We start from the raw sequence: 56,627 nt of genomic DNA on the forward strand, positions 1-56,627 counted from the left end.
ATCGCCGCGGGAATCGTCGATGGCGAGGGAACAGTCCTGCTGGCCCCCGCCGCCGCGTCCTTCGATCAGTTCTCCAGTTACGCGGATCGAGGACACCGCTTCGCCGAAGCGGTGCGGGACTGGATAGACCGGGGGAGCACCGATGACGCAGGTCGAACGCCCCCCGCGCTCTGATCCCGGCAGCACCGGCTCCCGCGGTCTCGCGGCGAGAGTGTCGCTCGGGCGTCGTTTCACCCCCGTGTCGACCGAGTTCCTGATGATCGCATCGGCGGCGCTGATGCTGACGATCTTCGGCCTCGTGATGGTGCTCTCGGCGACGAGCGCGACCGCGGTCTCGAAGGGCGAGAATCCGATGGACGGCGCGCTTCGGCAGGGCATCTTCGCCGTGCTCGGCGTGCCGCTGATGTTCCTGATCTCCCGACTCCCGATCACGTTCCTCAAACGCATGGCGTGGCCGGCACTGTTCGGTTCCATCGCGCTCCAGCTGCTGGTCTTCACCCCGCTCGGCATCGAGGACGGCGGAAACCGCAACTGGATCATGATCGCCGGGTTCACCCTGCAGCCGTCGGAGTTCCTCAAGCTCGCCCTCGCGCTGTGGATCGGCTACGTCCTGATGCGCAAGCAGACCATGCTCGGCACCTGGCATCAGGTCTTCATCCCCGTGGTGCCCGTGGGAGCCCTGGCGATCGGGACGGTGATCGCAGGCAAGGACCTCGGCACCGCGATGGTGCTGGTCATCATCCTGCTCGGCTGCCTCTTCTTCTCGGGGGTGAAGCTCCGGCTGTTCATCCTGCCGGTGCTGCTCGGCGTCGTCGCCGTCATCGCGCTGGCCGTCACGAGCCCTGACCGCATGCGTCGCATCACGGCGACGTGCTCCGACATGTCGGCGTACACCGGCGACTGCTACCAGTCGATCCACGGGATCTGGGGAATGGCGTCGGGAGGAATCTTCGGCGTGGGGCTCGGCAACTCGCAGGAGAAGTACGGCTGGCTGCCCGCCGCCGGCAACGACTTCATCTTCGCCATCGTCGGCGAAGAGCTCGGCCTGATCGGCTGCATCGTCGTGCTGGCCCTCTTCACGCTGTTCACCATCGGTGCCTTCCACATCATCCGCAAGACCGCCGATCCGTTCATCCGGGTCGCGGCCGGCGGGATCACCGTCTGGATCACCGGTCAGGCCGTGTTCAACATCGGCGTCGTGATCGGACTGTTCCCCGTCATGGGAGTGCCGCTGCCGTTCATGTCGCAGGGAGGAACGGCTCTCCTCGCCGTGCTCATCGCGTGCGGAGTGCTGCTGTCGTTCGCGCGCACCATCCCCGTCGCCGAGGGTCGTTCGGTGGCACGGACTCCTTCAGCAGGGCGGGGTAAGGTCACACGGTGACCACGTACCTTCTCGCCGGCGGTGGAACCGCCGGTCACGTCAACCCCCTGCTCGCCGTCGCCGATGCGCTGCGCGCCAGGGACGCCGATGCCTCGATCCTGGTGCTCGGAACGGCCGAGGGGCTCGAGTCCCGACTCGTGCCGGCTCGAGGGTATGAGCTCCTCATCGTCGACAAGGTGCCGTTCCCGCGTCGGCCCGACAAGCAGGCCGCGTTGTTCCCCGCCAGATTCCGCCGCGCCGTCGCCCAGGTGCGCGATCACATCCGCGCTCACCGCGTCGACGTCGTCGTGGGCTTCGGCGGCTATGCCTCCGCCCCGGCCTACGTGGCAGCAGGCCGTGAGCGCGTGCCGTTCGTCGTGCACGAGGCCAACGCGAAGCCGGGCCTCGCGAACGTGCTGGGTGCTCGACGCGCCGCGGCCACGGGAGTCGCATTCGCCGGAACCCCCCTGCGCGGCGGCGAGGTGGTCGGCATGCCGCTGCGTCGAGAGGTCATCGAGCTCGACCGCGCGGCCTCTCGCGATGAGGCCGCCGCGCACTTCGGGCTCGACCCGGCGCGCCCGGTCCTTCTCGTCTTCGGCGGGTCGCTGGGGGCCCAGAGGCTGAACGAGGCCATCGCAGACTCCTGGGGCGACATCCTGGCCGCCGACTGGCAGTTGCTGCACGTCACGGGCGAACGCAGTGATCTGGCCGACCCCGAGGTGCCGGGATACACCATGCGCCGATACGTCGACCGGATGGACCTCGCCTTCGCGCTCGCCGACCTCATCGTCTCCCGTTCCGGCGCAGCCACCGTGAGCGAGATCAGCGCCCTGGGGATCCCCGCGCTGTACGTGCCGTACTCCGTCGGCAACGGGGAGCAGCGGCTGAACGCGGCGTCCGCCGTGGCAGCCGGGGCCGCTCGTCTTCTCGACGACGCCACCTTCGACGGCGACGCGGTGCGCCGCCTCGTGATCCCCGTCATGAACGATCCGCAGCAGCTCACGGCCATGCAGTCCGCCGCCGAGCAGGTGGGCACCCGCACCGGCACGGAGAACGTCGTCGCACTCGTGGATCGCGCCCTCCGGTCCTCCTGATCCCACCGTCGACACGGCTCCTCGACGCCGAATCGTCCTCACCGAAAAGTAGACTGAAACCGACATGATCAGACCTGACCTCTCCCTCCCGATCCCCGAGTCGATCTCCTCCGCGCACTTCATCGGCATCGGCGGATCCGGCATGAGCGGCCTCGCCAAGATGTTCCTCGACGCGGGGATCCGCGTCTCGGGAAGCGATCGAGCCGACAGCGACAACCTGCGCGCACTCGCGGCCGCCGGAGCGGATGTGCACGTCGGGCACGACGCGGCGCATCTCGGCGATGCCGACACGGTCGTCCACACCGGAGCGATCTGGCCGGAGAACCCCGAGTTCGTCACGGCGAAGCAGCGCGGGCTGCACGTGATCCACCGCTCGCAGGCCTTGCACTGGCTGATCGGATCGCGTCGACTGGTCTCCGTGGCCGGCGCGCACGGCAAGACGACGTCGACGGGCATGATCGTGACCGCGCTGCAGCAGCTCGGAGCCGACCCGAACTTCGTCAACGGCGGCGTGATCGAGCAGCTCGGCGTCTCGAGCGCCACCGGATCGGGTGAGCTCTTCGTGATCGAGGCGGATGAGTCCGATGGCACGTTCCTGCTCTACGACACGGCTGTCGCGCTGATCACCAATGTCGACCCCGATCACCTCGACCACTACGGGTCCGACGACGCGTTCCACGACGCGTTCGTGCGGTTCGCCGACGCGGCCACGGAGGCGGTCGTGATCTCCAGCGACGACGCCGGCGCCCTGCGAGTGGGAGCGGGGCTCTCGCACCCGAACGTCGTGACGTTCGGGCAGGCGGAGGACGCCGATGTCAGGGTGACCGACATCGTGGCGGCCGGGCCCGTCTCGGCCACCGTGAGCACCGGAGCCGAGAGCGTGCGCCTCCAGCTCGCCGTGCCCGGCGTGCACAACGCCATCAACGCGGCAGGCGCCATCGCGGTCCTCCTCTCGGTGGGCTTCGGCCTGACCGAGTCCGCCAAGGCCGTCGAGGGCTTCGCCGGCACGGTCCGCCGCCTCGAGCAGCACGGCGTCGAGCGCGGCGTCACCGTCTACGACGACTACTCCCATCACCCGACCGAGGTGCGGGCGGCTCTCGAGGCGATGCGATCGATCGCCGGCACGGGCAGGATCATCGCGATCCAGCAGCCCCACACCTACTCGCGAACGCGGCACATGTTCCGCGAGTTCGCGGACGTGCTGGAGACGTATGCAGACCACACGGTCGTGCTCGACGTCTACGGTGCTCGCGAGGATCCGGTCCCGGGCGTCACGGGAGAGCTCGTGAGCGGGGCGTTCCACGACCCGTCGCACGTCCACTTCGTCGCCGACTGGCAGCAGGCAGCCGATTACACGGCGTCCGTCGCTCGCGACGGCGATTTCGTCATCACGCTCGGCTGCGGCAACGTCTACCAGATCATCCCGCAGGTGCTCGAGTCTCTGCGGACCACCGAGGTCTGACGCATGCGTCGTCCGCCTCCGCTTCCCACGCCTCCCGCGGGCACCGCGGAGGACACGCCCAGGCGACGGGAGGGTCCGGCGACGCGAGGGCGCGCGCGGGACGTCGAGCAGGACGAACGCACAGGTCCGCAGGCCGCGGCGGTCGGCCTCGACTCCGACGTCCGTGCGGACATCGACGGGGATGCCGGGGTGCGGCCGACATCGACGCGGGACGTCTGGCGGGCGGCGCGAGCGAGACGCAAGGCGCTGCGGGCCGAGATCCGACGGTTCACGCAGCGCTCCCGACGGCGTCGCATCATCTGGCTGAGCGCGGTCGGTGCTGTCGTCCTGCTGATCGGTGGCACCACCGCCGCGGCGTACAGCCCGCTGTTCGCCGTGGAGAAGATCACGGTCGTGGGCGCGACGACGCTGGATGCCGCGGCGGTGGAGGCCGCCCTCGGCGAGCAGGTGGGCACCCCCTTGGCGCTGGTCGACTCGAGCGAGGTCAAGGCCGCGCTGCTGGGATTCCCGCTGATCGAGACCTATGCGCTCGAGGCGAAGCCGCCGCACGATCTCACGGTGCGGATCGTCGAGCGCACGCCGGTCGGCGTGATCCGCTCGGATGCGGGCTATACGCTCGTCGACGCCGCGGGCGTCGCGCTGGCGACGACCTCCGATCAGCCGGCGGGACAGCCGGTGCTCGACATCGACGGCGGCACCGACTCGGTCGCGTTCGAGAGTGCGGGTCTCGTGGTGCGCTCGGTGCCCGCCGATCTGCGCGCGCTGCTGACCGGAGTGCAGGCCACGACAGCTGATGACGTGACGTTGACGCTCAGCAGCGGGCTGACGGTCGTCTGGGGCAGCTCGGATGACTCCCCGATGAAGAGCGAAGTGCTCACGAAGACGCTGCTCAGCAATCCTGAGGCGTCGACGATCGATGTCACATCGCCGCATGCGGTGGTCGTGGGCTGAGGTTTCGACGGCAAACGGGCGACACGCCCGTGTCGCTGCGTGTGCGCGGGGACGTGACGCTTACCTTCGAACAAGAGAAACCAATACCGGGAAATACTTTACACCTCTAGTTGAGGTTTAAGGTTCGGCCCGCGGAATCTCACCCCAGACAGGCTCGACTATTCGGAGGCCGGCCATGAGCCAGAACCAGAACTACCTCGCCGTGATCAAGGTCGTCGGCGTCGGCGGTGGCGGCGTCAACGCCGTCAACCGCATGATCGATCTCGGGCTCCGCGGAGTCGAGTTCATCGCAGTGAACACCGACGCGCAGGCGCTGCTCATGAGCGATGCCGACGTCAAGCTCGATGTCGGTCGCGAGCTCACTCGCGGACTCGGTGCCGGCGCTGACCCCGAGGTCGGCCGTCGCGCCGCCGAGGATCACGCCGAGGAGATCGAGCAGGCGCTCACCGGTGCCGACATGGTCTTCGTGACCGCCGGCGAGGGCGGTGGAACGGGAACGGGTGGAGCCCCCGTCGTCGCGCGCATCGCGAAGTCGATCGGTGCACTGACCATCGGCGTCGTGACGAAGCCCTTCTCGTTCGAAGGCCGTCGTCGTCAGAGCCAGGCTGAAGCCGGTGTGGTGAAGCTGAAGGAAGAAGTCGACACCCTCATCGTGGTGCCGAACGACCGTCTGCTCGAGATCAGCGATCGCGGCATCTCGATGATCGAGGCCTTCGCGACCGCAGACCAGGTGCTCCTCGCCGGTGTCCAGGGCATCACCGACCTCATCACGACTCCCGGTCTCATCAACCTCGACTTCGCCGACGTCAAGTCGGTCATGCAGGGCGCCGGTTCGGCACTGATGGGAATCGGATCGGCACGCGGTGCCGACCGTGCCATCAAGGCCGCCGAACTCGCGGTCGAGTCGCCGCTCCTCGAGGCCAGCATCGAGGGTGCTCACGGAGTCCTGCTCTCGATCCAGGGTGGTTCGAACCTCGGCATCTTCGAGATCCACGACGCTGCGGACCTCGTGAAGGAAGCCGCGCACCCCGAGGCCAACATCATCTTCGGTACGGTCATCGACGACACGCTCGGCGACGAGGTGCGTGTCACCGTGATCGCGGCCGGCTTCGACAGCGGTGAGCCTTCGCTGCGCCTCGACCCCATGGTCGTCTCGCGGCCCGCCGCGGCCAGCACGCTGCCCGAGGTGGCGCTCTCGAACGACGAGGAGAGCAAGCCCGCTGCCGAGGCGCCCGCGCCCGAGAAGCCGCAGCAGCGCGTCCCGGCGACGAGCATCGAGCCTGCTTTCGCGGACGACGACATCGACATCCCCGAATTCCTGAAGTGACGCAGGCGCAGGGCCAGGCCGGGTCCGGTCTGGCAGCGCGGCTGTCGGCGATCGATCATCGGATCGCCGACGCCGCGCGCCTGGCCGGCAGGGACCCGGCGGAGATCTCCCGCATCGTCGTGACCAAGTTCCACCCGTCGTCGCTCGTTCGCGAGCTGCACGCGATGGGTGTGCGCGACGTGGGGGAGAACCGCCAGCAGGAGCTCTCGTCGAAGACCGCCGAGCTGACGGACCTCGACCTCCGGTGGCACTTCATCGGGCAGGCGCAGACCAATAAGGCCGGTGCGATCCGCCGCAGCGCGGATGCCGTGCACTCGGTAGACCGCGACCGGCTGGCCGACGCACTGCATCGGGCGGCCGACGGGGATGACCTTCTCGACGTGCTCGTGCAGGTCAATCTCACCGATGATCACGGACGCGGCGGCGTCGCGCCCGCCGAGGCGGCCTCTCTCGCCGAGCACATCATGACGCTGCCCTCGCTGCGGCTTCGCGGTGTGATGGCGGTCGCGCCGCTCGATGAGGAACCCGCTTCCGCGTTCGCGCGCCTGCACTCGATCGCAGAGAGCGTGCGCGCCGTCGAGCCGTCGGCGACCTGGATGTCCGCAGGGATGACGGGCGATTTCGTCGAGGCCATCGAGGCCGGCGCGACACACCTGCGGATCGGCTCCGCAATCACGGGACCCCGCCCCGACCGGGGTTAACCTGTGAACAGACCAACCCGACACGTTCGAACCGGAGGACACGATGGGTAACCCGCTGAAGAAGACCATGGTGTATCTCGGCCTCGCTGACGAGGAAGAGGTCTACGAGGAGGAGCCGACCCCGGCCCGCTCGCACCGCGAGCGCGAACGCGAGGAGCCCGCTCCCGCGCCCGTGACCCCGCTACGGCGCCCCGTCGCCGTGCGCCAGCCCGCAGGAGGGGCAGTGAACGAGATCCTCACCGTGCACCCGAAGCAGTATCGCGATGCTCAGCTCATCGCGGAGAGCTTCCGCGAAGGTGTGCCGGTCATCATCAATCTCTCGCAGATGAGCGACGCAGACGCCCGCCGTCTGATCGATTTCGCCTCCGGACTCTCGCTCGGCCTGTACGGCCGCATCGAGCGGGTCACGTCGAAGGTCTTCCTCCTGTCGCCGGAGAACATCGCGGTCTCGGGTCACGGGGGAATCGCGCACGCGGACGCCGAGTCCGCGGGCTTCGACCAGTCGTAGACCGTGGGGTTCGTCGTCTCCATCGTCGCCAGCATCGTACATCTGGCTCTGCTGCTGTACCTACTGGTGCTCTTCGCCCGACTCATTCTCAGCTACATCCCGATGTTCAATCGGGAGTGGCGACCGAAGGGTGCCGGACTCGTCGCGGCTGAGCTCGTCTACACGGTGACCGATCCGCCCGTCCGGTTCTTCCGGCGGATCATCCCTCCTCTGCGAATCGGCTCGCTCTCTCTGGATTTCGGCTTCTCGATCACCATCCTGATCGTGCTGATCCTGATGAGTGTCGTCCGAAGCTTCATCTGAGACCCCTGGGACTTCGGCGCTCTGGAGTGTCGCGGGATCGCGACTGACAGGCTCGGGGACTATGCTTGGCTCCCAGGTGCGCGCCCCGGGTTCGCGCCGAATCTCGACCACGCCATTCCAAACTGGCAACCGAACTCATCGAAGGAGCCACCATGGCACTTACCCCGGATGACGTCGTCACCAAGCAGTTCCAGCACGTCCGCTTCAAGGACGGCTTCGACCCGGACGAGGTCGACGACTTCCTCGACGAGATCGTCATCGAGTGGCGCAAGGCCCTCGAAGAGAACGTCGAACTCAAGGCCAAGCTGGCCGCGTACGAGTCCGGCGATGCACCGGCCGCTCCCGCAGCCGCTGCAGAGGCACCCGCCGCCGTGGTCGAAGAGGCTCCTGCGCCTGCTGCTGCCGCTCCCGCGGAGCCCGCTCCGTCGGGTTCGGCGACTGCGACCGCCGGCATCATCGAGCTCGCTCAGCGCCTTCACGACGAGCACGTCGCCGAGGGTGAGGCCAAGCGCGCCCAGCTCATCGCCGAGGCCGAAGGCGAGGTCAACCGCATCCGCACGGAGGCCGAGGCCAAGCAGCGCGAAGAGTCGGCTCGTCTCGAGCGCGAGCGCAACGCCCTCGAGGCCCGGATCACCGAGCTCCGCAACTTCGAGCGCGATTACCGCTCGCAGCTGCGCGGCTACATCGAGGGTCAGCTCCGCGATCTCGACGAGAAGTCGGCGTCGACGGACTCGACTCCGGTTTCCGCGATCGGACTGTAGGTCGTCCTTTTGCCAGGACGCCGTCCCCTTCGTCGGTCGGCGGCCGGCGCGATAGTTGCGGTTCTCGCAGCGATCGTGCTGGCCGCCGATCAGTTTGTGAAGTACCTCACGACCGAGAACCTGCCGCTCCAGCAGCCGGTGCCGGTGCTCGGTGAGTTCCTTCAGCTGTACTACGTGCGCAACCCCGGCGCAGCGTTCTCGCTCGGATCCGATGTCACATGGATCTTCACCATCGCTCTGGCGGTGGTGGCCGGTGTGATCGTGTGGAAGGCCCTGGGTCTTCAGTCACGCCTCTGGGCCGTCGTCCTGGGCTGCCTGCTCGGTGGAGTGCTCGGAAACCTCACCGATCGTCTCTTCCGCGATCCTGGTTTCCCCATGGGGCACGTGGTCGACATGATCTCGATGCCGTGGATGATGCCGGCGATCTTCAACGTCGCCGACATCTTCATCGTCACCGGGATGATCTCGGTCGCGCTGCTCGTCGTGCTGGGACTCCGCTTCGACGGCACCCGGGAGCGTGACCACGCTCCTGTGGAGACCGATGACGAAGCCGAGGCTGCCGCGTTGGCCGAGGAGACCGGAGGCGAGACCTCTCGCCCGGGTACCGCCTCTCCGGATGCCGCCGCCGCGGACGGACGCTGAGCATGGAATTCCGCACCCTCCCCGTTCCTGACGGGCTGGACGGGACGCGCGTCGACGCGGCACTCGCGAAGATGCTGGGCTTCTCGCGCACCTTCGCCGCCGAGGTCGCCTCGGCGGGCGGCGTGCGCGTCGACGGGGTGACGCTCGACAAGTCCGATCGCCTGCGCGGCGGAGGGTGGCTCGAGGTGGAGTGGCAGCCGAAGGAGGAGCCGCGGATCATCCCGATCGCGGTTCCGGAACTCGGAATCGTCTACGACGATGACGACATCGTCGTGGTCGACAAGCCCACGGGCGTCGCCGCTCATCCCTCGCTCGGATGGGAGGGGCCGACCGTCGTCGGCGCTCTCGCAGCGGCGGGGTTCCGGGTCGCCACGAGTGGCGCTCCGGAGCGGCAGGGGATCGTGCATCGTCTGGATGTCGGCACCAGCGGGCTCATGGTCGTCGCCAAGAGCGAGACGGCGTACTCGTCGCTGAAGCACGCGTTCAAGGAGCGCACGGTGGAGAAGATCTATCACGCCGTCGTCCAGGGGCACCCCGACCCGCTGACGGGGACGATCGATGCTCCGATCGGCCGGCATCCGAATCACTCCTGGAAGTTCGCCGTCGTTCCCGACGGCAAACCGTCGGTGACCCACTATGAGACCCTCGAGGCCTTCCCGGGAGCCTCGCTGCTCGAGATCCATCTCGAGACCGGACGCACGCACCAGATCCGCGTGCACATGGCGGCCCTGCGGCACCCGTGCGCGGGCGACCCGCTCTACGGAGCAGATCCGACGCTGTCGGCACGGCTCGGACTCACCCGACAGTGGCTGCACGCGCACAAGCTCGCCTTCACCCATCCGGCGACGGGGGAGTGGGTGCAGTTCGAGTCGGGGTACCCCGCGGATTTCGAACGTGCCCTGGAGATCCTGCGCGGCGAGTGAATCGACGCCGTCGATGTCGGCGGTGTGGGTCAGACTGAGCCCATGAGCATCGAGGTGCGACCCGCTACCGACTTCGACGACGTGGCCGCTCTCGTCGGCCCCAAGAAGCCGACGTCGAACGTGTGCTTCTGCCTGAGCTACCGCATCGGCAGCGCCGAGAACAGGGCGCTGCGAGGCGATAAGCGAGCGGAGCGCGTGCGTGAGCTCTGCCACCAGGATCCGCCTCCAGGCGTGATCGCGTACCTCGACGACGAACCCGTGGGCTGGGCGGCGGTGCATCCGCGCAGGGAGACGAGCTTCGCGCGCAACAGACTGATCCCGCATGTCGACGATCTCGATGTGTGGTCGCTCTGGTGCATCCGCGTCCGTCCAGGCCATCGGAAACAGGGCATCTCGCACGCTCTGATCGACGGAGCGGTGGCTCATGCGAAGAAGAGCGGCGCGCCCGCGATCGAGGGGTATCCGGTCGACAACCGTGGCGAGACGGTGAATCTCACGATGGCCTACGTCGGCACGATGGGGCTCTTCGAGAGTGCCGGATTCGCGAAGGCGGCCGATACCGGCTCGACGCTCGACGGCTTCCCGCGGGTGCTCATGCGACTCGATCTGCGAGATCCGCGGAAGAGAGCGAAGAAAGCGTGAACCCGACTGCACGTCAGAGGCAATACATAGTGTGAGCACAGACAGTGAGATCATCCGGCGGTCGCTAAGTCGGCCTGAGGCGTTCGCCGAGCTGTTCGACCGACATGCACGTGCGGTGAACGCGTTCGCGACATATCGGGTGGGTGCCCATGCCGCCGAGGACGTGCTCAGCGAGACCTTTCTCGTCGCCTTCCGCCGTCGAGGGGACTTCGACCTGAGCAAGCACTCAGCCTCTCCCTGGCTGCTCGGAATCGCCTCGCGGCTCATCCGTCGGCACAGAGCCGTCGAGGCACGGCATTGGCGCTCGTTCGCCGCGGTCGTCGGGGAGGACCATACGTCGCTCGGTGGACTCGATGACGCGATGCGGCGCGTGGACGCCGAGCGCGAAGTGCGTGCCCTGCGGCAGAAGATCGCGGCGTTGTCCCCCAAGGATCGGGAGACGCTTCTGCTCTACGCCTGGCAGGGGCTGAGCTACGAAGACATCGCGGAGACTCTCGGTGTGCCTGTGGGCACCGTGCGCTCCCGGTTGAATCGCGTTCGCACGCGACTCGATCCGGCGCGAAAGGCCCGTTCGTTCGAGATGCAGCAGGAAGGAGAAGTCCGTGGACGTGTTTGAGAAGGTTCAGAAGACCAAGCCGGATGTCGATGGTGTGGCCTCGCATCTCGACTCGGCCCGCGCTCGACTGATGAGCGAGATCGCCGCGGGGAAGACCTCGGTGTCCGCTCGCCCTGCCGCACCGAAGCGGCTCGTGGCCGGCGTGCTCGTGGGCGCCGCACTGGCGGCCACGGCGGGCGTGCTGGTGATCACGGGACTCACCGAACAGCCGAAGCCCGTGATCGAGGCCGTTCCGACGCGGGAGCCAGGACAGACGCTGAAGCCGTCGCCGACGCCCGCGCCGACACAGGAGCCGATGACGGCTGCGGGGGCCTTCGGCGCCGCCGCGACTGCGGCTCGGTCCTTCACCGGCCTGACGCTGGCACCGGGACAGTACCTGCGCGTGCACACGCAGTCGGAGCAGATCGTCTATCACCAGCCCGATCCGAACGGCGGGCAATATCAGGCTGATCGGTCGAACGCTCAGAACGCCTGGCGCGGAAGCTCCTCCTGGAACTCCTATGCGCCGGCCGACCCGACGCAGCAGTGGTTCTTCGCCACCGATCAGCCCTGGACGGTGAGCGACACCTTCGGGCCGGACGCCGCGGCGCTCGCCCAGGCGCACAAGGAGGCGATGGCCTCGGGCGGCGATCCGTACTTCTCGAACGGGCCGTCAGCACCCTGGGCCACCCCGGACGGGTACGGGCTCGTGGCGTTCTTCTCGGCGATGCCCACGGACCCGGCGGCGCTCATCGCGTGGATCCGAGAGAATCAGGGGATCGTCGCGGGCGATCAGGACTACAAGGTCGGGTGGGTCCTCATCGAGCTTCTGTCGTACAACATGGGGTCGGGGGCTGAGCGGGCGACGATGTACGACGCCCTCAGCATGCTTCCCGGGTCTGAGATCGTGTCCGCCGATGCGACCTCGGCGACGCTGCGGTTCTCGGCGTCGACAGAGGCTCTGTCGGGTCAGCCAGCGGTTCAGCGGCGCTCGATCACGATCGACACGACCACGGGGCTCGTCACGGAGACGACCGCGGTGCTCGACGTCGCCTCTTCGCTGATCCCCGCCTCCCTGGCAGACGAGAGGCATGTCTTCACCGTGAGCGTCGTGGACTCGCTCCCCTGAAGCGACGCAGGACCCCGGAGCGGCAGGTGCGGCGACGCTCGATGTCGGATGCCGAAAGTAGACTCGAAGGCATGGCATCCGACTCCTTCGTCCACCTGCACGTGCACAGCGAGTACTCGATGCTCGACGGGGCGGCGAAGATCGCGGCGATGACGCAGGCGGCGGCAGATTACGACATGCCGGCCATCGCCGTGACCGATCACGGCAACACCTTCGCGGCGTTCGAGTTCTACAAGGCGGCGAACGCCGCGGGCGTCAAGCCGATCATCGGTCTCGAGGCCTATGTGACTCCCGGCACGCATCGCAGCGACAAGACGCGTGTGCAATGGGGCTCCCCGGATCAGAAGAGCGACGATGTCTCCGGCTCCGGTGCCTACACCCACATGACGATGTGGAGCGAGAGCACGCAGGGGATGCACAACCTCTTCCGTCTCAGCTCGCTGTCGAGCATGGAGGGCTACTACTTCAAGCCCCGCATGGACCGGGAGCTCCTGCAGACATACGGCAAGGGCCTGATCGCCACCACAGGATGCCCCTCGGGTGAGATCCAGACGCGACTGCGCCTCGGCCAGTACGACGCCGCACGTGCGGCGGCCGCCGAGTTCCAGGACCTGTTCGGCAAGGAGAACTACTTCGCCGAGATCATGGATCACGGTCTCTCCATCGAGCGCAGGGTCATGACCGATCTGATCCGGCTCGCCAAGGATCTGAACATCCCGCTCGTCGGCACCAACGACTCGCACTACACGCACCAGCATGAGGCCGATGCCCATGAGGCGCTGCTGTGCGTGCAGTCCGGTTCGACGCTCGACGATCCCAACCGGTTCAAGTTCGACGGCGACGGGTACTACATCAAGACCGCCGCAGAGATGCGTCAGCTGTTCCGCGACCACCCCGAGGCCTGCGACAACACGCTGCTCATCGCCGAGCGGTGCGAAGTCGAATTCAACACGGCGGCCAACTACATGCCGCGCTTCCCCGTGCCGGACGGCGAGACGGAGGACAGCTGGCTCATCAAGGAGGTCGAAGCGGGCCTCCACTACCGATACCCGAGCGGCATCCCCGACAAGGTGCGCAAGCAGGCCGAGTACGAGACCGGCATCATCCTGCAGATGGGGTTCCCCGGCTACTTCCTCGTCGTCGCCGACTTCATCAACTGGGCGAAGGACAACGGAATCCGCGTCGGTCCGGGCCGTGGCTCGGGCGCCGGGTCGATGGTCGCCTACGCCATGAAGATCACCGACCTCGACCCGCTCGAGCACGGTCTCATCTTCGAGCGCTTCCTCAACCCCGACCGCGTCTCGATGCCCGACTTCGACGTCGACTTCGATGACCGTCGCCGCGGCGAGGTCATCGACTACGTGACGAGGAAGTACGGCTCCGAGCGTGTCGCTCAGATCGTCACCTACGGCACGATCAAGTCGAAGCAGGCTCTGAAGGATGCGGGGCGTGTGCTGGGATTCCCGTTCAGCATGGGCGAGCGGCTGACGAAGGCGATGCCGCCGCCCGTCATGGGCAAGGACATGCCTCTCGACGGCATGTTCGACTCGGCGCACCCCCGCTACAAGGAGGCGAGCGAGTTCCGTGCGCTCATCGAGACCGATCCCGAGGCGAAGACGGTCTTCGACCGCGCCCTCGGTCTCGAAGGTCTGAAGCGCCAGTGGGGCGTGCACGCCGCCGGTGTGATCATGTCGTCCGAGCCCCTGCTCGACATCATCCCGATCATGCGCCGCGAGCAGGACGGCCAGATCGTCACCCAGTTCGACTACCCGTCCTGCGAGTCGCTCGGGCTGATCAAGATGGACTTCCTGGGGCTCCGCAACCTCACGATCATCTCGGACGCTCTCGACAACATCCGCACCAACCGCGGGGAGGAGCTCGACCTCGAACACCTCGCCCTGGATGACCGCGGCGCCTACGAGCTGCTCGGTCGCGGCGAATCGCTCGGCGTCTTCCAGCTCGACGGCGGGCCGATGCGATCGCTGATGCGCCTGATGCGTCCGGACAACTTCGGCGACATCTCCGCGCTCATCGCGCTGTACCGCCCGGGTCCGATGGGTGCGAACTCGCACACGAACTATGCGCTGCGCAAGAACGGCCAGCAGCCGATCACACCGATCCACCCGGAGTTCACCGAATCGCTCGCCGACATCCTCGACGAGTCCTACGGCCTGATCATCTACCAGGAGCAGGTGATGGCCATCGCCCAGCGCGTGGCCGGGTTCTCGCTCGGCCAGGCCGACATCCTGCGCCGAGCGATGGGCAAGAAGAAGAAGTCCGAGCTCGACAAGCAGTTCGAGGGCTTCCAAGCCGGCATGCACGCGAACGGGTACTCCGACGGTGCCGTCAACGCGATCTGGGAGATCCTCCTCCCGTTCTCGGACTACGCCTTCAACAAAGCGCACTCGGCGGCATACGGGGTCGTCTCGTACTGGACCGCCTACCTCAAGGCGCACTATCCCGCCGAGTACATGGCCGCGCTGCTCACCAGCGTCGGCGACTCGAAAGACAAGATGGCGCTCTATCTCAACGAGTGCCGTCGAATGGGCATCAAGGTGCTCCCGCCCGATGTCTCAGAGTCGATCAAGTACTTCGCCGCTGTCGGCGACGACATCCGATTCGGGCTCGGTGCCGTCCGCAACGTCGGCAGCAACGTGGTCGAGGGCATCATCGCGGCCCGCAAGGATGAGCGATTCTCCTCGTTCCATCACTTCCTCGAGAAGGTCCCGCTGCACGTCTCGAACAAGCGCACGGTCGAGTCTCTGATCAAGGCCGGCGCGTTCGACTCGATGGGCGACTCGCGCCGCGCGCTGCTCGAAGTCCACGAGGATGCCGTCGAGGCGGCTGTGGATCGCAAGCGGAACGAAGCACAGGGTGCGATCGGCTTCGACTTCGACAGTCTGTACGACGGAATGGAAGAGGCGCCGCCTGCCAAGGTGCCCGCCCGCCCCGAATGGATCAAGAAGGACAAGCTCGCTTTCGAGCGCGAGATGCTCGGGCTCTACGTGTCGGACCACCCCCTGGCCGGGCTCGAGGTGCCGCTGGCGAAGCACGCGTCGATCTCGATCCACAACCTCATCAACTCGGAGGACATGCAGGACGGTGAGCAGGTCACCGTCGCCGGTCTCGTCACGAGCGTGCAGCATCGCGTCGCGAAGGCCAGTGGCAATCCGTACGGAATGATCACCGTCGAGGACTTCAACGGCGAGGTGACGGTCATGTTCATGGGCAAGACGTACACCGAGTTCCAGCACATCCTGCAGCAGGACTCGATCCTCGCCGTGCGCGGCCGGGTGTCGAAGCGCGATGACGGACTCAACCTGCATGCGCAGTCGGCGTTCGCGCCGGATGTCGGTTCCTTCGACGCCGCGGGTCCGCTCTCGCTCGTGCTCGCCGAGCAGAGGGCGACGGAGCGGGTGATGCACGAGCTCGCCGACGTGCTGCGCCGTCACAACGGGGACACCGAGGTCGTGCTGCGGGTGCACCGCGGCGGCACGGCGAAGGTCTTCGACGTGCCGATGCCGGTCAAGGTCTCGGCCGATCTGTTCGGAGATCTCAAATCGCTGCTCGGGCCGACCTGCCTGGGCTGAGCACCAGCGGACGCTGCCGCTCGATGGGTCCTCACGGACGCACCGGGTAGTATCGGGACGCGTTCGGGTGCACGACGACTAAGGCTCTGCACCGTGGCGAAAGGACCCTCCCCATGAGCACGGAATCACCCTTCCTGAACAGTGACGACTCAGCTGCAGACCGGTCGTCGGCGTCAGACGAGTCACCTCTCGACGAGGACTTCTCCGATGACGACGGCGTCCTCTATGACGATGAGGTGACGCCGGAGTACGGCATCCTCGGATTCACCCTGCGGGAGCTGCTCATCGTCGGCGTGTGGCTGATCGCCTTCATCGCGTCGTTCTTCCCGTACGTCGGGGACTCGTCCATCTGGGGTGCCGGAATCCAGTGGGTCCTCCCGATCGGCGTGCCGACGGTCGCCGTGTTCCTGCTGGTCCTCCGCCGTTTCTCACCCGACGGCATCCGCCGGGTCGGCTCGCTGGGGATCGACCAGTTCGCTTCCGTGGCGTTCTCCGTCTCAGCGGTCTTCTGGCTCGGCGCACTCTGGAACGCCGTCGCGTTCGCGATCGAGTTCGGTGTCTTCGGGCTGCCCTGGAACGGCGTCGTTCAGCTGCTCGCAGCGCTCGCGCTCGTCGTCCTCACGGTCTTCGCTCCGCTGGTGCCCGGCCTCAAGGAAGACTTCCAGGGCCGACTCGTCACGCTCGCGCACCGCAACGCCAATCCGGTCCGACCGGTCATCGCGCGTCCCCGCCCCGAGCCTGCCGCCCCGGGCGTCGACGCTCCCGTCGCCGTCGAGGCCGATACTTCGGCCGACACGGACCTGCGACCTGCGTCGTACGCATCGCCCGCCTCGTCGAGCGATGTCGCTCCTGAGGCCCACACCGCCGCGACGGATGCCGCGCCGACGGCCTACGCGACGGACGCTGCACCGACGGCCTACGTGACGGACGCCTACGGGACGGACGCCGCGCCGACGGCCTACGGGACGGACGCCGCACCGACGGCCTACGCGACGGACGCTGCCCCGACCGCCTACACGACACCCTCGGCGGAGGGGATCGACGTCGAACTGTCCCGTGAGCAGGCGACCGATGAGGTCGCCCGTCTCGATGTCGCCGAGCAGGTGCCGCTGTCCTCCCACGCGTCGGGCGGGGGGACCGGGACCGAGGAGACGACCTCCGATGAGGAGTACACCCCGGCGTACTCGCGCCGGTCGCGCGGCCAGGAACCCGAGATCGTGTCCGACACCGGAAGCATCGAGTCGCTTCTCGGTGCGACCGCGCGCGATGTCTCGTCGCCCGAGACGACCGCGTTCCCCGCCGTCGAACACGACTCGGACTTCGCCGCGACGAGCCCTCAGGACGCCTACTCGACCCCGCAGCCCTTCTGGATCCTCGCGCCGACCGAGCGGGACGTGCATGACGAACGCGGCGAGGTCATCTTCCGAATCGGACCGAATGCGTGGGCGCTCGTCATCGAGGACCGCGGTGGCGCCTATGTCATCCGACACGACGACGGTCGCATCGGCTACCTGCACGACGTCTCAGACATCACGAAGGGCTGATCTTGCGCACGATCGATCTGCGAGGGCGCACGCTCTCGCCGGCTGACATGCTCGCGGCCGTGCCGCGAGCCACCCAGGCACGGGCCGAGGCTCTCGACACCGCCACGCGCATCGTCGACGACGTGCGCGAGCGCGGCGAAGAGGCGCTGCGCGAGCAGGCTGAACGCTTCGATCGTGTCACGGGTCATGAGATCCGCGTGCCCGCGCAGCACATCGCCGATGCTCTCGAGACCCTCGCGCCTGCTGTCCGCGATGCCCTCGACGAGGCGATTCGCCGGGTGCGCATCGCCTCCGAAGCCCAGGTTCCCGAACGTCGGATCACCCGGATCGGCGCCGGCGCGACGATCACCCAACGCTGGCAGCCTGTGCACCGCGCGGGCGTGTACATCCCCGGCGGCAAGGCGGTGTATCCCTCCAGCGTCATCATGAACGTCGTCCCCGCCCAGGTCGCGGGCGTCGAGCAGATCGCGCTCGCTTCACCGCCCCAGGCGGATCAGGGAGGTCGCGTCCACCCCACGATCCTCGCCGCGGCAGGCCTCCTCGGCATCACGGAGGTGTACGCCATCGGCGGCGCCGGCGCCATCGGTTCCTTCGCGCACGGCGTCGCCGGCATCGGACTCGACCCGGTCGACGTGCTGTCAGGGCCCGGCAACAACTACGTCGCCTCCGCCAAGCGGGCAGTGGCCGGGGTCGTCGGCACGGACTCCGAGGCGGGGGCCACCGAGATCCTCGTCGTCGCAGATGCCGCCGCCGACCCGCGTCTCATCGCCGCCGACCTCGTCAGTCAGGCCGAGCACGACGAGCAGGCTTCGGCCGTCCTCGTCACCGACTCGCCTCAGCTCGCCGATCGTGTCGCCGAAGAGGTGGCGCGGCAGGCCGGCGCGACCCGTCACGCGACCCGGGTGGCCGCAGCTCTCGACGGACCGCAGTCCGCCATCGTGCTCGTCGACGACCGTGCCATGGCCACGGCGTTCAGCAATGCGTACGCTCCCGAGCACCTCGAACTTCACCTCGAGGATGCCGAGGACGCCGCCGACAGCTTCACGAGCGCAGGTGCGGTGTTCGTCGGCGACCACACGCCGGTGAGTCTGGGCGACTACATGGCGGGCAGCAACCACGTTCTGCCGACCGGGGGACAGGCGCGCTATGCGCCGGGACTCGGCGCCTACACGTTCCTTCGTCCGCAGCAGGTGATCTCCTACGATCGGGCCGCCCTGGCCGAGGTCCGTGAGGGGGTCGTCGCCCTCGCCGAGACCGAAGTGCTCCCCGCGCACGGCGAGGCGATCGAGGCGCGTTTCACCGCGTAGGATCGGTCAGATGCACTGCCCCTTCTGCCGTCACTCGGACTCTCGCGTCATCGATTCCCGCACCAGCGACGACGGTCTCTCGATCAGGCGCCGTCGTCAGTGCCCTGAGTGCGGCGGGCGTTTCACGACCACCGAGACGGCCAGCCTCAACGTCATCAAGCGTTCGGGCGTCATGGAGCCGTTCAGTCGCGAGAAGGTGATCTCCGGCGTGCGCAAGGCGTGTCAGGGGCGCCCCGTGACCGAGGCCGATCTGGCGGTCCTCGCTCAGCGTGTCGAGGAGGCCGTGCGGCAGACAGGTGTCTCGCAGCTCGATACGAACGAGATCGGCTTGGCCATCCTCGGACCCCTCCGCGACCTCGATGAGGTCGCATACCTGCGGTTCGCGAGCGTGTATCAGGCTTTCGATTCGCTCGAGGATTTCGAGAGCGCGATCACGGATCTGCGCGCCGACCACGTCAAGCCGGAGCCTGCCGACCGGTAATCTGGCAGTGATGTATCCGCTGCTCTTTCGCGCTGTCCTGTCGCGCTTCGACCCCGAGTTCGCCCACCACGCCGGTATGGCGGTGATCCGCGTGCTCGGAGTGCCGCCGCTCTCCTGGGCGACGCGGGCACTGACGAAGCCGGACCCGTCGCTGCGGGTGGACGCACTCGGACTGAGCTTCTCCTCGCCCTTCGGCATCGCCGCCGGGTTCGACAAGAACGCGATCGGTGTCCGCGGCCTTGCAGCGCTCGGCTTCGGCCACGTCGAGGTCGGCACCGTCACCGCGATCCCGCAGGAGGGCAACCCGAAGCCCCGACTGTTCCGGCTGATCGCCGATCGTGCGGTCATCAACCGCATGGGATTCAACAACGAGGGCGCGGATGCCGCGGCCCGGCGCCTCGCGCGGTTGCGTCGCGGCGCCCCTGACACGGTCATCGGAGTCAACATCGGCAAGAGCCGTGTCGTCGACGTCGAGGACGCCACTGCCGACTACGTCGCTTCGGCGACGCGGCTGGCCCCGCTGGCCGACTACCTGGCCGTCAACGTCTCGTCCCCGAACACCCCGGGTCTTCGGGGACTGCAGGCGGTGGAGACGCTGGCTCCGCTGCTCAGGGCGGTGCGCGCGGCATCCGGAAAGACTCCGCTGCTCGTCAAGATCGCCCCCGATCTGGCTGACGACGAGATCGCCGCGATCGCGAAGCTCGCCGTCGGCGAGGGCCTCGCCGGCATCATCGCGCACAACACAACGATCAGCAGGGATGGACTCACGACGGACGCGGCGACGGTCGCGGGCATCGGAGCGGGCGGCCTTTCCGGCGCGCCCCTCAAGGAGCGCTCGCTTCAGGTGCTGCGTCTGGTTCGCTCGACCGTGCCCGCCGAGTTCTGCGTCATCGCCGTCGGGGGAGTGGAGACGCCCGCGGACGTGCAGGAGCGACTCGAAGCGGGCGCGACGCTCGTGCAGGGCTACACGGCGTTCCTGTACCGCGGTCCGTTCTGGGGACGCGAGATCAACCGGGGCCTGGTCGCACGCTGAGAAGCTGCGCGTACGAACGAGAGAGGCGCCTCGGGCTCATAGAGCACGAGGCGCCTCTCTCGATGATTCAGGGGATCAGGCGGGGCGGTCGCCGCGCTTGACCTGCGGCTTCGGCAGACGCATGAACCGCATCTGCAGCGACCGCATCGCGGCGTACCAGCCGAGACCGCGCTCCATGCGGTCCTTGCCGAACTTCGCGGCGACCTTGCGCTTGACGCGCATCCCCAGCAGGATCATGCCGCCGATCGCGAGGATCAGGTACGCCATCATGACCAGGTACGCCCAGCCGGCGATCGCGAAGCCGCCGATGGCGAGGTTGGCCGGAAGGAGCGAGATGAGGATGACGAGCACCATGACGCCCATCACGAACTCGGCGGGGTGCCATCCGGCGTCCACGTAGTCGCGGACCCAGCGGCGCTGCGGGCCCTTGTCGCGAGCCGGGAGGTACTTCTCCTCGCCGGCCGCCAGACCGGCCTGCGCGCGGTTGCGTCGCTCGCTGAGCTCGGCGCGCGCTGCGGCCTTGGCCTCCTTGGTGTTCGCGACCAGAGGACGGCGGCGGGCCGCTTCCTGCTCGGCCCGGGTCGGCGTCGCGCGTCCCTTGCCCGACGCGGTCGTCTCGGCGGCGTCGTCGTTCGTCGAAGGGGGGACAGGGGTAGTGGCCACGAGGTTCCTCGGTTCAGTGAAGGCGGATCACCTTAAGATTACTCGCATGACATCTCCTGCCCAGCCCGGTGACCAGAATCTGTCCAGCGAACGCGAGCCGGCCGTCCTCGAGGCCGCAGCCACAGGGTTCCCGGCCGCGCTGAGCGACCTGGGCGCACTCGTCCGCATCCCCGGCATGGCCTGGCCCGCGTTCGACCAGACGCAACTCGAACGCAGCTCGGAGGCGGTCGCCGCGCTCGCGACGGCGACGGGGGTCTTCGACGACGTGCGGGTGCTGCGCGCCGCGATCCCGGGCACCGACGAGCACGGGCAGCCTGCCGTGCTCGCGACGCGTGCTGCGCGCAACGGCAAGCCGACGATCCTGCTCTACGCGCACCACGACGTGCAGCCTCCGGGAGACGACGCGCTGTGGGAGACGCCGCCGTTCGAACCAACGGTGCGCGACGGACGCCTGTACGGGCGCGGAGCCGCCGATGACAAAGCGGGCATCATGGCGCACATCGCCGCGATCCGCGCTGTGGCCGAGGTCGTGGGCGACGATCTCGAGCTCGGGATCGCGATGTTCATCGAGGGGGAGGAGGAGTACGGATCGCGCTCCTTCGCTCAATTCCTCGCGGACAACAAGGAAGCGCTCCGGGCGGATGCGATCGTGGTCGCCGACTCTGGCAACTGGGATTCGGTCACCCCCGGCCTCACCGTCTCGCTCCGTGGCAATGCGCGCTTCACCGTGCGCGTGCGCACCCTCGACCACGCGTCCCACTCGGGCATGTTCGGCGGAGCGGTTCCGGACGCCATGATGGCCACGGTGAGGATGCTCGCCACGCTCTGGAACGAGGACGGCTCCGTCGCCGTCGAGGGGATGACCGAGCGCGACGCGCCGACGCCGGAGTACACCGAGGACACGCTCCGCGATGAAGCGGGTCTTCTTCCTGGCACGTCTCCGGTCGGCGGCGGCAGCATTCTCAGCCGGATCTGGAACAAGCCGGCGGTCACGGTCATCGGGATCGATGCGACGAGCGTCGCCGCGGCGTCGAACACCCTCCTTCCCGAGGTGACGGTGGTCGTGAGCGCGCGCGTCGCGCCAGGTCAGACGGGGGAGGAGGCGTATGCCGCCCTCGAGGCGCATCTGCGCGCGAACGCGCCGTTCGGTGCGGAGCTGACCTTCACCGACGTCGACCTGGGAAACGGCTTCCTCGTCGACACCAGCGGCTGGGCGGTCGCCCTCACCCGCGATGCGATGCGCGACGGGTACGGTGTGCCGCCGGTCGACCTCGGCGTCGGCGGTTCGATCCCGTTCATCGCTGATCTGGTGCGGGAGTTCCCCGACGCGCAGATTCTCGTGACCGGCGTCGAGGACCCGCACTCGCGTGCCCACAGCCCGAATGAATCGCTGCACCTCGACACGTTCCGCCATGCGGTCGCGACCGAGGCTCTGCTGCTCTCGCGCATGAACGACATCATCATCTGAGCCGCATCCGCGAGCCTGAGGGTAAAATCGAGATACCAGCCGTGCGAGCGCGGCCCGTCACAAGGAGCGACATGAGCGACACCACACTGACTTCGGCAGAGACCACCCAGGCGCACGGCGTGAAGCTGACCGATGCCGCGGCCACGAAGGTCAAGAACCTTCTCGAGCAGGAGGGCCGCGATGACCTGCGTCTGCGCGTAGCCGTTCAGCCCGGCGGATGCTCCGGCCTGATCTACCAGCTGTACTTCGACGAGCGATTCCTCGAGGGCGACGAGACCGTCGACTTCGACGGCGTCGAGGTCATCATCGACAACATGAGCGTCCCGTACCTCGACGGCGCCTCCATCGACTTCAAGGACACGATCTCGGAGCAGGGCTTCACGATCGACAACCCCAACGCCGCAGGCAGCTGCGCCTGCGGAGACAGCTTCCACTGATCCGAACCCCTCCGCCAACCTGCGTGGTTGGCATGAATCAGGTGTGAGGTTGCCCTAGACTTGGGTGTGCCCTGTCCGCAATCTGAAAGGTGCATCGTGCCCTCGAAACGCCGCCTTCGTTGGGCCGCTCTCCCCCTGGGAGTAGCGGCAGCCGTGGCCCTGGCGGGATGTACTGCCACTGAGCTGAACGGTTACCTCCCGGGCTTCGTGGAGGGTGAGCCTGCGGCCACCAACCAGACCGAGCGCGTCTCGTCGCTCTGGGTCAACTCCTGGATCGTCCTCCTCGCCGTCGGCGTGATCACCTGGGGCCTCATGGCCTGGGCCGCGATCGCCTACCGTCGCCGGAAGGGTCAGACAGGTCTGCCCGTGCAGATGCGGTACAACATGCCGATCGAGATCTTCTACACGGTCGTGCCGCTGATCCTCGTGCTGGGCATGTTCTTCTTCACCGCGCGTGACCAGTCGGCGATCGAGACGAAGTGGGACGAACCCGACGTCGAGATCACGGCCATCGCCAAGCAGTGGGCGTGGGACTTCCAGTACGACGGTGAAGAAGAGGACAACTCCGACGCCGTCTGGACGATGGGAATCCAGGCCCAGCCGGACGCGGACGGCACCATCGATCAGGCGCAGCTCCCGACGCTGGTGCTGCCGGTCGACCAGAAGGTCACGATCAACCTGCAGTCCCGCGATGTCATCCACTCGTTCTGGATCATCGACTTCCTGTACAAGAAGGACATGTACATCGGGAAGGACAACTCCTGGTCCTTCATCCCGACCCGAGTCGGCGAGTACGCCGGCAAGTGCGCCGAGCTCTGCGGCGAGTACCACTCGATGATGCTCTTCAACGTCAAGGTCGTCGAGCAGGACGAGTACGACGCCTACCTCCAGACTCTCGAGGAGGAAGGCAACACGGGAGACATCACGGACGCGTACGACCGTCTGTCGAACTACCCGGGGACCACCGCCCCGACCTCCGAGGAAGGAGAGGAGTAAGCCATGTCGACCACTGAAGCCCCCCGCACCGACGAGGCCCCTCGCTCTCGACCCACCACCCTGCCCGCACGTCAGGCTGCTCTCATGAGCTCGTCGCGTGTCGAGCAGAAGGGCAACATCGTCGTCAAGTGGATCACCTCCACCGACCACAAGACGATCGGGTACATGTACCTCATCGCCTCGGTGCTGTTCTTCCTCCTCGGCGGCGTGATGGCACTCGTCATCCGTGCTGAGCTCTTCGCTCCGGGAATGCAGATCATCCCGACCAAGGAGCAGTACAACCAGCTCTTCACGATGCACGGCACGATCATGCTGCTGATGTTCGCGACACCGCTGTTCGCCGGATTCGCCAACGCGATCCTGCCGCTGCAGCTCGGTGCGCCGGACGTCGCCTTCCCGCGTCTGAACGCGTTCGCGTTCTGGCTGTTCCTCTTCGGCTCGACGATCGCCGTCGCCGGCTTCCTCACCCCGCAGGGTGCGGCCTCGTTCGGATGGTTCGCCTATCAGCCGCTCGCCAGTGCGTCCTTCTCTCCGGGTGCCGGTGGAAACCTCTGGATGCTGGGTCTCGGCATCTCGGGCTTCGGAACCATCCTCGGCGCCGTGAACTTCATCACCACGGTGATCACGATGCGCGCACCGGGTATGACGATGTGGCGCATGCCGATCTTCTCGTGGAACACGCTCATCACGAGCCTCCTCATCCTGATGGCCTTCCCGGTGCTCGCCGCCGCGATCTTCGCCGCAGGTGCGGACCGCGTGCTCGGCGCTCACATCTACGACCCGGCCAACGGCGGTGTCCTGCTCTGGCAGCACCTGTTCTGGTTCTTCGGTCACCCTGAGGTCTACATCATCGCTCTGCCGTTCTTCGGCATCGTCTCCGAGATCTTCCCGGTCTTCAGCCGCAAGCCGATCTTCGGATACAAGACGCTCGTGTACGCGACGATCGCGATCGCCGCACTGTCCGTCGCCGTCTGGGCTCACCACATGTACGTGACCGGCTCTGTGCTGCTGCCGTTCTTCGCCCTCATGACGATGCTCATCGCAGTGCCGACGGGTGTGAAGATCTTCAACTGGATCGGCACGCTGTGGCGTGGATCGGTGACCTTCGAGACCCCGATGGTGTTCGCACTCGGCTTCCTCGTGTCGTTCGTCTTCGGTGGCCTGACCGGTGTCATCCTCGCGGCTCCGCCGCTGGACTTCCACCTGTCCGACTCGTACTTCGTGGTCGCGCACTTCCACTACGTCGTCTTCGGCACCGTCGTGTTCGCCATGTTCGCCGGGTTCTACTTCTGGTGGCCGAAGTGGACCGGACGCATGCTCAACGAGCGCCTGGGCTACGTGCACTTCTGGATGCTGTTCATCGGCTTCCACATGACGTTCCTCATCCAGCACTGGCTGGGCGTCGACGGCATGGTGCGTCGCTACGCCGACTACTCGCCGGAAGACGGATGGACGTGGGGCAACCAGGTCTCGACCATCGGCGCGATCATCCTCGGCGCGTCGATGCTGCCCTTCTTCCTGAACGTGTGGATCACGGCTCGCAAGGCTCCGAAGGTCACGGTCAACGACCCGTGGGGCTACGGCGCTTCGCTCGAGTGGGCGACGTCCTGCCCGCCGCCGCGTCACAACTTCACGTCGATCCCGCGTATCCGCAGCGAGCGTCCCGCGTTCGACCTGAACCACCCCGAGGCTGCGGAGTTCACGCCCGCTGCGCCCGGCGAGCGAGAGGGCCACTGAGCCATGCGCGACAATGTCATCCTCTGGTGGGTCCTGACCGCCTTCTTCGCCCTGGTCGGCGTCGTCTACACCGGCTGGCACATCCTCGCCACGCCGTCGGACAACTTCGCCGCGCGGATCGAATGGGTCGGCACCGTGGCGCTGTTCTTCGCCGCGTTCATGGGCGCGATGATCGCGTTCTACCTCGACCGCACGCACAAGGCTCAGAACGGCGAATTGCCTGAGGACATCCTCACGAGCGACATCGACGACGGAGACCCCGAGCTCGGCGAGTTCAGCCCCTGGTCCTGGTGGCCGATCGTCCTCGCCGGTTCCGCTGCCGTCTTCGTCGTGGGACTGGCCGTCGGACACTTCCTGCTTCCGATCGGCCTGGCGATCTTCGTCGTCGCGATCGTCGGCTGGGTCTACGAGTACTACCGCGGGAACTTCGCCCGCTGATCTGACGCAGAAAGCCCCTGGGATCTCCATCCCAGGGGCTTTCTGCATGTCCTGTCGCTACGCGCGGCTGCGGACTCGGGCGATGCCGGTCAGCGGGTCGACAGGCCGACGGTGGACGCCGTCGGCGTCCTCTACGGGATAGCCCTCCCTGACCCAATACTCGAACCCGCCGATCATCTCGCGAACGGCGTAGCCGAGCTTCGCGAACTCCAGAGCGCCCTTCGCGCCGGCGTTGCACCCCGGGCTCCAGCAGTAGACGACGACGGCGGCGTCGAGGGGGATCTCGGCAGGAGCGCGGCTCGCGATCTCGCTGTAGTGCATCTGTGTCGCTCCAGCGACGCGTCCCTGCGCCCACGCTTCCTCTGAGCGGACATCGATGATGACGATGTCGTCTTCGGAGCGGAGAGCGGCGTACACATCGCTCGCATCGGTCTCGTAGGTGAGCTTGGCGGCGTAGTAGTCAGCGCGATCGATCATGCGCTCAGCCTAGGCAACGACGCGAGGTCCCGCCGTCATCATCCGGACGGCGGCGCACTGGAATCCGCCAATGTGGACTGCAGGCTCAGAGCTCCACTGTCATCTGGACGCGGCGTCCGTATCGGTCGAGGCCGAGGGAGGCCTCGGTCTCCACCAGGCCGCGCTGGAACGGCGTCTCGGGGATGCTCTCGAGGAACCCACACGACGCGTAGAAGGGCGCGTTCCACGGGATCTCGGCATAGGTCCGCAAGGTCATTCGCGTGTAGCCGCGATCCCGCGCCTCATCGAGTGCAGCGCTCATAAGGCGGCGACCGAATCCCTGTCGTCCCACGGTGGGGAGGACAGACAGCTGTTCGAGGTGCGCATGACCGTCGGAGTCCAGGACATGGACGAAACCCACAGGGGAGGAGCCCTCTGACTCTTCCAGAACGAGAACGAATCCCGGCTCGGCGAGGCGTTCGGCACCGTTCGCAGCGGGAGGCCATACTGGCGCCCCCAGACTGTCGATCAGGAGAGCGTCAGCCTGGGCCTCGATGGCGGTCAGGAGCTCCGCATCCTCGGACGTGGCGGGCCTGATCGCAGCGCTCATCGGTTCGTCTCCGCGATCGCAGCGACCGCTTCGATCTCCACCAGCTGGTCGTCGTACCCCAGCACGGTGACGCCCATGAGGGTGCTCGGTACGTCGTGCTCCGCGAAGGCCTCGTGAACGACGTTCCATGCCGTGACCAGATCAGCCTGAGACGACGACGCCACGAGGACCCGCGTGCTGATGACGTCGGCGATCGTGGCGCCACTGGCGCGCAGCGCGAGATCGAGGGTCTCCAGGCAACGTGACGCTTGCGCGGCGTAGTCGCCGGGGGCCGTGGTGGTTCCGTCGTCCTCGAGCGGGCAGGCGCCCGCGAGGAAGATGAGTCGGGAGCCCGCCGGAGCAGTGGCGGCGTAGGCATAGGGGGCGGCAGCGAGATCGGCGGATCGGATGAGTTGGACTGCGGAGCTCATGGCACGATCCTTCCACGTTCACTTGAGAGCCTCCCGGACATGAAGAAGGCCCTGTCCGAAACGGACAGGGCCTCCTTGCGGGGGAGCGGCGATGTTACTCGTCGTCCTCGGACTTCTTCTTGCGAGGCTTCTTCACCGGCTCGGTCGCGATGACCGTGCTGGGAGTGTTCGCCGTCTCGTCGACGTGCGTCTCGCTGACGGTGATCGGAGCGTCGGGGACGCCGGCGCGCTCATGGGCGCCCTGGATCTCCGCCGCCTCGGTCTCATCGTTCTGAGCCGTGACGTGGTGCTGGTGAGCGTCCGCAGCTTCGATCTCCGCCTGCGTGAGCGGCGCGAGCCGGTCCTCGAAGAACCACCGTGAGATGGAAGAACGGAGGTTCTCCGTCCACGAGATTCGTCCCTTCGCGTTCGGACGCACGACCAGAGGCTCGTAGTTGTCCACATCGATGAGCTTCCAGCGGTCGTACGTGTCGACCGGCTGGTGCACCTCGATGAACTCGCCGCCGGGAAGGCGGACGATGCGGCCGGACTCGAAACCGTGCAGCACGATCTCGCGGTCCTTCTTCTGCAGCGCGAGGGCGATCCGCTTGGCGATGAAGTAGCCGAGGACCGGTCCGACGAACAGCAGCGCCTGGAGCGCGTGGATCACGCCCTCCATGGTCAGCATGAAGTGCGTCGCGATGAGGTCGGAGGATGCTGCAGCCCACAGGACGGCGTAGAAGATCACGCCGGCGACGCCGATCGCGGTGCGGGTCGCCGCGTTGCGCGGACGCTGAGCGATGTGGTGCTCGCGCTTGTCTCCCGTGATCCACGCCTCGATGAAGGGGTAGATCGCGACGAGCACGATGAAGAGCCCGAGGACGACCAGCGGCAGCAGGATCCCGAACGACCAGGTGCGATCGAGGAAGACCACGTCGAGGTTGGACGGAGCGAGGCGCAGGGCGCCGTCCGCGAATCCGATGTACCAGTCAGGCTGAGTACCGGCGGAGACGGGGGAGGGGTCGTACGGGCCGTAGTTCCAGATCGGGTTGATCTGGAAGAACGTCGCGATCAGCACGATCGTGCCGAAGACGATGAACAGGTAGCCGCCCATCTTCGACATGTACACCGGCATCATCGGGTAGCCCACGACGTTGTCGTTCGTGCGGCCGGGGCCGGCGAACTGCGTGTGCTTGTTGACGATCATCAGCATGAGGTGCACGGCGATGAGGCCGATCACCAGCAACGGCAGAAGCAGGATGTGCAGCGTGTACAGGCGTCCGACGATGTCCGTACCCGGGAACTCGCCGCCGAAGAGGAGGAACGAGGTCCAGGTGCCGATCAGCGGGATACCCTTGATCATGCCGTCGATGATGCGGAGGCCGTTGCCCGAGAGCAGGTCGTCGGGAAGCGAGTATCCGGTGAAGCCCTCGGCCATCGCCAGGACGAACAGCACGAAGCCGATCACCCAGTTGAGCTCGCGGGGCTTGCGGAACGCGCCGGTGAAGAACACGCGCAGCATGTGCACGCCGATTCCCGCGACGAAGACGAGTGCGGCCCAGTGGTGGATCTGGCGAACCAGGAGACCACCGCGGAGGTCGAACGAGATGTGCAGCGACGACTCGAGTGCCGCCGACATCTCGATGCCGCGCATCGGAGCATAGGCGCCCGTGTAGTGCGTCTCGACCATGGAGGCCTGGAAGAAGAACGTCAGGAAGGTTCCGGACAGGAACACGACCACGAAGCTCCACAGCGCGATCTCGCCGAGCATGAACGACCAGTGGTCGGGGAAGATCTTGCGGCCGAGCTCCTTGACGAAGCCGGAGATGCTGGTGCGCTCATCGATGTAGTTCGACGCGGCGCCGACGAATCGGCCGCCGAGAGGCGCCTTGTTGTCCTTGTCCTCTTTGGACAGCGTTGCGGTGCTCAATGGCGCTCCCAGAAGCTCGGGCCGACGGGCTCGGTGAAGTCACTGCGTGCGACGAGGTAGCCCTCGTCGTCGACGGTGATGGGCAGCTGCGGCAGCGGACGCGCGGCAGGTCCGAAGATGACCTTGGCGTGATCCGTGACGTCGAACTGCGACTGGTGGCAGGGGCAGAGGAGGTGGTGCGTCTGCTGCTCGTAGAGTGCCACCGGGCATCCGACGTGCGTGCAGACCTTCGAGTACGCGACGATGCCGTCGTACGACCAGTCCTTGCGGTCTTCGGCCTCGATGAGCTGCTCGGGGCGCAGGCGCATCATCAGCACGATGGCCTTGGCCTTCTCCTCGAGGTAGCCGTCGTGGTGGCTGAGCTCTGCGAGATCCTCGGGGATCACGTGGAATGCGGATCCGAGGGTCACATCCGCTGCGCGGATCGGGGTGCCGTCGGGGTCGCGCACGAGACGCTGGCCCTTCTCCCACATGGTGTGCTTCAGCAGCGTGACCGGATCGCCCGCGGTGGGGTCGTCGGGTGTGCTGTGCGGAGCGAGACCGCGGAAGAGCGTGACACCGGGGATGATCGAGGCCACGATCGCCGCGAACAGCGAGTTGCGGATCATCGTGCGTCGTCCGAAACCGGACTCCTCGTTGGCCGTGGCGAACGCCTCGACGACGGCCTCTCGCGTCGAGTCCTTGCCCCGGGTGGGGTGACGGTGCTCGATGTGCTCCTTGTCGCTCATCAGCGCCTTGGACCAGTGGATCGCGCCGATGCCGATCGAGAGCAGCGCGAGTGCGATGCCCAGACCGATGAAGAGGTTGTTCTGACGGATGTCGATGAGCGCGCCGCTCTCGATGGGGAAGAGCATGTAGGCGGCGACCGCCCAGATGCTTCCTGCCAGCGAGAGATAGAACAGCGTGTAGACCGTGCGCTCTGCAGCCTTCTCAGCGCGCGGGTCCTTGTCGGTCATCCGCGCGCGGTGCGGCGGCAGCCCCGGGTTCTGCACGGGATCGCTGACTGCGACACCCAGCCCCGGAGAGGGCTGGTAGGCCCTGTCAAGAGCCTGCGAGTCGTCGTCGTGTGCCATGGTGCTCCTCGTACGTTCCTCTTCGATGAATAAGCGTCAGTTGGACTTCGCCGTGATCCACACGGTGATGGCGACGAGCGCGCCGATGCCGAAGATCCAGACGAACAGGCCCTCGGAGACGGGACCGAGCGAACCGAGCGAGAAACCGCCGATCTGCACGGACTGCTGCTGGTAGAGCAGAGCCGAGATGATGTCGCGCTTGTCTTCGTCCGACAGGTTCATGTCGCCGAAGACGGGCATGTTCTGGGGACCGGTGACCATGGCCGCGTACATGTGCAGCGCGCTGGTCTCGGTCAGTGCGGGGGCGTACTTGCCCTCGGTGAGTGCTCCTCCGGCTGCCGCCACGTTGTGGCACATCGCGCAGTTGACGCGGAACAGCTCCGCGCCGTTGGCGACGTCGCCTTCACCGTCGAGGATGTGGTCCTCGGGGAAGGTGGGGCCGGGAGCCGACTCCTGCACGAAGGAGGAGATCGCGAGGATCTGCTCCTCGGTGAACTGCGGCTCCTTCTGCGGCGCCTGGGGCCCCTGCATCTGCAGCGGCATGCGGCCGGTCGACATCTGGAACTCGACCGCGAGCTCGCCGACGCCGTAGAGGCTCGGTCCGTTCGCCGTGCCCTGCAGATCGAGACCGTGGCAGGTGGCGCAGTTGGCCGTGAACAGCTTCTCGCCGTCCTCGACGGTGAGCGTGCTCGCCGCGGTGGTCTGGGTGTCGGTCGCAGCGAAGGCTGCGGACGTTCCGGCGTACACGGCGCCGGTGATCATGAGGCCTGCTCCGATGAGGGCTGCCGCAGCCAGGGGACTGCGACGGCCATTCGAACGGCGCTTCTTCTCTCGTGCCATCTCGGGGATCAGCTCCGCTCTTATTTCAGGAAGTAAATGACGACGAACAGCACGATCCAGACGACGTCGACGAAGTGCCAGTAGTAGGACACCACGATCGAGGAGGTCGCCTCCTTGTGCCGGAAATTCTTGACGGCGTACGCACGGCCGATGACGAGGAGGAAGGCGATCAGACCGCCGGTGACGTGCAGGGCGTGGAAGCCGGTCGTCAGGTAGAACGCGGATGCGTACGAGTCAGCGCTGATCGGCATCCCTTCTGCGACGAGCTGCGCGTACTCCCAGACCTGCCCGGAGACGAAGATCGCACCGAGCGCGAAGGTGAGGAAGAACCACTCGACCATTCCCCAGCCGAACAGGCGACGGCGGCCGGCGCCGTTCTTCTGTCCCTTGGCGATGCGGTACGGCTGCAGGTCCTCGGCCGCGAACACGCCCATCTGGCACGTGAACGAGGAGAGCACGAGGATCGCCGTGTTCACGAACGCGAACGGGACGTTCAGCAGTTCGGTGCGGTCGGCCCAGAGCTCGGGGGAGGTGCTGCGGAGTGTGAAGTAGATCGCGAAGAGTCCCGCGAAGAACATCACCTCGCTGCCGAGCCACACAATGGTGCCGACAGCTACCGGGTTGGGGCGCTTGATCGTTCTTGCCGCCGGGGCATACGTCGCTGAGGTCGTCACCATTCCATTATGGCCGATCTCCGGGCGTGATTCTCGCACCGGAGGCCCTCGTTTCGCCCGCCGACGACTTAGGGGACCCTAAGAAAACGCTGCGAATCCTCGGTGAATACGCGGGAAACGAGGGATGATCGACGTCCGGCGCCCGTTCTGCAAGAGTCTGCACGTTTTCCCTGCGCCGATAGGATCGCACACATGGCTGATTCCCTGACCTGGTCCGACGTGCTCACCACTCTTCTGGAGCGTCGCGACCTCAGCGTCTGGGAATCGACGTGGGCGATGCGTCAGATCATGCGGGGCGACGTCACGCAGGCGCAGCTCGCCGGTTTCCTCGTCGCCCTCCGCGCCAAGGGAGAGACGATCGATGAGATCGTCGGATTCCGTGATGCGATCCTCGAGGCGGCGGTGCCGCTGCCCGTGTCGCCCGACGTCCTCGACATCGTCGGCACCGGCGGTGACCGTGTCGGCACGGTCAACGTGTCGACCACCGCGGCCGTCATCATCGGGGCGACCGGCATCCCGGTGGTCAAGCACGGCAACCGCGCAGCGAGCTCCGCCTCCGGCTCATCCGACGTGCTGAGCGCGCTCGGGCTGGAGCTCACCCTCGATCCCGCGGCGGTGTCGTCGATCCTCGACCGCACGGGCATCACGTTCGCCTGGGCGGGCGCCTTCCACCCCGGATTCAAGCACGCGGGCGCCGTCCGTGCCGAACTCGGCGTCCCCACCGTCTTCAACATGCTCGGCCCCCTCTGCAACCCGGCTCGGGCCGAGGCGAACGCCGTCGGGGTGGCGCAGCTCGAGCGCGTCCCCCTCATCACGGGAGTGTTCCGGACGCGGGGCGCCACGGCCCTAGTGTTCCGCGGAGACGACGGCCTCGACGAGCTGACGACCACGGGGCACAGCCGCATCTGGGAGGTCACGCGCGGTGACATCCACGAGCACGATCTCGATCCTCGAGATCTCGGGATCCCGATCGCGGACCTCGCGGATCTGATCGGCGGAACGCCCGACCACAACGCGGCGGTGCTGCGCCGGACGCTCGAGGGGGAGACGGGCGCGGTGCGAGACATCGTGCTCCTCAACGCGGCGGCCGGGATCGTCGCCTTCGAGCTGTCCCAGGACGCGACTCAGGTACAGCGACCGATCCTCGAGCGTCTCCGCGAGGGCTACGAGCGGGCAGCCGCGGCGGTCGACGACGGTCGCGCCATAGCGAAGCTCGACGAATGGATCGGCGTCAGCCGCGAGCTGGCATCCGCATAGGAGATGTGATGGACCCGATCGCCGCCCTGCTCGAGATCGCCTCGCTGCTGGAGCGGGAACGCGCGTCGCGGTACCGGGCGAAGGCCTTCCGTCAGGCAGCTGCGACCCTGCAGCAGCTGCCGGAGGACGTGCGCTCGGATCCGACGAGGCTGCGCGCGGCGAAAGGGATCGGCGAATCGACCTTCGGAGTCATCCGACAGGCGCAGAGCGGAGAGGTTCCCGACTATCTCGTGGAGCTCCGAGGCGACGTGGAGCCCGAGCGCGTGTCGGCCCTGAGAGCGAAGCTCCGAGGGGACCTGCACGCGCACACCGACTGGTCGGACGGAACCACGCCTATCGGCGTGATGGCGTCAGCGGCGCGGGCTCTCGGTCACGAGTATCAGGCGATCACAGATCATTCCCCGCGTCTGCGGGTCGCCCGCGGACTCTCCGCGGAGCGGCTGCGCGAGCAGATGCCGCTCGTGAGGGCGGAATCGGGTGACGGGTTCACGCTGCTGGCGGGGATCGAGGTCGACATCCTCGAAGACGGCGCGCTGGATCAGGAGGACCCCCTCCTCGGGGAGCTCGACATCGTGGTCGCATCCGTTCATTCGAAGCTGCGGATGGACGCCCGGCCCATGACCGCACGGATGATCGCCGCCGTGAGCCACCCGCGCGTGAACGTGCTCGGGCATTGCACCGGACGGCTGGTGCAGGGGGACCGAGGCACTCGTCCGGAATCGCAGTTCGATGCCCGTGCCGTCTTCTCCGCATGCGCCGAGAACGGCGTCGCGGTCGAGATCAACTCCCGGCCGGAGCGTCAGGACCCGCCCGACGATCTGATCGCGATCGCCCTCGAGGCCGGCTGCCTCTTCTCGATCGACTCGGATGCGCACGCACCGGGTCAGCTCTCGCTCCTCGATCACGGTGCCGAGCGTGCCGAGAAGGCGGGGGTGCCTGCCTCCCGCATCATCACGACCTGGGGTCTCGACCGACTGCTGGCCTGGGCGAGCTGAGTCAGGCGTCGATCGTCGCGATCGCGGCGACGGCCCTGGTCATCGAGCCGCCCAGGTTCCACCGCTCAGCCAGTGCGGTCGCAGCATCAGCCTCGGACGGGTCGAGCGGACGCAGCGGGTCGCTCGGCGAGGTGATCGGGAGGTCGGTCGCGACGGCGACGACGGTGGGGGCGACCTCGAGGTACGTCGCGGCGGCGAGCACCTTCGCCCGGACCCCGGCGCTCATCCCCTCACCCGCCTCGGCAGCCGCGCGGATGCCGGCGAGATCGCCATGGGCCTGCAGGAGCGTGGCCGCGGTCTTCTCGCCGACGCCGGCCACGCCGGGAAGTCCGTCCGATGCGTCGCCGCGCATCGTCGCGAAGTCGGCGTACTGGCTCGGCAGCACGCCGTACTTCGCGACGACCACGGCATCCGTGACGATCTCGAGATTGCTCATGCCTCGTGCGGTATAGATGACGCGCACGTTCCTCGCGTCGTCGACGAGCTGGAACAGGTCTCGATCGCCCGTGACGATGTCGACCGGCATGGTGGCGTGCGTCGCCAGCGTGCCGATCACGTCGTCCGCTTCGTGCTCCGCGACGCCGATGATCGGGATGCCGAGCAGGGCGAGAGTCTCGCGGATGAGGGGGATCTGCGCCTCGAGGGGGTCGGGGACCTCCTCGACGTCGGGCCCCGCGGGCACGACCTCGACGACACGGTGCGCCTTGTAGCTGGGGATCAGGTCGACTCGCCACTGGGGTCGCCAGTCGTCGTCCCAGCACGCGACCACATGGGTCGGCTCGTACAGCGTCACCAGCTTCGCGATGATGTCGAGGAGTCCTCGTGCGGCGTTGATCGGGGAGCCGTCCGGCGCCGTGACCTTGTCGGGCACCCCGTAGAACGCACGGAAGTAGAGGCTTGCGGTGTCGAGCAGGAGGAGCTTGTCGGCGCGGGGCATGCAGACAGTCTGTCAGCGCGCCGAACGCGGATGGTATCGAGTCCGTCATATCGTCTCGGGATCTGATAACCTTGACTGTCACTCGTGGCGTGCCTATGCATGCCCGGGAGGCAGAAACCAATCAATCGCTGCAGAGCTCATGATCGGCCGTGCGCGGCCGGAGCCCTCAGCCCGAGTCTCCATTCACAAGGACAACCCACTACATGACTACCGCAACGACCGCCCCGGCCACCAAGCAGGTCGCCATCAACGACATCGGATCTGCTGAGGACTTCCTGGCCGCGGTCGAGAAGACCCTGAAGTTCTTCAACGACGGCGACATCATCGAAGGCACGATCGTCAAGATCGACCGCGATGAGGTCCTCCTCGATGTCGGATACAAGACCGAGGGCGTCATCCCCTCGCGCGAGCTCTCGATCAAGCACGACGTCGACCCGAACGAGGTCGTCAAGGTCGGCGACGAGGTCGAGGCCCTGGTTCTCCAGAAGGAGGACAAGGAAGGCCGTCTGATCCTCTCCAAGAAGCGTGCTCAGTACGAGCGTGCCTGGGGAGACGTCGAGAAGATCAAGGAGAACGACGGCGTCGTCACCGGTACGGTCATCGAGGTCGTCAAGGGTGGACTCATCGTCGACATCGGCCTCCGCGGCTTCCTGCCGGCCTCGCTCATCGAGCTGCGCCGCGTCCGCGACCTCACGCCGTACCTCGGCCAGGAGATCGAGGCCAAGATCCTCGAGCTCGACAAGAACCGCAACAACGTCGTGCTCAGCCGCCGTGCGCTGCTCGAGCAGACGCAGTCGGAGTCGCGCACCACGTTCCTGAACAACCTGCACAAGGGTCAGGTCCGCAAGGGTGTCGTGTCGTCGATCGTCAACTTCGGTGCATTCGTCGACCTGGGCGGCGTGGACGGCCTCGTGCACGTCTCCGAGCTGTCCTGGAAGCACATCGAGCACGCCTCCGAGGTCGTCGAGGTTGGCCAGGAGGTCACCGTCGAGATCCTCGAGGTCGACCTCGACCGCGAGCGCGTCTCCCTGTCGCTGAAGGCTACGCAGGAGGACCCGTGGCAGGTCTTCGCCCGTACCCACGCGATCGGACAGGTCACGCCGGGTAAGGTCACCAAGCTCGTTCCGTTCGGTGCGTTCGTTCGCGTCGCAGACGGCATCGAGGGCCTCGTCCACATCTCCGAGCTCTCCAGCAAGCACGTCGAGCTGGCCGAGCAGGTCGTGTCGGTCGGCGAAGAGGTCTTCGTCAAGGTCATCGACATCGACCTCGAGCGTCGTCGCATCTCGCTCTCGCTGAAGCAGGCGAACGAGGCAGTCGACGTCAACGGCACCGAGTTCGACCCGGCGCTCTACGGAATGCTCGCCGAGTACGACGAGGCCGGCGAGTACAAGTACCCGGAGGGCTTCGACCCCGAGACCGGTGCGTGGAAGGAAGGCTTCGACACCCAGCGCGAGGCATGGGAGCAGGAGTACGCTGCAGCCCAGGCTCGCTGGGAGGCGCACAAGGCTCAGGTTGCCAAGGCAGCCGAGGCCGAGGCGGCCGCTGGCGACGACTTCGGTGGTCAGGTCTTCTCGAGCGAGGCCGCAGGCGCGGGCACGCTCGCGGATGATGAGGCTCTCGCGGCTCTCCGCGAGAAGCTCTCGGGCGGCAACGCTTAAGCATCACGCTCTGAACGGGCCGTCATCCTTCGGGATGGCGGCCCGTTCTGCGTCTCGACGCGTCCTCGGATCTCCATGACCGATCATTACGCTCGCATTCGTCACATTCCGGCGGGTTGGACAGCATGGGGACATGACCTCTCTGCTCTCGGCGCCCTCGACGGCCGGCGCGTCGGCGATCGCCGGCACCGCACAGCCGGTGCGCCTGCAGGGGGTGGAGCGCAGCTTCACGCTCTCCCGCGGCCGGCGCGACGTCCTCCGCGCGGTCGACGTCGACGTCGCCGCCGGTGAGATCGTCGCCATCGTCGGTCCCTCCGGGTGCGGCAAGTCGACGTTGCTGCGGCTCGTCGGGGGACTGGATGCGCCGACCGGCGGCAGCATCCGCATCCAGGACACGCGCGTGGCCGACGTCGACGAGCGCACCGCCGTCGCGTTCCAGGAGCCCCGCCTGCTGCCATGGCGGACCATCGCCCAGAACATCGCACTCGGTCTGCCGCGTGGCACCGCGCGCCGCGAAGGCCGGGAACGTGTTCGGGAGCTCATCGAGCTCGTCGGCCTCGAGAAGGCCGCTGATCAGCGGCCACGCGAAGTGTCGGGTGGCATGGCGCAGCGCGCCTCGCTCGCACGCGCCCTCGCTCGCAATCCCGGCGTGCTGCTGCTCGACGAGCCGTTCGGTGCGCTCGATGCGCTCACCCGGCTGCGGATGCACGATCTGCTCCTCAAGATCCATGCGGCTGAGCCGACCACCGTCCTCCTCGTCACGCACGATGTCGAAGAAGCCCTCTATCTCGCCGATCGTGTGCTGCTGCTGCGCACGCTCGACGACGCCGACACGGAAGCGCCGTCCATCGTGCGCGCGATCACCGTCCCCGGCATCCGACCCCGGGACCGCGCCGATCGCGGTCTCGCCGACCTCCGCGCAGAGCTCCTCGAAGGACTCGGCGTGGACACCCACCACCGCACCGCCACCGAGGAGACCCGATGAGCACCATCACCCGACGAATCATCCCCGCGATCACGATCGCAGGGACGATGATGCTCGTCGCCACCGGCTGCGTCGCCGGTGAGAACGCCACCGCCTCGGACTCGTCGTCCGACGACGCGGCAGCCTCGGGGGAGTGGTCGGCGGACACTCTGTCCATCGACTTCGCGACCTACAACCCGCTTAGCCTCGTGATCCGCGACCAGGGGATCCTCGAGGAGATCCTCGGCGACGACGTCGAGGTCGAGTGGGTGCAGTCCGCGGGATCCAACAAGGCGAACGAGCTGCTGCGCTCCGGCTCGATCGACGTCGGCTCCACGGCCGGCTCGGCGGCACTGTTCGCCCGATCGAACGGCTCACCGATCCAGGTCATCGACATCTTCTCGCAGCCCGAATGGTCGGCGATCGTCGTCGGCCCCGATAGCGACATCACCTCGGTCGAGGACCTCGCGGGCAAGTCGGTCGCGGCGACGAAGGGAACGGACCCCTATTTCTTCCTGCTCCAGTCTCTTGAGGAAGCAGGCCTCTCGGTCGACGACGTCGAGGTCCAGAACCTCCAGCACGCCGACGGCCGTGCCGCTCTCGACAGCGGCTCGGTAGACGCCTGGGCGGGCCTCGATCCCATCATGGCCGCGGCCGAGGTGGAATCGGGCGATGAGCTCATCTACCGCAACGTGGACTTCAACACCTACGGCTTCCTCAACGCCACCGAGGACTTCATCGAGAACCACGCGGACCTCGCGCAGGCGGTCGTCGACGCATACGAGCAGGCGCGCGAGTGGGCCCTCGAGAACCCCGACGAGACCGCGGCGCTGCTCGCCGAGGTCGCAGGGATCGACCCCGCGGTCGCGACGACCGTCATCGAGGAGCGGTCGAACCTCGACGTCAGCGGCATCCCCGGTGAGGCGCAGATCGCCGTGCTCGAGAAGATCGCGCCGGTGCTGGTCGAATCCGGAGATGTCCAGGGTGGCGAGGCTTCGGTCGAGAAGGCGCTCGACTCCCTCATCAACGCCACCTTCGCCGAGAAGGCGGTCGGCGGCGAGTGATCACTCCCGACCAGCGCCTGGTGGTGCCCGCGGATGCGCAGGACGCGATCGACGCGGCGCGCGGAGTCCGGCGTCGTGACGAGGCCGGTGCCCGTCATGCCTGGGATCGACCCGCGGTGCGTCTCGTCGGCGGACTGCTGCTTCCGCTCATCATCGTCGGTGCCTGGCAGCTGGTCACGACCACCGGGCTCGTCGCGCCCTACCTGCTCCCTTCGCCGGCATCCGTCTTCACCGCGGGGGTCGAGCTGGCCGAGCGCGGCACGCTGTGGACGCACGTCGCTATCTCGGTGCAACGGGTCCTGCTCGGGTTCGCGGTCGGTTCTGTCATCGGACTCGCGGTGGCCGGCATCGTAGGTCTGTCACGGGTCGGCGACGTGCTGCTCAGTCCGACGCTCTCCGCGCTCCGAGCGGTGCCGTCGCTCGCCTGGGTGCCGCTGCTGATCCTGTGGATGCAGATCGGCGAGGAATCCAAGGTGACGCTGATCGCCATCGGCGCGTTCTTCCCGGTCTACACGACTGTCGCGTCCGCACTCCGCCACGTCGACCCGCAGCTGGTGGAGGCGGGACGCTCGTTCAGTCTTCGCGGATGGTCCCTCTTCCGCACGGTGCAGCTGCCGGCCGTCGTGCCGTCGGTCGCCGCGGGGCTCCGGCTGGCGCTCGCGCAGGCGTGGCTGTTCCTCGTCGCCGCCGAGCTGATCGCGTCGTCGATGGGACTCGGCTTCCTGCTGACCGACTCGCAGAACAGCGGCCGCGTCGATCGGATCATCCTCTCGATCGTCCTGCTGGCGCTGCTCGGCACGATCACCAACGCGATCCTCGTGGTGGTCGAGAAGTACCTGCTCCGTCGGTGGATGTGACGATGACCGAGGCGCGCCTGCACGAGACCCGTGCGTACCCGGCCCCTGCTGCGTTCGCCGCTCAGGCGAACGTCGCCGATGAGGCGTATGCGAGGGCCGCCGCGGATCCCACGGCCTTCTGGGAGCAGGCCGCGTCCCGACTCGACTGGGCAGAGCACTGGCACACGGCCCACGAGTGGGATCCGCCTGCGGGTGATGCCGTCCCGGCGGCGCGCTGGTTCGTGGGCGGGCGCCTCAACGTGGCATACAACTGCGTCGACCGTCATGTCGACGCCGGGCGCGGGGACAAGATCGCCCTCCACTTCGAAGGAGAGCCGGGGGACAGAGCTTCGGTCACGTACGCGGACCTCCAGCGTCGCGTCTCGCAGGCGGCGAACGCGCTGACCGCGCTCGGCATCGAACCGGGCGACCGGGTGGTCGTCTACCTGCCCGTGCTGATCGAGACGGTCGTGATCACGCTCGCATGCGCACGGATCGGCGCCGTGCACTCACTGGTGTTCGGCGGCTTCTCGGCCGAAGCGGTGCGCTTCCGTCTGATCGACACCGGCGCCAAGCTGCTCGTCACGAGCGACGGGCAGTTCCGCCGCGGCACCGCGACCGAGGTGAAGTCGACGGCCGACATCGCCGCAGCGGATCTGCCGGACCTCGAGCATGTGCTGGTCCTGCGGCGCACCGGCCAGGACGTGCCGTGGACAGACGGCAGAGACGTCTGGTGGCACGACACGGTCGGCACAGCCTCGTCCGACCACATCGCGCAGGCGTTCGACTCCGAGCATCCGCTGTTCATCATCTACACATCGGGGACCACCGGAAAGCCCAAGGGCCTCGTGCACACCTCCGGTGGCTACCTGACGCATGCGAGCTGGGCACACTGGGCGCACTTCGACGCGAAGCCCGACGACGTGCACTGGTGCACGGCGGACCTCGCGTGGGTGACCGCTCACACCTACGAGATCTACGGGCCTCTCTCCAACGGGCTGACCCAGGTGATCTACGAGGGAACGCCGGACACCCCCGATCACGAACGTCATCTCGAGATCATCGAGCGGTACGGCGTGACGGTGTACTACACGGCGCCGACGCTGATCCGCACCTTCATGACCTGGTTCGGGCCCGAACTCCCGTCGGGTCACGATCTCTCGACCCTCCGTCTGCTCGGGACCGTCGGCGAGGCGATCAATCCGGAGGCCTGGATCTGGTTCCGCCGGAACTTCGGACGCGATGAGCTGCCGGTCATCGACACCTGGTGGCAATCCGAGACCGGGGCGGCGATGATCGCGCCGCTGCCCGGAGTCACGACCCTCAAGCCGGGGTCCGCGTCCGTGCCGCTGCCCGGCATCGATGCGACGGTCGTCGACGCGGACGGCCACGAGGTCGCTCCCGGCCGGTCGGGCACGCTCGTGGTGCGCCGCCCGTGGCCGGGTATGGCGAGGACGGTGTGGGGCGACCCTCAGCGCTACCGCGATGCGTATTGGTCCGCCTACGCCGGGCACGGCGAACACGGCGGCTACTACGTGGCGGGCGACGGTGCGACGAGAGACGCCGACGGCTACATCTGGATCCTGGGGCGGCTCGATGACGTGGTGAACGTGTCGGGCCACCGGCTGTCCACGATCGAGATCGAGTCGGCGCTGGTGGCGCACGAGACGGTCGGCGAAGCGGGAACGGCCGGCGTCGCAGACCCCATCACAGGCCAGGCGGTGGTCGCCTTCGTGACTCCCTCCGGACGATCCGAGGTGTCGGTCGCCGCGCTGCGGTCGCAGGTGGCGGCTGCCATCGGTCCTGTCGCCAAGCCGAAGCACATCGTCGTGGTCGCCGACCTGCCGAAGACCCGCTCGGGAAAGATCATGCGCCGACTTCTCGCCCAGCTGTGGGAGGCCGAGCAGGATCGTCGCTCGGGACGAGCCCCAGCTCCGCTGGGAGACACGACATCGCTGCAGAATCCGTGGGCCGTCGGCGAGATCGCCGCCGTGCTCGAGAACGCTGAACTGAGGACATCATGACGGAAGAACATCGCTTCGGGTTTCGCACGAGGGCGCTGCATGCCGGCGGGACTCCCGACGCAGCGACCGGCGCCAGGGCCGTGCCGATCTACCAGACGACGTCGTTCGTGTTCGACGACGCGGCGGACGCCGGCAACCTCTTCGCCCTCCAGAAGTACGGGAACATCTACTCGCGCATCGGCAACCCCACCGTCGCCGCGCTCGAGGAACGTCTGGCCTCGCTCGAGGGCGGCATCGGCGCGGTCGCGACCGCCTCGGGGATGAGCGCGGAGTTCATCACGTTCGCGGCGCTCGTCGGAGCGGGCGACCATGTGGTCGCCGCGGCGCAGCTGTACGGGGGCACGGTGACCCAGCTCGACGTGACCCTGCGTCGTTTCGGCGTGGAGACGACGTTCGTCGCGTCGACCGATCCCGCCGACTACGCCGCCGCCATCCGTCCGGAGACCAAGGTCGTCTACGTGGAGATGATCGGCAATCCCTCGGGTGAGATCGCCGACATCGAGGGGCTGGCCGAGGTCGCTCATGCCGCAGGTGTGCCGCTGGTCGTGGACGCCACGCTCGCCACCCCGTACCTCGCGCGCCCTCTGGAGCACGGCGCGGACATCGTCATCCATTCGGTCACCAAGTTCCTGGGCGGACACGGGACGACGCTCGGCGGCGTCGTCATCGAGAAGGGCACCTTCGACTGGGGCAACGGCCGCTTCCCGCAGATGACAGAGCCGGTCGAGTCTTACGGCGGCATCAAGTGGTGGGACAACTTCGGCGAGTACGGCTTCCTCACCAAGCTCCGCACCGAGCAGCTGCGTGACATCGGTCCGGCGCTGAGCGCGCAGTCGGCGTTCAACCTCCTTCAGGGAGTCGAGACGCTGCCGCAGCGGATCGATGCGCACCTTGCGAACGCGCGGATCGTGGCCGAATGGCTCGACTCCGACCCCCGGGTGGAGTATGTGACGTGGGCGGGTCTCGAGCATCACCCGCACCACGAGCGCGCAGCGAAGTATCTGCCGCTCGGTCCTGGTTCGGTGTTCGCGTTCGGGGTCAAGGCCGACGACGGTCGCTCGGCGGGCGAGACGCTCATCGAGAATCTTCAGCTGGCATCGCACCTCGCGAACATCGGGGACGCGCGCACGCTCGTCATCCACCCGGCATCGACGACCCACCGTCAGCTCACGGAATCGCAGCTCGTCGCGGCGGGCGTGCGACCGGACCTCATCCGCATCTCGGTGGGCCTCGAGGACGCAGAAGACGTCATCTGGGATCTTGACCAGGCCCTCACGACAGCGACAGGAGCCACTCGATGAGCGGAATCGAGACCACCGGCGCCGACGCCTGCGCGCTGCCGACCGCCCAGGATTCTGTGGCCTGCGCCCTGCCCGCATCCGCGCCGGCGCACCCGGATCGGACCTGGGAGGGTCCCAGCCAGCAGCAGCGCTTCGGCATATTGCGACGCGCGAAGTCGGTCGCCATCGTCGGCGCGTCGAACAATCCCGCGCGCGCCTCGTACTTCGTCGCGACGTACCTGCTCTCCAGCACCGCATACGACGTCTATCTCGTCAACCCGCGGGAATCGGAGATCCTCGGTCAGCCGGTCTACGCCTCACTGTCCGACGTGCCCGTGGTTCCGGACATCGTCGACGTCTTCCGCCGCCATGACGACCTGCCCGGCGTCGCCCAGGAGGCGATCGAAGCCGGGGCGCAGACCCTGTGGCTGCAGCTGGGATCGTGGAATGAGGATGCCGCGGCGATCGCCGAGGGCGCGGGGCTCTCGGTGGTGATGGATCGGTGCATCAAGATCGAGCACGCCCGGTTCCACGGAGGCCTCCACCTGGCCGGTTTCGACACCGGCGTCATCAGCTCGCGACGGCAGCTGCTGGCCCGCTGATCCGCGATCTCAGCCCCGTTTAGACTGGCGAGATGCCTCTCATCGCGCTCACCGGCGGCATCGCCTCGGGCAAGTCGACCATCGCACGACGACTCGCAGAGCTCGGCGCGGTGGTCGTCGACGCCGATCAGATCGTCCGTGACGTGCAGTCGCCCGGCTCCGAGGTTCTGGCTCGGATCGAGGATGCCTTCGGCGCGGACGTCATCTCGGCGGACGGCGCACTCGACCGCGCCGCCCTGGGGGCCATGGTCTTCGGCGATCCGGAGCGGCTGGCGCGGCTGAACGCGATCGTGCATCCGGCCGTCCGTGCCGAGTCGCAGCGACGATTCGAGGCGGCAGCGGCCGCCGATCCGGACGGTGTGGTCGTGTACGACGTGCCCCTTCTGGTCGAGGCGCGCGTCGATGACCCCTGGGACCTGATCGTCGTCGCCCATGCGCCTGCCCAGGAGCGCAGACGGAGGCTCGTGGAGTTGCGCGGCATGGCGGAACAGGCTGCGCAGGAGCGGATCGATGCGCAGGTCTCGGACGAGCGTCGGCTGGCGATCGCCGACGAGGTCGTCGACACATCCGGATCCCTGGAGCAGACGATGCTGCAGACCGATGCCCTGTGGGAGCGGATCCGCTCGTCGTGACCTTCACCGGTCACGCACCTGGATCCCCTGCCTATCGGCGTCTCATCGTCGGGCTCTTCTTCGCCGGCATCGCGACATTCGCCCAGCTCTATTCGCCGCAGGCCGTTCTGCCGCAGCTGTCGTCCGATCTCGGGATCACGCCTGCCACCGCGGCGCTCGCTGTATCGGCCGCGACGCTCGGTCTCGCGGCGGCGGTGATCCCGTGGTCGATGGTCGCGGATCGCATCGGCCGAGTGCCGGCGATGGGGACCGGCATCCTCGCCGCTACCGTTCTGGGTCTCGTCGCTCCGCTCAGCACCGGCATGGAGATGCTGCTGGCGCTGCGCCTGCTCGAGGGCATCGCGCTGGGCGCCGTGCCGGCCGTAGCGCTCGCGTACCTCAGCGAGGAGGTGAGTGCGCGGCATGCCGCGGCGGCCGCGGGGAGCTACATCGCCGGGACGACCGTGGGTGGTCTGCTCGGTCGCGTCGTGTCCGGATTGGCGGGCGAGCAGTGGGGGTGGCGTGCGGGAATCTGGGTCGTGGCCGGTGTCTGCGCGATGGCGGCCGCTCTCTTCCTCTGGCTGACGCCGAAGGCCCGGGGGTTCGTGCCCGGTCGGCTTCGCCAGGGTGCGACAAGCGGGATGCTCGCGCGTCTCGTGTCGCCGATGCGCTCCGCACCGCAACTCGCCCTCTACGCGCAGGGCTTCCTTCTCATGGGGGCGTTCGTCGCGGTGTACAACTACCTCGGATTCCACCTCATCGACGCGCCGTTCTCTCTTCCGAGCTGGCTGGTGACCCTGCTCTTCCTCGCCTACCTCGCGGGCACCGTCTCGTCACCGACCGCCGGTGCTCTCGCATCTCGCTTCGGTCGGTACCCGGTGCTGCTGTGCTCGATCGCGGTGATGGGGATCGGAGCGCTCGCCATGCTCAGCCGGGCCGCGCTGCCGGTGGTCCTCGGGCTGCTGCTCTTCACGGGCGGCTTCTTCGGCGCACATGCGGTTGCGTCGGGGTGGGCTCCGGCCGCTGCCACGCCGGACAGTCGTGCGCAGGCATCGTCGCTCTACTACTTCGGCTACTACGCGGGCTCGAGCCTGTTCGGATGGGCGCTGGGCATCGTGTTCGGCAGGGCGGACTGGGCGTGGTTCGTGGGCGCGATCATCACGATGTGCGCGGTGTCGGCGGCACTCGCGGCGCGCGCGCTCCGGTCGTCGCCGACAGGACGCATATGATCGCGAGGCGGCACCGCCGCGCAGCCGCTCGCCGGCGCGACCGACCCGAAGGACCAGCACCATGCGCATGAGGCATCTTGCAGCGTACGACCACGAGCTGCGCACGGATGCGGAAGTGGTGCATGCCCTCGATGTGGCGACGCACGGACCGCTGCGTCTCGCCGCCTTTCCGGGCGGGCGCGGGTTCGTGTCGTACGCCGATCTCGGCGGGGTCGATCAGGGCGGCATCGAGGCGCTCGTCGATGCCGCGCTCGCGCACTTCGGGAGGCGGAGCGAGATCGACTCGATCGAGTGGAAGACGCGCGGGCATGACCGGGCACCGGGGCTCGGCGGGACTCTCGAAAGCCGAGGCTTCGTGCCGGAGGAGACGGAGTCGGTGATGATCGGCGAGGCGGAGCTGCTCGCCCAGCCGGTGTCGCTCCCCGCCGGAGTCGAGCTTCGGCGCGCGCGAACGGAGACCGAGGTGTTCGCGATGGAGGAGATGCAGGGCAGGGTGTTCGGCGATCCCCGGTGGCGGGTGCGGGTGGAGACGACGCTGCAGCGCATCCGCGAGGACGACACGGTGGAGCTGTGGACCGCCGTCGCCGGAGACGAGGTGATCAGCGCTGGACGGCTCGAACCGGTCACGGGCACGCGATTCGCCGGTCTGTGGGGAGGTGCGACGCTGCCCGAGTGGCGGGGCCGCGGCGTCTATCGGGCTCTGACGGCCCAGCGGGCGCGATCCGCCCTCGCCCTCGGCAAGGTGTATCTGCACTCGGATTCCACGGAGTTCTCGCGGCCGATCCTCGAGCGGGCCGGGCTCGTCACGGTCACGACCACCACTCCCTACGTGTGGACGCGGTCGACTGACTGACGGGCAGGGATTCCGCTGGGGGCTCTCGTGGCCCCGATGTCGGTGGCCCGGCATACGCTGGAGGTATGCAAACCACGCGCAGCGTCCGTCCTTTCGAGGTCATCAGCGAATACGCGCCCGCCGGCGACCAGCCGAAGGCCATCGCCGAGCTCGCGTCGCGCATCAATGCCGGCGAGACAGACATCGTCCTGCTCGGTGCCACGGGTACCGGAAAGTCCGCGACGACCGCCTGGCTGGTCGAGCAGGTGCAGCGTCCGACGCTCGTCCTCGCGCACAACAAGACTCTCGCCGCGCAGCTCGCCAACGAGTTCCGCGAGCTGATGCCGAACAACGCCGTCGAGTACTTCGTCTCCTACTACGACTACTACCAGCCGGAGGCGTACGTCCCGCAGACGGACACCTTCATCGAGAAGGACTCGTCGATCAACTCCGAGGTCGAGCGTCTCCGCCACTCGACGACCAACTCGCTGCTGAGCCGTCGGGATGTGATCGTGGTCTCGACGGTCTCCTGCATCTACGGTCTCGGTGCGCCAGAGGAGTACCTCCGGGCGATGGTCGCGCTCCAGGTGGGGGAGCGCTACGACCGGGACGCGCTGATCCGACAGTTCATCTCGATGCAGTACAACCGGAATGACGTCGACTTCTCCCGAGGCAACTTCCGCGTGCGGGGAGACACCATCGAGATCATCCCCGTATACGAGGAGCACGCGATCCGCATCGAGCTGTTCGGCGATGAGATCGAAGCGCTCTATTCGCTGCATCCGCTCACCGGAGAGGTGATCGAGAAGCTCGACTCCGTGCCGATCTTCCCCGCCTCGCACTACGTCGCCGGCACCGACGTGATCCAGCGCTCCATCGGCACGATCGAGCACGAGCTCGAAGAGCGGCTCAAGGAGTTCGAGCGTCAGGGAAAGCTCCTCGAGGCCCAGCGCCTGAGGATGCGCACCACGTTCGACCTCGAGATGCTGCAGCAGCTCGGGTTCTGCTCGGGCATCGAGAACTACTCCCGGCACATGGACGGGCGCCAGCCGGGCGAGCCGCCGCACACGCTGCTCGACTTCTTCCCTGACGATTTCATGCTCGTGATCGACGAGTCGCACGTGACGGTGCCGCAGATCGGTGCGATGTACGAGGGCGACGCCTCTCGCAAGCGCACGCTCGTCGAGCACGGCTTCCGGCTTCCGAGCGCGATGGACAACCGGCCGCTGCGCTGGGACGAGTTCAAGAACCGAATCGGACAGACCGTCTATCTCTCTGCGACACCGGGCAAGTACGAGATGGGGATCGCCGACGGCGTGGTCGAGCAGATCATCCGCCCGACCGGACTCGTCGACCCGCACATCATCGTGAAGCCGTCGAAGGGGCAGATCGACGACCTCCTCGAGGAGATCCGGCTTCGGGTCGAACGCGACGAGCGTGTGCTCGTCACGACACTCACGAAGAAGATGTCCGAGGAGCTCACGGACTTCCTCGGCGAGCACGGCGTACGCGTGCGATACCTGCACTCGGACGTGGACACTCTGCGACGGGTCGAGCTGCTCAGTGAACTGCGTGCCGGGGTGTACGACGTCCTCGTGGGAATCAACCTGCTCCGAGAGGGGCTCGACCTGCCTGAGGTGTCCCTCGTCGCGATCCTCGACGCCGACAAGGAAGGCTTCCTCCGGTCAGGCACCTCGCTCATCCAGACGATCGGTCGCGCGGCGCGAAACGTCTCCGGCGAAGTGCACATGTACGCCGACAAGATCACCGACTCGATGGCGAAGGCGATCGAAGAGACCGATCGCCGCCGCGAGAAGCAGGTCGCGTACAACCTCGAGAACGGTATCGACCCTCAGCCGCTGCGTAAACGGATCGCCGACATCACCGAGGTGCTCGCGCGTGAGGGCGCCGACACCGCTGAGATGATGTCCGGGCGCGGGAGAGCGACCGGCAAGGGCAAGTCGCCGACGCCGAACCTGCGGCGCACCGGCATCGCCGCAGAAGGAGCTCAGCAGCTCGAAGCGGTGATCCAGGACCTCTCGGATCAGATGCTCGCGGCTGCCGCCGAGCTCAAGTTCGAGCTCGCCGGGCGGTTGCGCGACGAGGTGCAGGACATGAAGAAGGAACTGCGCGCGATGGAGAAGGCCGGCCACGCCTGAGAAGCCCGGAGGCACCAGGATGGATGCAGCGGGCGAGGAGCTCGCCGATCGAGTGCGAGCGATCCTCACACTCGATGAGGACGTCGAGGAGAAGCGCATGTTCGGCACGCGCGCCTTTCTCCTCGATGGGCACATCCTCGTCGGAGCGCGCGCGGGCGGGGTTCTGCTCGTCCGGGTCGATGGCGAGCACGGTGACTCGCTGATCACCCGCCCCGGGGTGGCGGTCGCGGTCATGGGCGCGCGGACGATGGGCACCAGCTGGCTCGATGTGTCGCCGAGCGTGCTCGTCGACGACGATGATCTCGCCTCGTGGCTCGACGTCGCACGCCAAGACGCGCAGCGCTACGACTGAGAGCGAGAGTCTCAGCTGACGCGCGAGGGCGAGTCTCAGCCGACGGGTGAGATCCCCTGTCAGGGGCAGTGAACGAGGGTCTTCGGACCTGAACGGTCGATCTCGTGCTCGCTCATCGGTGCACCGCACAACGGGCAGGCGCGCTCTGCCCGCTCGGACGGGCTCGGCGGGGGAGTCTTCTCGTAGGGGCCGACGGAGGCGGGGCCCGCGAAGCGGATCAGATTCGAGTTGATCCACGCGTACAGTCCTCCGGCCTCGCGAATCCGAGTGCGGAGCGGAGGTCGATCGTCAGAACTGGCCATGTTGCTTAGTGTACTAACTATTAGGGTCAATGTATATTCGAAGCCGTGACCGCATCGGACGACCTGCTCAAACTCGACAATCAGCTCTGCTTCGCCCTGGTGACCGCAGCGCGCAACGTCGTGGCGATCTACCGGCCGATCCTCGAGCCGCTCGGGCTCACGCATCCGCAGTATCTCGTGATGCTGGCGCTCTGGGAGCGTGCTCCGCGTCCCTTGAACGATCTTGCGGCTGACCTCGCTCTCGAGCCGGCGACGGCGTCTCCCCTGGTGAAGCGTCTGGAAGCCGACGGGCTGGTCGCCAGACAACGCAGCGTCGAGGACGAGCGCCGTCTCGACATCACCCTCACGGACACGGGTCGAGCTCTGCGAGATCGCGCTCTCGACGTTCCTCGACAGGTGATGGCCGCCGTGGGGATGGATCTCGAGCAGGTAGCCACACTGCGCGACGGGTTGTCGGCATTCGCGGGTCGCCGCCCCGCCATGGAGTGACCGCACCGTAGGGTGTGGGCATGCCGAGCGAACCCCAGACGCGTCTTGCGCGCCGGAGCGTCGATCGCATGGTCCTCTCGACTCTCGTCGTGGGACTCTTCGTCGTGGCCATGATCGCTGCGGCGATCCAGGGCGCGCCGACGTTCCGCCCCGCCGCGCCGATTCCTCGGGGGACAGCGGAGCCGCTGCCGTCCAGTGATCCGGGTGCCACCGGGGTTCCCGAGCCGATGGAGATCGACTCCACCGCCGCCGCGGTCGTTCAGACGCTCGCCGTGATCCTCATGGCGCTGGTCGCTGCGGGGCTCATCGCGCTCCTCGTGATCGCCGCGAGAGCCCTGCTGCGAGCGTGGCGGGATCGCCCGCTGGGCCGTCGTGACGCGGCGGCGGTCGCATCCGAGGTCGATCACCTCACCTCGGCGCCGGAACCCGAGATCGCCGTCGCTGTGATGCAGCGCGGGATCGCCGGGGCGCTCATGCGGATAGACGAGCGCACCCGAGCGTCTGATGCCATCGTCGCCGCGTGGATCGGCCTCGAAGAGAGTGCCGCAGACGCAGGGGTGAAGCGAGCGGCGACCGAGACTCCCGGCGAGTTCGTGGTGCGGATCATCACTCTGCGGCCCGGGGTGGCCGGGGACGCCGCGTCGCTGCTGCGTCTCTACGAGAGCGTCCGATTCGGAGCCGGGTCGGCCGACGAGGGCGACCGGGCCTCGGCGAGAGAGGCCCTGCGACGCATCGAGGAGGTGTGGCGGTGACTGTCCGCAGAACGCTGGTCGCAGCGGGGGCGGCGGTCCTCGTCGCTCTGGCGCTCCTCGGCTTCGGCTTCACCTGGCCGTTCGTGATCGCATGGGGTCTCCTGATCGGTGCGGTCGGTCTGCTCGCGCAGCTCGCGATGCCGCTCGAGCCGGGGTTCGACGCGCCGCGCATAGACGTGGATCCGGATCGACGACCTACCGAGATCTCTCGCATGGCGTGGGCACTGAACACACACACCGGCATCGCGGGAGCGCAGATCACTCGCCGTGTCGGGGTGATCCTGCGTCAGCGCCTGATGCGCCACGGAGCGGATCCGGATGACCCTGCCCACCGCGACCGACTCCCGCGGCTGATCGACCCGGGAGTCTGGGAGCGCCTGACGGGACCGGAGACGACGATCGTCGACGTCGAGAGGGCGCTGGACGCGATCGATCGACTTGATCCCACCTCGCCGGACGAACCGTCACCCCGGTTGCACGTACCGACCCCCGACCACGGGCGGCCCTCGCCGCCGCGTCCATGAAGGAGATGCCATGACGAGCCCCGCAGAGATCGCCGCCACCGGAGCCCGGATCCTGGCCGCCGTGCGAACAGTCGTCGTGGGCATGGACGACCCGGTCGAGATCGCTCTCGCCTCGATCCTCGCCGGCGGTCACGTGCTGTTCGAGGATGTGCCGGGCCTGGGGAAGACGCTCGCCGCGCGCAGCCTCGCCTCGGCGCTGGGGCTGTCGTTCCGGCGCTTGCAGTGCACTCCGGACATGCTGCCCGGCGATGTCACGGGGTCGTACGTCTACGCACCGGACTCGGGGGACTTCGTCTTCCGGCCGGGGCCGATCTTCACCGGACTGCTGCTCGCCGACGAGATCAACAGGACCACGCCGAAGACGCAGTCGGCGATGCTCGAGGCGATGGCGGAGCGCCAGGTGACCGTCGAGGGCAACAGCTTCGCCCTGCCCGCGCCATTCCATGTGATCGCGACGTCGAATCCGATCGAGTACGAGGGCACGTACGCGCTGCCCGAGGCACAGCTCGACAGGTTCATGGTGCGGCTGTCCGTCGGCTATCCGGCGGCGGAGAGCGAGGCCCGCATCCTGGAGAACCGCGTGAGCAGGCGCCAGGAGGCTGCTCACATCGCTCCGGTCATCGACGCCGCTCAGCTCATCTCCCTGCAGGAGGCCGTCGAGGCCATCCACGTCGACCCGGACATCTCGCGCTACTGCGTCGAGATCGCACGCGCCACCCGGACCGCGGCGAACGTCGAGGTCGGTGCGTCGCCGCGGGGTTCTCTGGGGCTGCTGCTGCTGGGACGAGCGCTCGCGGCTCTGGATGGCCGCGACTTCGTCCGTCCGGACGACATCAAGCGGATCGCCGTGCCCGTGCTGGCGCATCGTCTCACGCTCACACCTCAGGCGTGGGCCCAGGGCGCGTCGGCATCCGATGTGGTGCGCTCGGTCGTCGGACAGGTGGCTGTTCCGCCGACCGTCGGAGTGCTCGGATGACGGACGGACCCGACGCGGGGCGTCGCGGTCCTGTGTTGTCCGTGGCGATCGGAGGCGCTGTCCTGCTCGCCGCGGTCGGCCTTCTCGCAGGAAGACCCGACGTGGTGGCGATGGGGCTTCCTCTGGCCATCTGGAGCGGTCTCGCGATCGCGCGGGGCACATCCGGCGCGGTGACGAAGATCGCGATCGACGCGGTGCCCGGGCGCGATGGCGAGCTGCTCACGTCGATCGCGGTGGACAGCGATGCGGATGCCGTCGAGGTGGTGGTGGTGCAGTCGGAGCGTCGCAGCAGACGCGTGATCGTGCCCGGCGGTGGCTTCACATTCACTGCGCGGAGCAAGGTCCTGCACTCCGGTCCGACGATCCCGGTCCAGGCGGCAGCGAGGGGGTTCTCCTTCGAGGGAGCGGCGCTCTCGTCGACGTCGGACCTCGCCGCCATCAGGCGTCAGGTGGCCCCGCCCCGCCGATCATTCGACGCGCTCCCGCTGCCGCGACGACTGACGGGGTCGCATGGCGCGCACGAGGGGCGTCGGGCGGGTCAGGGCGGTGACTTCCGGGACATCCACCCCTTCGCGCCCGGCGACGAACTCCGCCGCGTGGACTGGCGGGCGACGGCGCGGATGTCCCGCCGGCCAGGCGATCTGCTGGTCCGTCGGACCAATACGCTCAGCGACTCGTCGGTCGTGGTCGCCATGGACACGTCTGAGGATCTGGGTGAGGTCGTCGCCTCGTGGGGGAGCGGCGACCGCGAACGCAGCGGCGTGACCTCCCTCGACCTCGCGAGGGAGGCTGCGCGAGCCATCGCCGACTCGGCCATAGGCGAGGGCGACCGCGTCGCACTTCACGTGCTCGTGCACGGCGGCCGGTCGTTGAGGAGCGGCGGCGGCTCGAGGCACCTGGCACGGGTCGTGGCGGCCATCGCCGCGACGGGCCAGGCGAGAGACGACGCGACTTTCCGTCGCACTCCTCCCGTGCCGCACGGCTCGGTGGTCTTCGTGCTGTCGACCTTCTTCGAGGGCGCCGCCGCTCGGACCGCGCTGATGTGGAGGGCCAGCGGCCACAGAGTCGTCGCCGTCGATGTCCTCCCTCCGCTCGACCGTGCTCGGCTCACCCGTGCGCAGCTGATCGGCTTGCGCACCGTGCTCGCAGAGAGGGGGAACGTGTTCGCGGATCTCCACGGCGCCGGAGTCGACGTGGTCTCGTGGGCCTCGGACCCGTCCTCGGCGATGCGTGCGATCGCGAGGGCCGGGCGATGAGAGCGAACGACACGCTACGGACGGGTCCTTCCGTCCCGGGACTCGTCGTGAGGGGCGCGCTCGTCGTCGCCGTCGCCGCGGGTGCTGCCATGCTGTGCCCGTTGCTCGGATGGCAGGTGGCGGCAGTCGTCCTGGCGATCATCGCCGCCGCTCTTCCGCAGACTTTCGCGGCCTGGGGGTCGATCGGATGCCTCGTGATCGGGATGCTGATCTCGGAGCCCGACGTCGGGCGCGCGATGATCGCTGTGCTCGCGGTGCAGGTGATCCATGTCCTCATGTCGCTCTCCCTCGTGATCCCGGCCGGCTCCCGCGTGATCGTGACCGCCCTCCGTCCGAGCCTGGTGAGGCTGATCGTCGTGCAGGTGATCGCCCAGCCGATCACCGTGGCCGTCATGGTGGTCATGCGCATCGACACCCCCGCGTCGCTGCCGACAGTGCCCTGGGCCGCTGTCGCCGGGGCCGGAGCCGTGGTCGCACTCGTCGCGACCCTGCTCACGCGGGCGAACCGCGGTACTCGAGAGCACTGATCGCTTCCCTGTGAGCCCTCACGGAGCCAATGTCGGTGGCCACTCGTAGACTTGATCAGTGCCTATCGTCCCGGTTGCAACCCCAGGAAAACTCAGTGTCCGCGGTGCCCGCGTACACAATCTCAAGAACGTCGACATCGACATCCCACGCGACTCCCTCGTCGTGTTCACCGGCCTGTCCGGATCGGGAAAGTCCAGTCTGGCCTTCGACACGATCTTCGCTGAAGGACAGCGTCGCTACGTCGAGTCGCTGAGCGCCTACGCGCGTCAGTTCCTCGGTCAGGTCGACCGACCGGACGTCGACTTCATCGAGGGCCTCAGCCCTGCGGTGTCGATCGACCAGAAGTCGACCAACCGCAACCCGCGGTCCACGGTCGGAACCATCACCGAGATCTACGACTACATGCGTCTGCTGTGGGCGCGGATCGGGATTCCGCACTGCCCCGAGTGCGGTGCGCGCATCCAACGTCAGACCGTCCAGCAGATCGCCGACCAGCTCATGGAGCTGCCCGAGCGCACCCGCTACCAGATCGTCGCGCCCATCGTCTCGCAGAAGAAGGGCGAGTTCGTCGACCTGTTCCGCGAGCTGGGGGCCAAGGGCTATTCGCGCGCGATCGTCGACGGCGACCTCATCCAGCTCGCCGAGCCGCCCACGCTCAAGAAGAGCTACAAGCATGACATCGCCGTCGTCGTCGACCGCCTCGTCGCGGCAGACGACATCCTCGGCCGAGTCACGGACTCGGTCGAAACCGCGCTCGGGCTCGCCGGCGGCGTGGTGCAGATCAACTACGTCGACGCAGAGGGCGACGACGCGTGGCAGTCCTTCTCCGAGAAGCTCGCCTGCCCGAACGGCCACGCGCTCACCCTCACCGAGATCGAACCACGCACGTTCTCGTTCAACGCGCCCTTCGGTGCCTGTCCGGCCTGCTCGGGTCTCGGCACCCGCATGTCCGTCGACATCGACCTGATGCTCGGCGACGAGGAGCTCTCCATCCGCGAGGGCGCGATCATCCCGTGGACCACTCAGGGCAAGGGACTCTTCCAGTACTACGAGCGGCTGCTCGAGGGATTGGCCGACGACCTCAACTTCTCTCTCGACACCCCGTGGCAGGATCTGCGCGTCGACGTTCAGGACGCGATCCTGCGCGGCGACAACTACAAGGTCACCGTCAAGTTCAAGAACCGCTATGGGCGCGAGATGCGCTATGCATCGGGGTTCGAAGGCGTCGTGCCGTACATCGAGCGGCAGTACGCCCAGGCCGAGTCCGACACGCAGCGCTCGCGCTGGGGCGAGTACCTCCGCGAGGTCCCCTGCCCGGTGTGCGACGGCAACCGACTCAAGCCCGAGGTGCTCGCGGTGCAGGTGCACGGGCATTCGATCGCCGAGGTGTCGCACCTGAGCCTTGCCGACGCGCGGTCGTTCATGGAGACCCTCACCCTCACCGATCGTGAGGCGAAGATCGCGGCTCAGGTGCTACGTGAGATCCGCCTGCGACTCGACTTCCTCCTGCAGGTCGGGCTCTCCTACCTCAACCTCAGCCGGTCCGCCGGGTCGCTCTCCGGTGGAGAAGCGCAGCGCATCCGGCTGGCGACGCAGATCGGCTCCGGGCTCACCGGCGTCCTCTACGTCCTCGACGAGCCGTCGATCGGTCTGCACCAGCGTGACAATCGTCGTCTGATCGACACCCTTCTGAAACTTCGCGACCTCGGGAACACGCTCATCGTCGTCGAGCACGACGAAGAGACGATCGAAGCCGCTGACTGGGTCGTCGACATCGGACCGGGTGCCGGCGTGAACGGTGGAGAGGTCGTGCATTCCGGTCCGTATTCGGCTCTGTTGAACGAGCCGAACTCGATGACGGGCGAATACCTCTCGGGTGCGCGCGAGATCCCCACTCCGGCGAAGCGTCGCAAGCTCGACAAGAAACGCATGCTGAGCGTGGTCGGCGCCCGCGAGAACAACCTCAAGAACGTCAGCGTGAACTTCCCGCTGGGCGTTCTCACGGCGGTGACCGGCGTGTCGGGTTCGGGCAAGTCGTCGCTCGTCAACGACATCCTGTACCAGGTGCTGGCCTCGCGGCTCAACGGCGCCCGCACGGTTCCCGGAAAGCACACGCGTGTGTCAGGGCTCGACAACCTCGACAAGGTCGTGCACGTCGATCAGGCACCGATCGGCCGCACGCCGCGGTCCAACCCGGCCACCTACACCGGCGTGTTCGACCGCATCCGCTCGCTGTTCAGCGAGACCCCCGAGGCGAAGGTCCGTGGCTATCAGCCAGGGCGATTCAGCTTCAACGTCAAGGGCGGTCGCTGCGAGGCGTGCTCGGGCGACGGCACGATCAAGATCGAGATGAACTTCCTGCCCGACGTGTACGTCGACTGCGAGGTCTGCCACGGCAAGCGCTACAACCGCGACACGCTGTCGGTGCACTACAAGGGCAAGAACATCGCCGAGGTCCTCGAGATGCCGATCGCGGAAGCGGCCGAGTTCTTCGAGCCCATTCAGGCGATCCACCGCTACATGAAGACCCTCGTCGACGTCGGGCTCGGGTATGTGCGCCTCGGTCAGTCGGCGACGACTCTCTCCGGCGGCGAGGCTCAGCGCGTCAAGTTGGCCACCGAGCTCCAGCGGCGCAGCAACGGTCGCAGCATCTACGTCCTCGACGAGCCGACCACCGGTCTGCACTTCGAAGACGTGCGCAAGCTCCTCGAGGTACTGAACGGACTCGTCGACAAGGGCAACACGGTGATCGTCATCGAGCACAACCTCGATGTGATCAAGTCCGCGGACTGGGTGATCGACCTCGGGCCCGAGGGCGGCTCGGGCGGCGGCGAGATCCTGGCGACCGGCACTCCCGAGCAGATCGCGCGAGTCGAGGACAGCCACACGGGTCAGTTCCTCGCCGAGATCCTGGGTGAGGGGCGCTCTGCGCGGAA

56 protein-coding genes (2 of these 56 running past the window's edge) are annotated in these 56,627 nt (G+C 67.5%); 46 read left to right on the top strand and 10 right to left on the bottom strand.

Annotation, left to right across the window (positions count from 1 at the left end; genetic code table 11):
- From murD to ACZZZF_RS00730, 20 genes are all read left to right on the top strand, one after another.
- A protein-coding gene (murD, locus tag ACZZZF_RS00635; protein WP_463496669.1) for a UDP-N-acetylmuramoyl-L-alanine--D-glutamate ligase crosses the window boundary here: on the top strand, nt 1-174 show its final stretch. The gene continues 1,365 nt to the left of window position 1, outside the view; only the last 174 of its 1,539 coding nucleotides appear in the window; its start codon lies off the left edge, out of view; it ends in the stop codon at nt 172-174.
- On the top strand, nt 143-1,381 hold the full coding sequence (ftsW, locus tag ACZZZF_RS00640) for a putative lipid II flippase FtsW (protein WP_056278959.1): 1,239 nt from the start codon (nt 143-145) through the stop codon (nt 1,379-1,381). The genes murD and ftsW overlap by 32 nt, the downstream gene beginning before the upstream one ends.
- The gene (locus ACZZZF_RS00645; protein ID WP_053096761.1) at nt 1,378-2,454 is read left to right on the top strand and encodes a UDP-N-acetylglucosamine--N-acetylmuramyl-(pentapeptide) pyrophosphoryl-undecaprenol N-acetylglucosamine transferase; all 1,077 of its coding nucleotides are present in this window, start codon (nt 1,378-1,380) and stop codon (nt 2,452-2,454) included. Before ftsW ends, ACZZZF_RS00645 begins: the two co-directional genes overlap by 4 nt.
- Before the next feature lie 64 nt (nt 2,455-2,518).
- Nucleotides 2,519-3,916 (top strand): UDP-N-acetylmuramate--L-alanine ligase, encoded by a 1,398-nt coding sequence (gene murC / locus ACZZZF_RS00650; RefSeq protein WP_463496671.1) that lies wholly within the window; start codon nt 2,519-2,521, stop codon nt 3,914-3,916.
- A gap of 3 nt (nt 3,917-3,919) precedes the next feature.
- Entirely contained in the window at nt 3,920-4,867 is a 948-nt protein-coding gene (locus tag ACZZZF_RS00655; RefSeq protein WP_056278957.1) for a cell division protein FtsQ/DivIB, read from the top strand.
- A 175-nt stretch (nt 4,868-5,042) separates the two neighbouring features.
- Nucleotides 5,043-6,194 carry a cell division protein FtsZ gene (ftsZ, locus tag ACZZZF_RS00660; RefSeq protein ID WP_053096755.1) on the top strand — a complete coding sequence of 384 codons (1,152 nt, stop codon included), beginning with the start codon at nt 5,043-5,045 and terminating at the stop codon, nt 6,192-6,194.
- Nucleotides 6,191-6,895, top strand: a complete 705-nt coding sequence (locus ACZZZF_RS00665; protein ID WP_463496672.1) for a YggS family pyridoxal phosphate-dependent enzyme — start codon at nt 6,191-6,193, stop codon at nt 6,893-6,895. The genes ftsZ and ACZZZF_RS00665 overlap by 4 nt, the downstream gene beginning before the upstream one ends.
- 43 nt (nt 6,896-6,938) lie before the next feature.
- Nucleotides 6,939-7,403 (top strand): cell division protein SepF, encoded by a 465-nt coding sequence (locus ACZZZF_RS00670; RefSeq protein ID WP_053096751.1) that lies wholly within the window; start codon nt 6,939-6,941, stop codon nt 7,401-7,403.
- 3 nt (nt 7,404-7,406) lie between these two features.
- Entirely contained in the window at nt 7,407-7,706 is a 300-nt protein-coding gene (locus tag ACZZZF_RS00675) for a YggT family protein (RefSeq protein WP_053096749.1), read from the top strand.
- A 152-nt stretch (nt 7,707-7,858) separates the two neighbouring features.
- Nucleotides 7,859-8,467, top strand: a complete 609-nt coding sequence (locus ACZZZF_RS00680; RefSeq protein WP_053096747.1) for a DivIVA domain-containing protein — start codon at nt 7,859-7,861, stop codon at nt 8,465-8,467.
- A 51-nt stretch (nt 8,468-8,518) separates the two neighbouring features.
- Nucleotides 8,519-9,109, top strand: a complete 591-nt coding sequence (gene lspA, locus ACZZZF_RS00685) for a signal peptidase II (protein WP_072592313.1) — start codon at nt 8,519-8,521, stop codon at nt 9,107-9,109.
- Nucleotides 9,110-9,111: 2 nt separating this feature from the next.
- Complete coding sequence (locus ACZZZF_RS00690) at nt 9,112-10,032, top strand: RluA family pseudouridine synthase (protein ID WP_053096743.1); 921 nt, start codon at nt 9,112-9,114, stop codon at nt 10,030-10,032.
- Between the two features lie 42 nt (nt 10,033-10,074).
- Nucleotides 10,075-10,674, top strand: a complete 600-nt coding sequence (locus ACZZZF_RS00695; RefSeq protein WP_320488747.1) for a GNAT family N-acetyltransferase — start codon at nt 10,075-10,077, stop codon at nt 10,672-10,674.
- 31 nt (nt 10,675-10,705) lie between these two features.
- A complete protein-coding gene (locus tag ACZZZF_RS00700) occupies nt 10,706-11,290 on the top strand; it encodes an RNA polymerase sigma factor (protein WP_072591451.1) in 585 nt (194 codons plus the stop codon).
- The gene (locus tag ACZZZF_RS00705) at nt 11,277-12,398 is read left to right on the top strand and encodes a hypothetical protein (RefSeq protein WP_463496674.1); all 1,122 of its coding nucleotides are present in this window, start codon (nt 11,277-11,279) and stop codon (nt 12,396-12,398) included. The genes ACZZZF_RS00700 and ACZZZF_RS00705 overlap by 14 nt, the downstream gene beginning before the upstream one ends.
- Nucleotides 12,399-12,469: 71 nt before the next feature.
- Nucleotides 12,470-15,988 carry a DNA polymerase III subunit alpha gene (gene dnaE / locus ACZZZF_RS00710; protein WP_053096735.1) on the top strand — a complete coding sequence of 1,173 codons (3,519 nt, stop codon included), beginning with the start codon at nt 12,470-12,472 and terminating at the stop codon, nt 15,986-15,988.
- A 113-nt stretch (nt 15,989-16,101) separates the two neighbouring features.
- Nucleotides 16,102-17,532 carry a hypothetical protein gene (locus ACZZZF_RS00715; protein WP_463496676.1) on the top strand — a complete coding sequence of 477 codons (1,431 nt, stop codon included), beginning with the start codon at nt 16,102-16,104 and terminating at the stop codon, nt 17,530-17,532.
- Entirely contained in the window at nt 17,532-18,839 is a 1,308-nt protein-coding gene (gene hisD, locus ACZZZF_RS00720) for a histidinol dehydrogenase (RefSeq protein WP_230100779.1), read from the top strand. Before ACZZZF_RS00715 ends, hisD begins: the two co-directional genes overlap by 1 nt.
- A 10-nt stretch (nt 18,840-18,849) precedes the next feature.
- Nucleotides 18,850-19,320, top strand: a complete 471-nt coding sequence (gene nrdR, locus ACZZZF_RS00725) for a transcriptional regulator NrdR (RefSeq protein ID WP_053096729.1) — start codon at nt 18,850-18,852, stop codon at nt 19,318-19,320.
- A 10-nt stretch (nt 19,321-19,330) separates the two neighbouring features.
- Nucleotides 19,331-20,353 carry a quinone-dependent dihydroorotate dehydrogenase gene (locus ACZZZF_RS00730; protein WP_053096727.1) on the top strand — a complete coding sequence of 341 codons (1,023 nt, stop codon included), beginning with the start codon at nt 19,331-19,333 and terminating at the stop codon, nt 20,351-20,353.
- A gap of 75 nt (nt 20,354-20,428) precedes the next feature.
- On the opposite strand, the gene ACZZZF_RS00735 is transcribed toward ACZZZF_RS00730, so the two are convergent.
- Nucleotides 20,429-21,016: a DUF3043 domain-containing protein gene (locus ACZZZF_RS00735; RefSeq protein WP_053096724.1), complete on the bottom strand. Its 588-nt coding sequence runs from the start codon at nt 21,014-21,016 to the stop codon at nt 20,429-20,431.
- A 46-nt stretch (nt 21,017-21,062) separates the two neighbouring features.
- Between ACZZZF_RS00735 and ACZZZF_RS00740 the strand changes: the two genes are divergently transcribed.
- From ACZZZF_RS00740 to ACZZZF_RS00760, 5 genes are all read left to right on the top strand, one after another.
- Nucleotides 21,063-22,484, top strand: a complete 1,422-nt coding sequence (locus ACZZZF_RS00740) for a dipeptidase (RefSeq protein ID WP_072591447.1) — start codon at nt 21,063-21,065, stop codon at nt 22,482-22,484.
- A gap of 71 nt (nt 22,485-22,555) precedes the next feature.
- Entirely contained in the window at nt 22,556-22,921 is a 366-nt protein-coding gene (erpA, locus tag ACZZZF_RS00745) for an iron-sulfur cluster insertion protein ErpA (protein WP_053096720.1), read from the top strand.
- Between the two features lie 96 nt (nt 22,922-23,017).
- Nucleotides 23,018-23,917: an aa3-type cytochrome oxidase subunit II gene (ctaC, locus tag ACZZZF_RS00750; protein ID WP_053096718.1), complete on the top strand. Its 900-nt coding sequence runs from the start codon at nt 23,018-23,020 to the stop codon at nt 23,915-23,917.
- Between the two features lie 3 nt (nt 23,918-23,920).
- Entirely contained in the window at nt 23,921-25,654 is a 1,734-nt protein-coding gene (gene ctaD / locus ACZZZF_RS00755) for an aa3-type cytochrome oxidase subunit I (protein WP_053096716.1), read from the top strand.
- Nucleotides 25,655-25,657: 3 nt separating this feature from the next.
- Nucleotides 25,658-26,092, top strand: coding sequence for a cytochrome c oxidase subunit 4 (locus ACZZZF_RS00760; protein ID WP_053096714.1), 435 nt, complete (start codon nt 25,658-25,660; stop codon nt 26,090-26,092).
- A 57-nt stretch (nt 26,093-26,149) separates the two neighbouring features.
- Here ACZZZF_RS00760 and ACZZZF_RS00765 read toward each other — a convergent pair whose 3' ends face one another.
- The 7 genes from ACZZZF_RS00765 to ctaE form a co-directional block, all read right to left on the bottom strand.
- The gene (locus ACZZZF_RS00765; RefSeq protein WP_363520088.1) at nt 26,150-26,569 is read right to left on the bottom strand and encodes a rhodanese-like domain-containing protein; all 420 of its coding nucleotides are present in this window, start codon (nt 26,567-26,569) and stop codon (nt 26,150-26,152) included.
- An 85-nt stretch (nt 26,570-26,654) separates the two neighbouring features.
- Nucleotides 26,655-27,158 carry a GNAT family N-acetyltransferase gene (locus tag ACZZZF_RS00770; RefSeq protein WP_463496678.1) on the bottom strand — a complete coding sequence of 168 codons (504 nt, stop codon included), beginning with the start codon at nt 27,156-27,158 and terminating at the stop codon, nt 26,655-26,657.
- The gene (locus ACZZZF_RS00775; RefSeq protein WP_053096708.1) at nt 27,155-27,568 is read right to left on the bottom strand and encodes a RidA family protein; all 414 of its coding nucleotides are present in this window, start codon (nt 27,566-27,568) and stop codon (nt 27,155-27,157) included. The genes ACZZZF_RS00770 and ACZZZF_RS00775 overlap by 4 nt, the downstream gene beginning before the upstream one ends.
- Nucleotides 27,569-27,662: 94 nt before the next feature.
- Nucleotides 27,663-29,477 (bottom strand): cytochrome bc1 complex cytochrome b subunit, encoded by a 1,815-nt coding sequence (qcrB, locus tag ACZZZF_RS00780; protein WP_053096706.1) that lies wholly within the window; start codon nt 29,475-29,477, stop codon nt 27,663-27,665.
- The gene (qcrA, locus tag ACZZZF_RS00785) at nt 29,474-30,550 is read right to left on the bottom strand and encodes a cytochrome bc1 complex Rieske iron-sulfur subunit (RefSeq protein WP_042538395.1); all 1,077 of its coding nucleotides are present in this window, start codon (nt 30,548-30,550) and stop codon (nt 29,474-29,476) included. Before qcrA ends, qcrB begins: the two co-directional genes overlap by 4 nt.
- A 36-nt stretch (nt 30,551-30,586) precedes the next feature.
- Complete coding sequence (gene qcrC / locus ACZZZF_RS00790) at nt 30,587-31,390, bottom strand: cytochrome bc1 complex diheme cytochrome c subunit (protein WP_053096702.1); 804 nt, start codon at nt 31,388-31,390, stop codon at nt 30,587-30,589.
- A gap of 20 nt (nt 31,391-31,410) precedes the next feature.
- The gene (gene ctaE, locus ACZZZF_RS00795; RefSeq protein ID WP_053096700.1) at nt 31,411-32,067 is read right to left on the bottom strand and encodes an aa3-type cytochrome oxidase subunit III; all 657 of its coding nucleotides are present in this window, start codon (nt 32,065-32,067) and stop codon (nt 31,411-31,413) included.
- 189 nt (nt 32,068-32,256) lie between these two features.
- On the opposite strand from ctaE, the gene trpD reads away from it, so the two are divergent.
- Both trpD and ACZZZF_RS00805 read left to right on the top strand, forming a co-directional pair.
- Complete coding sequence (gene trpD / locus ACZZZF_RS00800; protein ID WP_053096699.1) at nt 32,257-33,321, top strand: anthranilate phosphoribosyltransferase; 1,065 nt, start codon at nt 32,257-32,259, stop codon at nt 33,319-33,321.
- Between the two features lie 8 nt (nt 33,322-33,329).
- A complete protein-coding gene (locus ACZZZF_RS00805) occupies nt 33,330-34,316 on the top strand; it encodes a PHP domain-containing protein (protein ID WP_463496679.1) in 987 nt (328 codons plus the stop codon).
- Between the two features lies 1 nt (nt 34,317).
- On the opposite strand, the gene ACZZZF_RS00810 is transcribed toward ACZZZF_RS00805, so the two are convergent.
- On the bottom strand, nt 34,318-35,253 hold the full coding sequence (locus ACZZZF_RS00810; protein WP_056278945.1) for a 5'-3' exonuclease: 936 nt from the start codon (nt 35,251-35,253) through the stop codon (nt 34,318-34,320).
- A 203-nt stretch (nt 35,254-35,456) separates the two neighbouring features.
- On the opposite strand from ACZZZF_RS00810, the gene rpsA reads away from it, so the two are divergent.
- From rpsA to ACZZZF_RS00870, 12 genes are all read left to right on the top strand, one after another.
- Nucleotides 35,457-36,911, top strand: coding sequence for a 30S ribosomal protein S1 (gene rpsA / locus ACZZZF_RS00815; protein WP_053096692.1), 1,455 nt, complete (start codon nt 35,457-35,459; stop codon nt 36,909-36,911).
- Between the two features lie 133 nt (nt 36,912-37,044).
- Nucleotides 37,045-37,896 (top strand): ABC transporter ATP-binding protein, encoded by an 852-nt coding sequence (locus tag ACZZZF_RS00820; protein WP_463496681.1) that lies wholly within the window; start codon nt 37,045-37,047, stop codon nt 37,894-37,896.
- A complete protein-coding gene (locus ACZZZF_RS00825) occupies nt 37,893-38,939 on the top strand; it encodes an aliphatic sulfonate ABC transporter substrate-binding protein (protein WP_056278943.1) in 1,047 nt (348 codons plus the stop codon). Before ACZZZF_RS00820 ends, ACZZZF_RS00825 begins: the two co-directional genes overlap by 4 nt.
- Nucleotides 38,936-39,796 carry an ABC transporter permease gene (locus tag ACZZZF_RS00830; RefSeq protein ID WP_463496682.1) on the top strand — a complete coding sequence of 287 codons (861 nt, stop codon included), beginning with the start codon at nt 38,936-38,938 and terminating at the stop codon, nt 39,794-39,796. The genes ACZZZF_RS00825 and ACZZZF_RS00830 overlap by 4 nt, the downstream gene beginning before the upstream one ends.
- 2 nt (nt 39,797-39,798) lie before the next feature.
- A complete protein-coding gene (gene acs / locus ACZZZF_RS00835) occupies nt 39,799-41,799 on the top strand; it encodes an acetate--CoA ligase (protein ID WP_463496683.1) in 2,001 nt (666 codons plus the stop codon).
- Complete coding sequence (locus ACZZZF_RS00840; RefSeq protein WP_463496685.1) at nt 41,796-43,100, top strand: O-acetylhomoserine aminocarboxypropyltransferase/cysteine synthase family protein; 1,305 nt, start codon at nt 41,796-41,798, stop codon at nt 43,098-43,100. Before acs ends, ACZZZF_RS00840 begins: the two co-directional genes overlap by 4 nt.
- Nucleotides 43,097-43,681, top strand: coding sequence for a CoA-binding protein (locus ACZZZF_RS00845; RefSeq protein ID WP_463496687.1), 585 nt, complete (start codon nt 43,097-43,099; stop codon nt 43,679-43,681). Before ACZZZF_RS00840 ends, ACZZZF_RS00845 begins: the two co-directional genes overlap by 4 nt.
- A gap of 32 nt (nt 43,682-43,713) precedes the next feature.
- On the top strand, nt 43,714-44,313 hold the full coding sequence (gene coaE, locus ACZZZF_RS00850) for a dephospho-CoA kinase (RefSeq protein WP_463496688.1): 600 nt from the start codon (nt 43,714-43,716) through the stop codon (nt 44,311-44,313).
- A complete protein-coding gene (locus ACZZZF_RS00855) occupies nt 44,310-45,521 on the top strand; it encodes an MFS transporter (protein WP_463496690.1) in 1,212 nt (403 codons plus the stop codon). The genes coaE and ACZZZF_RS00855 overlap by 4 nt, the downstream gene beginning before the upstream one ends.
- A 67-nt stretch (nt 45,522-45,588) precedes the next feature.
- Nucleotides 45,589-46,374 carry a GNAT family N-acetyltransferase gene (locus tag ACZZZF_RS00860; protein ID WP_053099158.1) on the top strand — a complete coding sequence of 262 codons (786 nt, stop codon included), beginning with the start codon at nt 45,589-45,591 and terminating at the stop codon, nt 46,372-46,374.
- Nucleotides 46,375-46,439: 65 nt separating this feature from the next.
- Nucleotides 46,440-48,512, top strand: a complete 2,073-nt coding sequence (gene uvrB, locus ACZZZF_RS00865) for an excinuclease ABC subunit UvrB (protein WP_053096678.1) — start codon at nt 46,440-46,442, stop codon at nt 48,510-48,512.
- A gap of 19 nt (nt 48,513-48,531) precedes the next feature.
- Complete coding sequence (locus ACZZZF_RS00870; protein WP_463496691.1) at nt 48,532-48,864, top strand: TfoX/Sxy family protein; 333 nt, start codon at nt 48,532-48,534, stop codon at nt 48,862-48,864.
- A gap of 59 nt (nt 48,865-48,923) precedes the next feature.
- Here ACZZZF_RS00870 and ACZZZF_RS00875 read toward each other — a convergent pair whose 3' ends face one another.
- On the bottom strand, nt 48,924-49,166 hold the full coding sequence (locus ACZZZF_RS00875; RefSeq protein WP_053096676.1) for a hypothetical protein: 243 nt from the start codon (nt 49,164-49,166) through the stop codon (nt 48,924-48,926).
- Nucleotides 49,167-49,211: 45 nt separating this feature from the next.
- Between ACZZZF_RS00875 and ACZZZF_RS00880 the strand changes: the two genes are divergently transcribed.
- The 7 genes in view from ACZZZF_RS00880 to uvrA are tightly spaced (at most 58 nt apart) and all read left to right on the top strand, a layout consistent with a single transcriptional unit that may run on beyond the window.
- Entirely contained in the window at nt 49,212-49,655 is a 444-nt protein-coding gene (locus ACZZZF_RS00880) for a MarR family winged helix-turn-helix transcriptional regulator (protein WP_053096674.1), read from the top strand.
- A 20-nt stretch (nt 49,656-49,675) separates the two neighbouring features.
- Entirely contained in the window at nt 49,676-50,407 is a 732-nt protein-coding gene (locus ACZZZF_RS00885) for a DUF4129 domain-containing protein (protein WP_463496693.1), read from the top strand.
- On the top strand, nt 50,404-50,931 hold the full coding sequence (locus ACZZZF_RS00890; RefSeq protein WP_463496695.1) for a hypothetical protein: 528 nt from the start codon (nt 50,404-50,406) through the stop codon (nt 50,929-50,931). The genes ACZZZF_RS00885 and ACZZZF_RS00890 overlap by 4 nt, the downstream gene beginning before the upstream one ends.
- Nucleotides 50,932-50,941: 10 nt before the next feature.
- Nucleotides 50,942-51,907 (top strand): AAA family ATPase, encoded by a 966-nt coding sequence (locus ACZZZF_RS00895; RefSeq protein ID WP_056278936.1) that lies wholly within the window; start codon nt 50,942-50,944, stop codon nt 51,905-51,907.
- On the top strand, nt 51,904-53,163 hold the full coding sequence (locus ACZZZF_RS00900; protein WP_463496696.1) for a DUF58 domain-containing protein: 1,260 nt from the start codon (nt 51,904-51,906) through the stop codon (nt 53,161-53,163). The genes ACZZZF_RS00895 and ACZZZF_RS00900 overlap by 4 nt, the downstream gene beginning before the upstream one ends.
- On the top strand, nt 53,160-53,690 hold the full coding sequence (locus ACZZZF_RS00905) for a hypothetical protein (RefSeq protein ID WP_150115084.1): 531 nt from the start codon (nt 53,160-53,162) through the stop codon (nt 53,688-53,690). Before ACZZZF_RS00900 ends, ACZZZF_RS00905 begins: the two co-directional genes overlap by 4 nt.
- 58 nt (nt 53,691-53,748) lie before the next feature.
- A protein-coding gene (uvrA, locus tag ACZZZF_RS00910; protein ID WP_053096663.1) for an excinuclease ABC subunit UvrA crosses the window boundary here: on the top strand, nt 53,749-56,627 show its 5' portion. Its footprint extends 10 nt past the window's final position; only the first 2,879 of its 2,889 coding nucleotides appear in the window; its start codon is at nt 53,749-53,751; its stop codon lies beyond the right edge, outside the window.

This window comes from Microbacterium sp. AC215 (assembly GCF_979258645.1).

Excerpts from the sequence above, each read along its gene's own strand:
- ACZZZF_RS00690 (WP_053096743.1), top strand. The coding sequence starts at position 9,112 with ATGGAATTCCGCACCCTCCCCGTTCCTGACGGGCTGGACGGGACGCGC.
- ACZZZF_RS00845 (WP_463496687.1), top strand. The coding sequence starts at position 43,097 with ATGAGCGGAATCGAGACCACCGGCGCCGACGCCTGCGCGCTGCCGACC.
- ACZZZF_RS00825 (WP_056278943.1), top strand. The coding sequence starts at position 37,893 with ATGAGCACCATCACCCGACGAATCATCCCCGCGATCACGATCGCAGGG.
- ACZZZF_RS00730 (WP_053096727.1), top strand. The coding sequence starts at position 19,331 with ATGTATCCGCTGCTCTTTCGCGCTGTCCTGTCGCGCTTCGACCCCGAG.
- qcrA (WP_042538395.1), bottom strand. The coding sequence starts at position 30,550 with ATGGCACACGACGACGACTCGCAGGCTCTTGACAGGGCCTACCAGCCC.
- rpsA (WP_053096692.1), top strand. The coding sequence starts at position 35,457 with ATGACTACCGCAACGACCGCCCCGGCCACCAAGCAGGTCGCCATCAAC.
- ACZZZF_RS00770 (WP_463496678.1), bottom strand. The coding sequence starts at position 27,158 with ATGAGCGCTGCGATCAGGCCCGCCACGTCCGAGGATGCGGAGCTCCTG.
- ACZZZF_RS00900 (WP_463496696.1), top strand. The coding sequence starts at position 51,904 with ATGACGGACGGACCCGACGCGGGGCGTCGCGGTCCTGTGTTGTCCGTG.
- ctaE (WP_053096700.1), bottom strand. The coding sequence starts at position 32,067 with ATGGTGACGACCTCAGCGACGTATGCCCCGGCGGCAAGAACGATCAAG.
- ACZZZF_RS00715 (WP_463496676.1), top strand. The coding sequence starts at position 16,102 with ATGAGCACGGAATCACCCTTCCTGAACAGTGACGACTCAGCTGCAGAC.
- ctaD (WP_053096716.1), top strand. The coding sequence starts at position 23,921 with ATGTCGACCACTGAAGCCCCCCGCACCGACGAGGCCCCTCGCTCTCGA.
- ACZZZF_RS00655 (WP_056278957.1), top strand. The coding sequence starts at position 3,920 with ATGCGTCGTCCGCCTCCGCTTCCCACGCCTCCCGCGGGCACCGCGGAG.
- ACZZZF_RS00680 (WP_053096747.1), top strand. The coding sequence starts at position 7,859 with ATGGCACTTACCCCGGATGACGTCGTCACCAAGCAGTTCCAGCACGTC.
- ACZZZF_RS00760 (WP_053096714.1), top strand. The coding sequence starts at position 25,658 with ATGCGCGACAATGTCATCCTCTGGTGGGTCCTGACCGCCTTCTTCGCC.
- uvrB (WP_053096678.1), top strand. The coding sequence starts at position 46,440 with ATGCAAACCACGCGCAGCGTCCGTCCTTTCGAGGTCATCAGCGAATAC.
- ACZZZF_RS00895 (WP_056278936.1), top strand. The coding sequence starts at position 50,942 with ATGACGAGCCCCGCAGAGATCGCCGCCACCGGAGCCCGGATCCTGGCC.
- dnaE (WP_053096735.1), top strand. The coding sequence starts at position 12,470 with ATGGCATCCGACTCCTTCGTCCACCTGCACGTGCACAGCGAGTACTCG.
- ACZZZF_RS00810 (WP_056278945.1), bottom strand. The coding sequence starts at position 35,253 with ATGCCCCGCGCCGACAAGCTCCTCCTGCTCGACACCGCAAGCCTCTAC.
- qcrC (WP_053096702.1), bottom strand. The coding sequence starts at position 31,390 with ATGGCACGAGAGAAGAAGCGCCGTTCGAATGGCCGTCGCAGTCCCCTG.
- ACZZZF_RS00875 (WP_053096676.1), bottom strand. The coding sequence starts at position 49,166 with ATGGCCAGTTCTGACGATCGACCTCCGCTCCGCACTCGGATTCGCGAG.
- trpD (WP_053096699.1), top strand. The coding sequence starts at position 32,257 with ATGGCTGATTCCCTGACCTGGTCCGACGTGCTCACCACTCTTCTGGAG.
- ACZZZF_RS00740 (WP_072591447.1), top strand. The coding sequence starts at position 21,063 with ATGACATCTCCTGCCCAGCCCGGTGACCAGAATCTGTCCAGCGAACGC.
- ftsZ (WP_053096755.1), top strand. The coding sequence starts at position 5,043 with ATGAGCCAGAACCAGAACTACCTCGCCGTGATCAAGGTCGTCGGCGTC.
- ACZZZF_RS00775 (WP_053096708.1), bottom strand. The coding sequence starts at position 27,568 with ATGAGCTCCGCAGTCCAACTCATCCGATCCGCCGATCTCGCTGCCGCC.
- erpA (WP_053096720.1), top strand. The coding sequence starts at position 22,556 with ATGAGCGACACCACACTGACTTCGGCAGAGACCACCCAGGCGCACGGC.
- ACZZZF_RS00765 (WP_363520088.1), bottom strand. The coding sequence starts at position 26,569 with ATGATCGATCGCGCTGACTACTACGCCGCCAAGCTCACCTACGAGACC.
- ftsW (WP_056278959.1), top strand. The coding sequence starts at position 143 with ATGACGCAGGTCGAACGCCCCCCGCGCTCTGATCCCGGCAGCACCGGC.
- ACZZZF_RS00860 (WP_053099158.1), top strand. The coding sequence starts at position 45,589 with ATGAGGCATCTTGCAGCGTACGACCACGAGCTGCGCACGGATGCGGAA.
- ACZZZF_RS00805 (WP_463496679.1), top strand. The coding sequence starts at position 33,330 with ATGGACCCGATCGCCGCCCTGCTCGAGATCGCCTCGCTGCTGGAGCGG.
- nrdR (WP_053096729.1), top strand. The coding sequence starts at position 18,850 with ATGCACTGCCCCTTCTGCCGTCACTCGGACTCTCGCGTCATCGATTCC.
- ACZZZF_RS00870 (WP_463496691.1), top strand. The coding sequence starts at position 48,532 with ATGGATGCAGCGGGCGAGGAGCTCGCCGATCGAGTGCGAGCGATCCTC.
- ACZZZF_RS00695 (WP_320488747.1), top strand. The coding sequence starts at position 10,075 with ATGAGCATCGAGGTGCGACCCGCTACCGACTTCGACGACGTGGCCGCT.
- acs (WP_463496683.1), top strand. The coding sequence starts at position 39,799 with ATGACCGAGGCGCGCCTGCACGAGACCCGTGCGTACCCGGCCCCTGCT.
- ACZZZF_RS00905 (WP_150115084.1), top strand. The coding sequence starts at position 53,160 with ATGAGAGCGAACGACACGCTACGGACGGGTCCTTCCGTCCCGGGACTC.
- coaE (WP_463496688.1), top strand. The coding sequence starts at position 43,714 with ATGCCTCTCATCGCGCTCACCGGCGGCATCGCCTCGGGCAAGTCGACC.
- murC (WP_463496671.1), top strand. The coding sequence starts at position 2,519 with ATGATCAGACCTGACCTCTCCCTCCCGATCCCCGAGTCGATCTCCTCC.
- ACZZZF_RS00885 (WP_463496693.1), top strand. The coding sequence starts at position 49,676 with ATGCCGAGCGAACCCCAGACGCGTCTTGCGCGCCGGAGCGTCGATCGC.
- ACZZZF_RS00670 (WP_053096751.1), top strand. The coding sequence starts at position 6,939 with ATGGGTAACCCGCTGAAGAAGACCATGGTGTATCTCGGCCTCGCTGAC.
- ACZZZF_RS00840 (WP_463496685.1), top strand. The coding sequence starts at position 41,796 with ATGACGGAAGAACATCGCTTCGGGTTTCGCACGAGGGCGCTGCATGCC.
- ACZZZF_RS00820 (WP_463496681.1), top strand. The coding sequence starts at position 37,045 with ATGACCTCTCTGCTCTCGGCGCCCTCGACGGCCGGCGCGTCGGCGATC.